The organism is Ideonella azotifigens (assembly GCF_021043325.1).
GTDB lineage: Bacteria > Pseudomonadota > Gammaproteobacteria > Burkholderiales > Burkholderiaceae_C > Ideonella > Ideonella azotifigens.
The window spans coordinates 57672-113400 of record NZ_JAJNKD010000006.1; the positions used below are offsets into that span (position 1 = coordinate 57672).

56 protein-coding genes (2 of these 56 only partly in view) are annotated in these 55729 nt (G+C 65.0%); 47 read left to right on the forward strand and 9 right to left on the reverse strand.

Annotated features, from left to right (window positions below; all coding sequences use genetic code 11):
* The 16 genes from rfbH to LRH25_RS14685 all read left to right on the forward strand — a co-directional run.
* Nucleotides 1-644: the 3' end of a lipopolysaccharide biosynthesis protein RfbH gene (rfbH, locus tag LRH25_RS14610; RefSeq protein ID WP_141284135.1), read on the forward strand. The gene continues 700 nt to the left of window position 1, outside the view; the window shows 644 of its 1344 coding nt (coding positions 701-1344); the start codon falls outside the window, past its left edge; the stop codon is at nt 642-644.
* 14 nt (nt 645-658) lie between these two features.
* Nucleotides 659-1483, forward strand: a complete 825-nt coding sequence (locus LRH25_RS14615) for a transketolase (protein WP_141284137.1) — start codon at nt 659-661, stop codon at nt 1481-1483.
* A complete protein-coding gene (locus LRH25_RS14620) occupies nt 1480-2403 on the forward strand; it encodes a transketolase family protein (RefSeq protein ID WP_141284139.1) in 924 nt (307 codons plus the stop codon). Before LRH25_RS14615 ends, LRH25_RS14620 begins: the two co-directional genes overlap by 4 nt.
* Nucleotides 2400-3476, forward strand: a complete 1077-nt coding sequence (locus LRH25_RS14625; protein WP_231011468.1) for an NAD-dependent epimerase/dehydratase family protein — start codon at nt 2400-2402, stop codon at nt 3474-3476. Before LRH25_RS14620 ends, LRH25_RS14625 begins: the two co-directional genes overlap by 4 nt.
* A gap of 175 nt (nt 3477-3651) precedes the next feature.
* The gene (locus LRH25_RS14630) at nt 3652-5031 is read left to right on the forward strand and encodes a polysaccharide biosynthesis protein (protein ID WP_141284143.1); all 1380 of its coding nucleotides are present in this window, start codon (nt 3652-3654) and stop codon (nt 5029-5031) included.
* 1 nt (nt 5032) lies between these two features.
* A complete protein-coding gene (locus LRH25_RS14635; RefSeq protein WP_170200675.1) occupies nt 5033-6094 on the forward strand; it encodes a glycosyltransferase family 2 protein in 1062 nt (353 codons plus the stop codon).
* On the forward strand, nt 6091-6747 hold the full coding sequence (locus LRH25_RS14640) for an acyltransferase (protein ID WP_141284147.1): 657 nt from the start codon (nt 6091-6093) through the stop codon (nt 6745-6747). Before LRH25_RS14635 ends, LRH25_RS14640 begins: the two co-directional genes overlap by 4 nt.
* Entirely contained in the window at nt 6744-7742 is a 999-nt protein-coding gene (locus LRH25_RS14645) for a glycosyltransferase family 2 protein (protein WP_141284148.1), read from the forward strand. Before LRH25_RS14640 ends, LRH25_RS14645 begins: the two co-directional genes overlap by 4 nt.
* Nucleotides 7743-7776: 34 nt before the next feature.
* On the forward strand, nt 7777-8367 hold the full coding sequence (locus LRH25_RS14650; RefSeq protein WP_141284150.1) for a D-sedoheptulose-7-phosphate isomerase: 591 nt from the start codon (nt 7777-7779) through the stop codon (nt 8365-8367).
* On the forward strand, nt 8364-9302 hold the full coding sequence (rfaE1, locus tag LRH25_RS14655) for a D-glycero-beta-D-manno-heptose-7-phosphate kinase (protein WP_141284153.1): 939 nt from the start codon (nt 8364-8366) through the stop codon (nt 9300-9302). Before LRH25_RS14650 ends, rfaE1 begins: the two co-directional genes overlap by 4 nt.
* Complete coding sequence (gene rfaD / locus LRH25_RS14660; protein WP_141284154.1) at nt 9299-10315, forward strand: ADP-glyceromanno-heptose 6-epimerase; 1017 nt, start codon at nt 9299-9301, stop codon at nt 10313-10315. Before rfaE1 ends, rfaD begins: the two co-directional genes overlap by 4 nt.
* Complete coding sequence (locus LRH25_RS14665; RefSeq protein WP_141284156.1) at nt 10312-10800, forward strand: adenylyltransferase/cytidyltransferase family protein; 489 nt, start codon at nt 10312-10314, stop codon at nt 10798-10800. The genes rfaD and LRH25_RS14665 overlap by 4 nt, the downstream gene beginning before the upstream one ends.
* Nucleotides 10797-11348: a D-glycero-beta-D-manno-heptose 1,7-bisphosphate 7-phosphatase gene (gene gmhB / locus LRH25_RS14670; RefSeq protein ID WP_141284158.1), complete on the forward strand. Its 552-nt coding sequence runs from the start codon at nt 10797-10799 to the stop codon at nt 11346-11348. The genes LRH25_RS14665 and gmhB overlap by 4 nt, the downstream gene beginning before the upstream one ends.
* Before the next feature lie 11 nt (nt 11349-11359).
* Nucleotides 11360-12430, forward strand: a complete 1071-nt coding sequence (locus LRH25_RS14675) for a glycosyltransferase family 9 protein (protein ID WP_141284160.1) — start codon at nt 11360-11362, stop codon at nt 12428-12430.
* The gene (locus tag LRH25_RS14680; protein WP_231011591.1) at nt 12417-13343 is read left to right on the forward strand and encodes a glycosyltransferase; all 927 of its coding nucleotides are present in this window, start codon (nt 12417-12419) and stop codon (nt 13341-13343) included. Before LRH25_RS14675 ends, LRH25_RS14680 begins: the two co-directional genes overlap by 14 nt.
* Nucleotides 13344-13427: 84 nt before the next feature.
* Nucleotides 13428-14240 (forward strand): 2OG-Fe(II) oxygenase, encoded by an 813-nt coding sequence (locus LRH25_RS14685; protein ID WP_141284165.1) that lies wholly within the window; start codon nt 13428-13430, stop codon nt 14238-14240.
* Nucleotides 14241-14261: 21 nt separating this feature from the next.
* Here LRH25_RS14685 and LRH25_RS14690 read toward each other — a convergent pair whose 3' ends face one another.
* The 6 genes from LRH25_RS14690 to LRH25_RS14715 all read right to left on the reverse strand — a co-directional run bounded on the left by LRH25_RS14690 (nt 14262) and on the right by LRH25_RS14715 (nt 21999).
* Nucleotides 14262-15560 carry a hypothetical protein gene (locus LRH25_RS14690; protein ID WP_141284167.1) on the reverse strand — a complete coding sequence of 433 codons (1299 nt, stop codon included), beginning with the start codon at nt 15558-15560 and terminating at the stop codon, nt 14262-14264.
* A 107-nt stretch (nt 15561-15667) separates the two neighbouring features.
* Nucleotides 15668-16795 (reverse strand): Wzz/FepE/Etk N-terminal domain-containing protein, encoded by a 1128-nt coding sequence (locus LRH25_RS14695; protein ID WP_141284169.1) that lies wholly within the window; start codon nt 16793-16795, stop codon nt 15668-15670.
* Between the two features lies 1 nt (nt 16796).
* Complete coding sequence (locus tag LRH25_RS14700) at nt 16797-18755, reverse strand: SLBB domain-containing protein (RefSeq protein WP_141284171.1); 1959 nt, start codon at nt 18753-18755, stop codon at nt 16797-16799.
* A gap of 153 nt (nt 18756-18908) precedes the next feature.
* Nucleotides 18909-20273: a hypothetical protein gene (locus tag LRH25_RS14705; protein WP_170200679.1), complete on the reverse strand. Its 1365-nt coding sequence runs from the start codon at nt 20271-20273 to the stop codon at nt 18909-18911.
* A 44-nt stretch (nt 20274-20317) separates the two neighbouring features.
* Nucleotides 20318-21745, reverse strand: coding sequence for an SAM-dependent methyltransferase (locus LRH25_RS14710; protein WP_141284175.1), 1428 nt, complete (start codon nt 21743-21745; stop codon nt 20318-20320).
* On the reverse strand, nt 21742-21999 hold the full coding sequence (locus LRH25_RS14715; RefSeq protein ID WP_141284177.1) for a hypothetical protein: 258 nt from the start codon (nt 21997-21999) through the stop codon (nt 21742-21744). Before LRH25_RS14715 ends, LRH25_RS14710 begins: the two co-directional genes overlap by 4 nt.
* 348 nt (nt 22000-22347) lie before the next feature.
* Between LRH25_RS14715 and LRH25_RS14720 the strand changes: the two genes are divergently transcribed.
* Complete coding sequence (locus LRH25_RS14720) at nt 22348-23877, forward strand: DEAD/DEAH box helicase (protein WP_141284179.1); 1530 nt, start codon at nt 22348-22350, stop codon at nt 23875-23877.
* A gap of 73 nt (nt 23878-23950) precedes the next feature.
* On the opposite strand, the gene LRH25_RS14725 is transcribed toward LRH25_RS14720, so the two are convergent.
* Nucleotides 23951-24721 (reverse strand): SAM-dependent methyltransferase, encoded by a 771-nt coding sequence (locus tag LRH25_RS14725; protein WP_141284181.1) that lies wholly within the window; start codon nt 24719-24721, stop codon nt 23951-23953.
* Complete coding sequence (locus LRH25_RS14730) at nt 24718-25347, reverse strand: Maf family nucleotide pyrophosphatase (RefSeq protein WP_141284182.1); 630 nt, start codon at nt 25345-25347, stop codon at nt 24718-24720. The genes LRH25_RS14725 and LRH25_RS14730 overlap by 4 nt, the downstream gene beginning before the upstream one ends.
* A 40-nt stretch (nt 25348-25387) precedes the next feature.
* Here LRH25_RS14730 and LRH25_RS14735 point away from each other — a divergent pair, with 40 nt between their 5' ends.
* The 22 genes from LRH25_RS14735 (at nt 25388) to nagZ (ending at nt 45473) form a co-directional block, all read left to right on the forward strand.
* The gene (locus LRH25_RS14735; RefSeq protein WP_141284185.1) at nt 25388-25945 is read left to right on the forward strand and encodes a YceD family protein; all 558 of its coding nucleotides are present in this window, start codon (nt 25388-25390) and stop codon (nt 25943-25945) included.
* A gap of 370 nt (nt 25946-26315) precedes the next feature.
* The gene (gene rpmF / locus LRH25_RS14740; protein ID WP_141284187.1) at nt 26316-26498 is read left to right on the forward strand and encodes a 50S ribosomal protein L32; all 183 of its coding nucleotides are present in this window, start codon (nt 26316-26318) and stop codon (nt 26496-26498) included.
* A 200-nt stretch (nt 26499-26698) separates the two neighbouring features.
* Nucleotides 26699-27772: a phosphate acyltransferase PlsX gene (plsX, locus tag LRH25_RS14745; protein ID WP_375140544.1), complete on the forward strand. Its 1074-nt coding sequence runs from the start codon at nt 26699-26701 to the stop codon at nt 27770-27772.
* Between the two features lie 68 nt (nt 27773-27840).
* A complete protein-coding gene (locus LRH25_RS14750; protein ID WP_141284203.1) occupies nt 27841-28824 on the forward strand; it encodes a beta-ketoacyl-ACP synthase III in 984 nt (327 codons plus the stop codon).
* Between the two features lie 27 nt (nt 28825-28851).
* Complete coding sequence (gene fabD / locus LRH25_RS14755) at nt 28852-29790, forward strand: ACP S-malonyltransferase (RefSeq protein WP_141284191.1); 939 nt, start codon at nt 28852-28854, stop codon at nt 29788-29790.
* The gene (gene fabG / locus LRH25_RS14760; protein WP_141284193.1) at nt 29787-30548 is read left to right on the forward strand and encodes a 3-oxoacyl-ACP reductase FabG; all 762 of its coding nucleotides are present in this window, start codon (nt 29787-29789) and stop codon (nt 30546-30548) included. The genes fabD and fabG overlap by 4 nt, the downstream gene beginning before the upstream one ends.
* Nucleotides 30549-30619: 71 nt before the next feature.
* Nucleotides 30620-30859 (forward strand): acyl carrier protein, encoded by a 240-nt coding sequence (acpP, locus tag LRH25_RS14765; protein ID WP_141284195.1) that lies wholly within the window; start codon nt 30620-30622, stop codon nt 30857-30859.
* A 44-nt stretch (nt 30860-30903) separates the two neighbouring features.
* Entirely contained in the window at nt 30904-32148 is a 1245-nt protein-coding gene (gene fabF / locus LRH25_RS14770; protein WP_141284197.1) for a beta-ketoacyl-ACP synthase II, read from the forward strand.
* A 229-nt stretch (nt 32149-32377) separates the two neighbouring features.
* A complete protein-coding gene (locus tag LRH25_RS14775; RefSeq protein WP_231011469.1) occupies nt 32378-32731 on the forward strand; it encodes a hypothetical protein in 354 nt (117 codons plus the stop codon).
* Complete coding sequence (gene rpoE, locus LRH25_RS14780; RefSeq protein ID WP_141284201.1) at nt 32728-33342, forward strand: RNA polymerase sigma factor RpoE; 615 nt, start codon at nt 32728-32730, stop codon at nt 33340-33342. The genes LRH25_RS14775 and rpoE overlap by 4 nt, the downstream gene beginning before the upstream one ends.
* 42 nt (nt 33343-33384) lie before the next feature.
* On the forward strand, nt 33385-34020 hold the full coding sequence (locus LRH25_RS14785; RefSeq protein ID WP_231011470.1) for a sigma-E factor negative regulatory protein: 636 nt from the start codon (nt 33385-33387) through the stop codon (nt 34018-34020).
* A 106-nt stretch (nt 34021-34126) separates the two neighbouring features.
* Nucleotides 34127-35101: a MucB/RseB family sigma factor regulatory protein gene (locus tag LRH25_RS14790; protein WP_170200974.1), complete on the forward strand. Its 975-nt coding sequence runs from the start codon at nt 34127-34129 to the stop codon at nt 35099-35101.
* Between the two features lie 58 nt (nt 35102-35159).
* Nucleotides 35160-36614 (forward strand): Do family serine endopeptidase, encoded by a 1455-nt coding sequence (locus LRH25_RS14795; RefSeq protein ID WP_141289421.1) that lies wholly within the window; start codon nt 35160-35162, stop codon nt 36612-36614.
* A gap of 670 nt (nt 36615-37284) precedes the next feature.
* Nucleotides 37285-39093 carry a translation elongation factor 4 gene (gene lepA, locus LRH25_RS14800; RefSeq protein WP_141289420.1) on the forward strand — a complete coding sequence of 603 codons (1809 nt, stop codon included), beginning with the start codon at nt 37285-37287 and terminating at the stop codon, nt 39091-39093.
* Between the two features lie 13 nt (nt 39094-39106).
* Nucleotides 39107-40075, forward strand: a complete 969-nt coding sequence (lepB, locus tag LRH25_RS14805) for a signal peptidase I (protein ID WP_231011471.1) — start codon at nt 39107-39109, stop codon at nt 40073-40075.
* 40 nt (nt 40076-40115) lie between these two features.
* Complete coding sequence (locus LRH25_RS14810) at nt 40116-40490, forward strand: DUF4845 domain-containing protein (RefSeq protein ID WP_141290706.1); 375 nt, start codon at nt 40116-40118, stop codon at nt 40488-40490.
* A gap of 23 nt (nt 40491-40513) precedes the next feature.
* Nucleotides 40514-41221, forward strand: a complete 708-nt coding sequence (rnc, locus tag LRH25_RS14815; RefSeq protein ID WP_141290708.1) for a ribonuclease III — start codon at nt 40514-40516, stop codon at nt 41219-41221.
* A gap of 104 nt (nt 41222-41325) precedes the next feature.
* The gene (gene era / locus LRH25_RS14820) at nt 41326-42306 is read left to right on the forward strand and encodes a GTPase Era (protein WP_141290710.1); all 981 of its coding nucleotides are present in this window, start codon (nt 41326-41328) and stop codon (nt 42304-42306) included.
* Nucleotides 42303-43163, forward strand: a complete 861-nt coding sequence (gene recO, locus LRH25_RS14825; RefSeq protein WP_231011473.1) for a DNA repair protein RecO — start codon at nt 42303-42305, stop codon at nt 43161-43163. Before era ends, recO begins: the two co-directional genes overlap by 4 nt.
* The gene (locus LRH25_RS14830; RefSeq protein ID WP_141290489.1) at nt 43160-43957 is read left to right on the forward strand and encodes a pyridoxine 5'-phosphate synthase; all 798 of its coding nucleotides are present in this window, start codon (nt 43160-43162) and stop codon (nt 43955-43957) included. The genes recO and LRH25_RS14830 overlap by 4 nt, the downstream gene beginning before the upstream one ends.
* Nucleotides 43954-44409: a holo-ACP synthase gene (acpS, locus tag LRH25_RS14835; protein WP_141290491.1), complete on the forward strand. Its 456-nt coding sequence runs from the start codon at nt 43954-43956 to the stop codon at nt 44407-44409. Before LRH25_RS14830 ends, acpS begins: the two co-directional genes overlap by 4 nt.
* Nucleotides 44409-45473 carry a beta-N-acetylhexosaminidase gene (gene nagZ, locus LRH25_RS14840; RefSeq protein WP_141290493.1) on the forward strand — a complete coding sequence of 355 codons (1065 nt, stop codon included), beginning with the start codon at nt 44409-44411 and terminating at the stop codon, nt 45471-45473. Before acpS ends, nagZ begins: the two co-directional genes overlap by 1 nt.
* A 96-nt stretch (nt 45474-45569) precedes the next feature.
* Here the strand turns inward: nagZ and LRH25_RS14845 are convergent, their stop codons facing one another.
* Nucleotides 45570-48608 carry an Rne/Rng family ribonuclease gene (locus LRH25_RS14845; RefSeq protein WP_231011474.1) on the reverse strand — a complete coding sequence of 1013 codons (3039 nt, stop codon included), beginning with the start codon at nt 48606-48608 and terminating at the stop codon, nt 45570-45572.
* A gap of 885 nt (nt 48609-49493) precedes the next feature.
* Here LRH25_RS14845 and LRH25_RS14850 point away from each other — a divergent pair.
* The 8 genes from LRH25_RS14850 to panD form a co-directional block, all read left to right on the forward strand.
* Complete coding sequence (locus tag LRH25_RS14850) at nt 49494-50438, forward strand: RluA family pseudouridine synthase (protein WP_141289854.1); 945 nt, start codon at nt 49494-49496, stop codon at nt 50436-50438.
* A 46-nt stretch (nt 50439-50484) separates the two neighbouring features.
* A complete protein-coding gene (locus tag LRH25_RS14855; RefSeq protein WP_141289850.1) occupies nt 50485-51147 on the forward strand; it encodes an HAD family hydrolase in 663 nt (220 codons plus the stop codon).
* Nucleotide 51148: 1 nt separating this feature from the next.
* The gene (locus LRH25_RS14860) at nt 51149-51532 is read left to right on the forward strand and encodes a Rieske (2Fe-2S) protein (RefSeq protein ID WP_141289851.1); all 384 of its coding nucleotides are present in this window, start codon (nt 51149-51151) and stop codon (nt 51530-51532) included.
* 87 nt (nt 51533-51619) lie between these two features.
* Nucleotides 51620-52651 (forward strand): S49 family peptidase, encoded by a 1032-nt coding sequence (locus tag LRH25_RS14865; RefSeq protein WP_141289852.1) that lies wholly within the window; start codon nt 51620-51622, stop codon nt 52649-52651.
* Between the two features lie 128 nt (nt 52652-52779).
* Nucleotides 52780-53646, forward strand: coding sequence for a 3-methyl-2-oxobutanoate hydroxymethyltransferase (panB, locus tag LRH25_RS14870; protein WP_231011478.1), 867 nt, complete (start codon nt 52780-52782; stop codon nt 53644-53646).
* A 90-nt stretch (nt 53647-53736) separates the two neighbouring features.
* Entirely contained in the window at nt 53737-54576 is an 840-nt protein-coding gene (gene panC, locus LRH25_RS14875; RefSeq protein WP_141289372.1) for a pantoate--beta-alanine ligase, read from the forward strand.
* 55 nt (nt 54577-54631) lie between these two features.
* Entirely contained in the window at nt 54632-55669 is a 1038-nt protein-coding gene (gene bioB, locus LRH25_RS14880; protein WP_141289373.1) for a biotin synthase BioB, read from the forward strand.
* 21 nt (nt 55670-55690) lie between these two features.
* Nucleotides 55691-55729 carry the start of an aspartate 1-decarboxylase gene (gene panD, locus LRH25_RS14885; protein WP_141289374.1) on the forward strand. 381 nt of this gene lie beyond the right edge of the window, so 39 of the gene's 420 nt are visible here — the first part of the coding sequence; it begins with the start codon at nt 55691-55693; its stop codon lies beyond the right edge, outside the window.

The window sequence follows — 55729 nt, forward strand, 5'->3', positions numbered from 1 at the left end:
TGGGCGAGGGCGGCGCGGTGTTCACCAACGACCCTGAGCTCAAGCTGATCGCAGAGTCTTTCCGCGACTGGGGCCGTGACTGCTATTGCCCGCCCGGCAAGGACAACACCTGTAACAAGCGCTTCTGCTGGAAGCTCGGTGAACTGCCAGAGGGCTACGACCACAAGTACACCTACAGCCACCTCGGTTACAACCTGAAGATCAGTGACATGCAGGCCGCCTGCGCGCTGGCACAGATGGACCGGGTCGAAGACTTCATCGCCGCGCGCAAGGCTAACTTCAAGTACCTGAAGGAGCGCCTGGCCAACTGCGCGCAGTTTCTGCATCTGCCCGAGGCCACGTCCAACTCCGAGCCGTCGTGGTTCGGCTTCCCGCTGGTGCTCAAGGACGACGCCGGCGTCAAGCGTGCCGACCTGATCAACTTCCTTGACCAAAGCAAGATCGCCACGCGCCTGCTGTTTGCCGGCAACCTCACGCGCCAGCCCTACATGATCGGGCGCAACTTCCGCGTGAGCGGCGAGCTGACGAACACCGACAAGGTGATGAGTCAGACGTTCTGGCTAGGTGTGTGGCCGGGTTTGACTCACGAACAGCTCGACTATGTCGTCGAGAAGCTCGAAGAGTTCTTCGGGCTCAATTTCTGATGAGGGCTGTTGCAATGCCGGATGATCGCCGTTTCCATCCTGGCCGACTGCGCCACACTGTTCTGGAGATGGCATACGCCGGCTCGACGGTGCACATTGGGTGTGCCTTCTCGATCGTGGAACTGCTTGCCGTTCTGTATCGCGATCATCTGCGGTATCCCGGTAACGATCCGAAGGCAGAAGGCCGCGACTATCTCGTCTTGAGCAAGGGACACGGCGTGATGGCGCAATACGCCTGCATGCGCGAGATGGGATGGATCGGCGAGACCGAGATCCAGAGCTATTTCTCGGACGGCACTCATCTCAAGGGGCTGTCCGACTCTCGCATTCCTGGCCTGGAAGTCACTTCCGGCTCGCTGGGCCACGGGTTTTCGGTGGGCGTCGGCATCGCGCTCGGTGCGCGCAAGCAAGGCACCGACCAGAAGATTTTCGCGATCGTGGGGGATGGTGAGCTCAACGAGGGTTCTATCTGGGAGGGCATGCTCTTCGCTGCGCATCATCGGCTCGACAACCTCATGATCATCGTGGACGAGAACGGGTTCCAGGCCATGGGCGCCACCGAGGACGTGCTCTCCCTCGGCAACTTGCGTGCAAAGTTTGAAAGCTTCGGCTTCAAGACACAGGAGGTGGACGGGCACGACGAGGCTGCTATTGACTCGGCCATTCGTTCGCTATGGGCGACCGCGCCCGGGCAGCCGAAGGCGCTCGTTGCCCGTACCGTCAAGGGCAAAGGAGTGCCCTTCATGGAGGACGACAACCGCTGGCACTACACCCGGCTGACAGCCCAGACCTTCGCCGAGGCCAAAGGGGCCCTCGGCTTGTCGGAAGGTTCGAAATGAGAGACGCTTTCTCCGATGCCTTGGTGCGACTGGCCGTCCAAGATCCTAAGGTGTTGCTGCTGACGGGCGACCATGGCTACGCACTGTTCGATGCTTTCCGCAACCAGTGCCCAGCTCAATACATCAATGCAGGCATCGCCGAACAGAACATGGTAGGCATGGCTGCGGGCCTCGCACGAGCGGGCTTTCGACCGTTCGTCTATGGCCTCAGTGCGTTCGTGCCTTTACGCGTTCTTGAGCAGATTAAGCTGGACATCGCGCACGACGGCCTGCCGGTCGTCCTGCTCGGCGATGGTGCCGGTTTTGTGTATAGCCACCTCGGTACAAGCCACCAGTCCACAGAAGACATCGCTTGCACGCGCGTCATCGCGGGGCTCGACGTGCTGTCACCTGCAGATCGACACGAAATGACCGCCTGCATGGCGCACGCTTACGCGGCCCGTAGGCCGGTATACCTGCGCATGGGCAAATCCGATCGTGGCGACGTACATTCTTCTTCATTGGCGCCGCTTGAAGCCGGCCGAATGATCCAAGTGCGCGCGGGCCAGCTGGATTTGCCGGCGTTCATCGCAACCGGATCTATGGTAAGAACCGCACTCGATATCGCTGAGCAGCAAGTCGATGCCGGTGTGTGGAGCGTTCCTTCCATCAAGCCCTTGGATGCAGCCCAGGTTGTGCGGGTGGCCCGCGACAGCCGTGGTGTTGTCGTGCTGGAGGAGCATTCGACTTATGGAGGCCTCGGATCCGCCATTGCGGAAATCGTTGGAGAACACAATCCCGTTCGGGTGATGCGAATTGGGGTATCCGACCGGTTCTCCGAGCACTGCGGTACGTATTCGTACCTCCTGAAGGAACATGGCCTGGATCATGACTGCGTGCTGGAGCGAATCCGCATGTTCATCGGGAGTACTCCGGCTTGAGCAGCGCATCTACTACAAAGCCCGACATCATGGTCGGCGATATCGACGCCATCGTTGCACGCGATCTCGACTGGCAGGTGCTTTCCGGCTTGCGCGTCGTGGTGACCGGTGCCGGCGGTTTCCTTGGGGGGTATTTGACGCGTACGCTGCTTGCGCTACACAGGCTTGGAAAGGTATCCCAACCCGTTCGCGTCGTGGCGCTGGTGCGCGATCTGGAACGTGCGCGACGGTTGTACGCTAATAGCCCGGATGCGCGGCTTCTTGAATTTGTGGAATGGGATCTTAACGAAATCGCCGTTCCTGAACTGGGCGACGTTCATTACGTTCTACATGCTGCCAGCCAAGCTAGCCCCCGCTTCTACGGAACGGATCCTGTTGGGACAATGCTCCCCAACACCGTGGGTACGGCTTCGCTGCTTGAGGCGCTTAGGCGAGGCGGCGATGCCCGTGGTTTCCTCTTTGTGAGCAGCGCCGAAGTTTATGGCGCAGTCCGAGCGGAGGAGTTGATTGGTGAGTCGAACTATGGTTTGGTCGACCCGATCTTGGTTCGCTCCTGCTACGCCGAGAGCAAGAGAATGGGCGAGGCGATGTGCGTTGCTTGGAACCATCAACATGGTGTGCCCACCTACATCGTGCGCCCCTTCCATACGTATGGGCCGGGACTGACGGCCAACGACGGGCGCGTGTTCGCCGATTTCGCTTTTAATGTCGCACGTGGCGAGAACATCGTCATGAACAGCGACGGCACCGCTCGGCGTGCCTTCTGCTATGCGAGCGATGCGACCGCAGGCTTTCTGACAGTGTTGCTTAAAGGCGAGCCGGTCGTGCCCTACAACGTCGCGAACTCGTCGGCTGAATTGTCGGTCATGGAGCTCGCCGACTTGCTTGTCGGCCTATATCCGGAGAAGGGCCTGCAAGTCGATCGTCGTGTCGACACCGGCGGCAAAGACTACCTGCCCAGCACCTTCAATCGGCTCGTCCCGGACACTGCGCGGATGGAATCGCTCGGCTGGAAGGCCGAGATATCCCCGGCCGTGGGGTTCAGGCGAATGATCGAAGCACATCAGCAATGACCCAAGGCGACACCATTGGCGTGCTTGCCGCGACCATTTCCCGCTTCGCGCCGCGCTTGATGCGCGGCGCGAATGCCATTTACGTCGTTGACGCGCGGTCGATGCGCAATGCCAGGAGTGTTTCGGAGACGCGAATGTCGCCTACGAGTACGCCACTGCACACGGTCGGGGCCCAATGACCGACGATGTTGCCATTTCTGTTGCCGCCCGGAGAGGCGGGCGGTTTGCCCACCTGCGCAGCGTGATTGGCCTTGATTTCCATGTCTTGGTAACTTTGATGTTCCGCAGCTGGACCATCCTGGCCGGCGCCGCGACGATGGTGCTGCTGCCGCTCTGGCTCACCCCGACGCAGCAGGGTTACTACTACACCTTCGCCAGCATACTGGCGTTACAGGTGTTCTTCGAACTCGGCTTCAACCAGATCGTGGTGCAGCTCGTCAGCCACGAGGTGGCGCATCTCGAGATCGACGCCGAGGGTGCGCTCCGCGGCGAGGCTGTCCACCTTGATCGCCTCGGCTCGCTGGCGCGGCTGATGCGCCGCTGGTATGCAGTCGCTGCCTGCCTGTTCGTGGCACTTGGTGGCCTGGCCGGGATTACGTTCTTCTCGCACAAGGGCGTGCTGCCGCCGTCGTCGTGGCTAGGTGCATGGCTGCTGCTGACCTGCGCGTCGGCGGTCAATCTCTACCTGAGCCCGGGGCTGGCGATGATGGAGGGTGCCGGGCGCGTCGGCCAGGTCGCGCGCCTGCGTCTGGTGCAGTCGTGCATCGGGTACCTGTGCCTGTGGTCGGCGCTGTATCTCGATGCCGGTCTGTGGGCGACGGCTGCTGCGCCTCTCGTCGGCGCGAGCGGGACCGGCTGGTGGCTGCGCAAGCGCGGCGACATGCTTCGTCGCGTGGCGTTGCGCGAGGTGCCGCAGGCCCATCGCCTGCTGTGGCGGCGCGACGTATTCCCGTTCCAGTGGCGCATCGCGCTCAGCTGGGTAAGCGGCTACTTCATCTTCAACATGTTCACACCGCTGGTGTTCTCGCGCGTGGGCCCGGTGGAGGCCGGCAGGCTCGGCCTCGCGCTGACCATGTTCAACGCGGTCTCGACGATCGGCATGAGCTGGATCAACGCGCGCAACCCGCAGTTCACGATGCACATCTCGCGCGGCGAGCGCGCAGCTCTTAATGCGCTGTTCGGCAATGTCCTGTTGCGGTCCTGCGTTGCGACGGCGCTGCTGTCGACCCTAGTGGCGGGTGGCGCCGCGCTGCTGGCGGTCGCGGGCGTGCCGGCGATGGCGCGCATCGCGTCGCCGGCTGTGCTGGCGTGCCTGGCCTGGGCGACGGTCGTCAACAGCGTCGTCTTCGGCGCGGCCGCCTTTATGCGCGCCCACCGCGAGGAGCCGATGCTGCCGGTCTCCATCGTCACGGCTGTGCTGACCGCAGCGGCCGCCTGGTTCGGCTCGCGCGTCGGCGTGCTGCCGATGATGCTGCTGTACGCGGTGGTGCCCACCTTCGTCACGCTGCCCTGGACGCTGATGCTCCTGTCCCGCTATCTCAAGAGAACTGCCTGACGTGTCTTCGACCCTCGACCTCGCGCGAACGCCTCCCGGGCAGGCCCTGCTGACGATCATCGTCCCCACCTACAACCGGGCGGCGAACCTCGAACTGTTGCTGCGCACGCTGAGGCAGGAGCTGGCGACCTGCGCGGACGCGGTGACAGTGCTGGTGTCCGACAACGCCTCGGTGGACCGGACGTCGGAGGTTGTGCAGGCGATGCAGTCCAGCTGGCCGGCGCTGGTCGCTCAGCGGCATGCAAGCAATCTCGGGCCCGACGGCAACTTCAGCTCGTGCGTCGAACGCGTGTCGACGCGCTGGTTCTGGATCATCGGCGACGATGATCTTCCCAAGCGCGGCGTGATCGCGCAGGTCGTCGCGCTGCTGCGCGAGCGTCAACCGTCGCTCGTTTACCTGCAGAGCGAGTGGCTGCCCCAGCTCACCGGACCCGACCAGGGCGAACCGGTTGGATGCCTGCGCGTAGAGACGATGCACGCCGAGGCGTTCGCCCATCGCGTGCACATCTGGTTTACGTTCATCTCCGGCATGGTCGTCGACCGCAACGCGCTGATGGGCGTGGTCGGTAGCTCCGCAATCACCCGCTTCACCGCGACCAGTCTGATCCAGCTCGGCTGGATCCTGCCGCTGCTGCGCACAGAGGGGAGGCGCTTCTCGTTCGTCGCCGACCGCTGCATGCTAGCCACTAAGGACAACTCCGGCGGCTACGCGCTGTTGACGGTTTTCGGAGCGAACTTCGCCCGGATTGTCAACGATTGTTTTGGCCGCGACAGCCGGATCGCGCGCGTCCTGATCCGCCGCAATCTGCTGCACTTCATGCCGGGCATCCTGTGGGGCGCCCGCAAGGGAGTTGCCGGCCGCCACGCCGCGGAGGACGCGTGGCCCGCGATGCGGCGCGAACTGGGCGACCAACCACTGTTCTGGTTGCTGCTCGTGCCGCTCGGTCGCTTCCCGGGCTGGCTCGCGCAGCCGTTCTACCAGAGCTGGCGCGTCTACCACCGGCTGACGCTCGAGCTCGACCGTCTGCGTCTGCGCGCAGCGGGTGCGAAGGCATCGCGATGAGCGGCGTGCTGTCAAAGGTCGCCGTCCACCTGCGCCGGCCGCTACCCGAGCTGGTCGCGTTCGCCGCCGACAAGCTGCGCTCGAGGCTCTGGCGCCGCCACTTGGCGCAAGTTGGGAGCCGCTTCCACGTGTGCCGCGGCGCGCAACTGCAGGGCGGTGAATGTATCCGCATCGGCGAAGGCTTCTACGCAGGACAGATGCTGTGGATCGAGGCGGTGCGCCGTTACCGGGAGTTCACCTTCGAGCCGCTGATCGAGATCGGCAACGGCGTGATCTGCAGCCAGCGCGTGCACATCGCCGCGACCGCACGCGTGACGATCGAAGACGGCGTGCTCTTCGGCAGCGGGGTCCACGTCACCGATCATGGGCACGGCACCTACCGGGGCGACACCCAGGATTCGCCCGACGTACCGCCCGCCCTGCGGCGACCTGCCACTGGCCGGCCGGTGCGCATCTGCCGCAACGTCTGGCTCGGCGATAACGTCGTGGTGTTGCCCGGCGTCACGATCGGTGAGGGTAGCATCGTTGGTGCGAACAGCGTCGTTTCCCGCGACCTGCCTATGCGCGTGATTGCCGTCGGCGCCCCTGCCGTGCCCGTCAAGTTCTTCGATCCTGTGATTGGTCGCTGGGCGACCATTCCCGACCATCCATGACCACCCTCGGCATTTGCATCCCGACCTACAAGCGGCCCGACTTCTTGCGCCGTTGCGTTGAGTCAGCCATCGAGTCGGCTGCAGGCCGACCGATCCGCGTGTTCGTGGCCGATGATTCGCTGACGGACGTGAACCGGCCAGTGCTCGACGCGCTGTGCGCCGCATACTCTTTCGTACACGTCCACCGCAACGAGCGCAACCTGGGTATTGATGCCAACATCCAGCATGTGGTCGACTTGTGCGACTGCGACTATGCGTGGCTGATCGGCGAGGACGATCTGTTCCTGCCCGGAGCGGTGGCCGCGATGCACGATAGGCTGCAGGGCCGCGACGACCCGTTCGTGTTCTCCAACTACCAATGGGTCACCGAAGACCATGCGACGGTGCTGGGCGTCGCATCGCCCGGGGCCGTGGACGGCGAGCGAGCAGCCGCCGACTTCATCCCCGAACTGCTTGCCTCTATCGGCTTCATCGGGGCGGTGCTCGTCCAGCGCGCCGCCTGGGGTCGTACGGACGCTGCGCCCTATTTGGGCACGTACTTCGCACACGTTGGCCGCATCGTCGACATGCTCGCGGCGCGGCCCGTTGTGCAGATATCGGCCGCCCCGTCCGTCGCCAACCGTTCGCAGGGCGAGGATACCTTCACCTGGAAGAAGGATTCGTTCGGCGTTTTCCTTGGCTTCGAGCGCATGTGCCGCATCGCGGCAGAGCGCGGGCCCGCGCTAGCGGGGGCGCTGCAGGATGCTGCCGTCAATTACCGCCGGGAGCATGCCTATCTTTCCCTGAAGTCGACGTTCCGGTTGCGCTCCCAAGGTGCCTTTGACCTGCGCCAGTTCCGCGTCTACATCGCCCCGGCGACGACGATAGAACCTTGGCGGAAGGCCTGGCTCCTCCTGCTCGCCTTGGCCCCACGTCTGCTGCTCAGGCCCTTCGCCCGCGCCTATGTTGCGTTGGTGGCCCGCCGGCGTCAGGGCGCCGCGTCCGTGGTGTGCTGACCTACCTATTTCTTGGCACTTTCATCGAGCGACCTTGACCACACTGTTTCAACACAATCTCCAGCAGCATCTCGAGCTGTTCAGCCGTCTCAGCGTCCTCGACGACAGCGTCATGGGAGCCGCGCAGGCAATCGCCGATTGCCTGCGTGCCGGCGGCAAGCTGATGATCTGCGGCAACGGCGGCTCGGCCGCCGACAGCCAGCACATCGCCGCCGAATTCACTGGGCGCTTCATCAAGGATCGCAAGCCACTCGCCGCGATGGCGCTCAGCACGGACAGCTCCGCGCTGACCTGCATCGGCAACGACTACAGCTTCGCGGAGATCTTCTCTCGCCAGGTCGCCGGGTTGGGGCGCCCGGGGGACTGCCTGCTGGGCATCTCGACCTCGGGCAACTCGGCGAACGTGATCCGCGCGGTGGAAGTCGCGCGCGGGATGGGTATGCGCACGATCGGCCTACTCGGCCGAGACGGTGGCAAGCTCGCGACGCTGTGCGATTGCGCCATCGTCGTCCCCGCCGAAGTCACGGCGCGTATCCAGGAGGCACATATCCTGATCGGCCACTCGATCTGCGGCGCGGTCGAGCAGTCGCTGGGGTTGGTGCCGCAGCACGGGGAAGCCGAATGATGCCGTCGCGGGAGCAATTGTCTGCGTGCCGTGTGCTGGTCGTTGGCGACGCGATGTTGGACCGTTATTGGTTTGGCTCTGTTGACCGCGTCTCGCCCGAGGCGCCGGTGCCGGTGGTACGCGTGCAACGCGAGGAAGATCGGCTCGGCGGTGCAGCCAATGTCGCGCTGAACGTCAAGCGACTCGGCGCGGCGTCGACGTTGCTGACTGTGGTAGGTGACGACGCGCCGGCTCGGACGCTGGAGTCGCTGCTGGAGCGCGAAGGCGTTGCCGCGCGGCTCGGGCGTGACGAGAAGCTCACCACGATCGTCAAGCTGCGCGTGATCGGGCGTGCGCAGCAGTTGCTGCGCGTCGACTTCGAGAGCACACCTGACCATGAAATTTTGACGCAAATGTTGGCCGACTTCGCACAAGCGCTGGGAAGTTCCGATGCCGTGCTCTTCAGCGACTACGGCAAGGGCGGCCTGACGCACATACCGCGCATGATCGAGCTGGCCCGCGCGGCGGGCAAGCCGGTGTTGGTCGACCCCAAGGGGAGCGACTATGGCCGCTATGCCGGTGCGACTGTGCTGACGCCGAACCGTGCCGAACTGGCCCAGGTCGTGGGCGCCTGGTCGGACGAGGCCGACCTGCGTCGGCGCGCGAGGCGCCTGCGCGAGGACCTGCAGCTCGATGCGCTGCTTGTTACCCGGTCCGAAGAAGGCATGAGCCTGTTCGACGGCGTTGGTGACAGCGGCCAGCTCGACGTAGCGGCGCTGGCCCGCGAGGTGTTCGACGTGACGGGCGCGGGCGATACCGTGATCGCGACGCTGGCCGCGATGCTCGGCGTGGGCATGTCGATGCGAGATGCCATCCAGGTTGCCAACCGTGCCGGCGGCATCGTCGTCGGCAAGTTTGGGACCGCCACAGTGAGTTACGAGGAGCTGTTTGAATGAGAGTCGTCGTCACCGGCGCTGCTGGTTTCATTGGGTCCAACATCGTCCGCGGGCTCAACGCGCTCGGCATCGACGACGTCATTGCGGTCGACGATCTGACCGACGGACCGAAGTACCGCAACCTCCTGGGCGCCCAGCTGTCCGACTACTTTGACAAGGACGAGTTCTACACGCGCTTTGCACGCGGCGAGTTAGGCCATGTGGACGTGGTCATGCACGAGGGCGCATGCTCCGACACCATGGAGCACGATGGACGCTTCATGTTGGAGAACAACTATCGCTGCTCGAAGATGCTGCTTGATGCCTGCATGGCGCAGGGTACGCGGCTGCTTTATGCATCGTCTGCAGCAACTTACGGCGGCAGCTCGTGTTTCCGCGAGGAACCGGAGTTCGAGCAGCCGCTCAACGTCTACGGCTACTCCAAGCTGCTGTTCGACAACGTCGTGCGCCGCATGGTCGCACGGGCGCCGTACCAGGTCGCTGGGTTTCGCTACTTCAACGTTTATGGGCCGCGGGAGCAGCACAAGGGCCGCATGGCCTCGGTTGCCTTCCACCACTACAACCAGTTCATCGAGAACGGCTGCGTGCGCCTGTTCGGCGAGTATGGCGGCTACGGGCCAGGCCAACAGGAACGCGACTTTGTCTTCGTCGACGATGTTGTCGCCGTGAAGCTGTGGTTCCTACAGAATCCGCAGGCGCGCGGCATCTTCAATCTTGGCACTGGCTCTGCGCAGCCGTTCAACGATGTCGCCTTGGCTAGCGTTAACACCGCGTTGACCTTGCGCGGTGAGGCAGCCCGCCCGCTGGAGCAATTGCTGAAGGACGGTCTCGTCGAGTACATCGGCTTCCCGCAGGCGCTGGTCGGAAAGTACCAGTGTCATACGCAGGCCGACCTGACGGCCCTGCGCTCGACCGGCTGTGACCACGAGTTCACCGACGTGGCGTGCGGCGTTGATCGCTACGTGCGCTGGCTTCACGAGAGCGCGGTCCATCCCGCTGCGGCTGCCGCATGAGTGCGGGCCTGGCGGACAAGATCGTTCTTGACGACGCGACGCTCGCGCAGCGCGTCGCGGCGCTTCCGCGCCCGCTGGTTTTCACGAACGGCGTGTTCGACATCCTTCACCGCGGGCATGTGAGCTACCTGGAGGCAGCGCGAGCACTTGGCGGTGCACTGGTGCTGGGACTCAACAGCGACGCCTCTGCGCGCCTGCTGGGCAAGGGGCCTGATCGCCCGCTCAACGGCGAGCTCGATCGCGCCTTCGTGCTCGCCGGGTTGGCATCGGTATCACTGATCGCGTTCTTCGACGAGCGCACGCCGGTGGCGCTGCTCACGCAAGTGCGTCCCGATGTCTATGTGAAGGGCGGCGACTACGACATGGAGACACTCGAAGAGACGCGACTCACGCGTTCGTGGGGGGGGCGCGCCATCGCGATCTCCTTCGTTGACGGCTTCTCCACCACCGCATTGGTGCGCCGCATCCGCGGCACAGACGCATGACGCGAGCGGTGTTCCTCGACCGAGACGGCGTCGTCAACCGCGATCATGCCTACGTGCATCGATGGGAGGACTTTGAGTTCGTGCCCGGCGCGCTTGATGCCGCGAGGCGACTCGCGGACGCCGGTTTTCGCCTGGTCATCGTGACCAACCAGTCCGGCATCGCTCGCGGTTACTACACCGAGGCGCAGTACTTCGCGCTGACCGAGCGCATGTGTGCGGTCTTCGAGCGGCAAGGCGCGCCGCTGGCCGCCGTTTACCATTGCCCGCACCATCCCGCCGGCAGCGTCGTCGCCTTCGCACGCGAGTGCGACTGCCGCAAGCCGCGCCCAGGCATGATCCTGCGCGCCGCCGCAGAGCACCTGCTCTCGTTGCCGGAGTCGATTCTGGTTGGCGACAAGCTCTCGGACATTGAGGCCGCGCGTGCCGCAGGCGTAGGGCGTGCCTACCTCGTGCGCTCAGGCAACGAAGCGTCGATGCCCGATATCGGTACCGCTGACGCGGCCTACGCCGACCTGGCGCAGTGCGTGGACGCGTTGCTGCACACCTGACCCGTTTTCAGATGGCTTCCCGCAAAGTCCTTTGCTTCATCGTCGCCCGTAACTTCGGTGACATCACGTTCATGAGCACGTATTTTCGCGAGCTGGCCGCGCGCGGCTACGCCGACGAGTACATCGTGTGGACGCGCGCGCCCATGGGTTTTCTGTTCGACGGCATCCCGAACTGCACGGTGCTGTACTCGAAGTTCCCGGTGGGCTCGTTCGGCAACTTCCGCTGGCGCGACTGCCTCGCCTTTTTGCGAAGCGCCTGGAATGTGCGTCGCATGAGGCCGACTGTCTCACTCGACATGGTGGGCGACTTCCGGGAACGCTTCTTCGCTCGCCTGATCGGCTCTCATCGCCATTTGCACATTGGCTGGACGCGCGAGCACCCGCACCGCGGCATCATCCGCACCCCGTTCGGTGTCGGGCGCCCGGCGGTGCTCGTCGGGCCGGAGACGCCGAGCGTCTATGCGGCCTACACCCGCTTTGTCGACTACCTGCTTCGTGAGGCAGGCCTGGCCGACCGGCCCGGGCCGCTGCCGCCGCTGCGAACGCATGAGGCTGTACCTACGGTGGGACTGCATCCCTCGGCCTCACAGGCCTGCAAGCTGTGGCCGCAGTCGCACTGGACGCAGCTCACGCAGGCGCTGCTGGGCGCGGGTGTGGATGTGGTCGCCTTTGGGGCGCCGGGCGAGCGCGACGCGCTTGAGGCACAGTTCGCGTCCTTCGGCGACCGCGTGCGCATCTCCACCGGCAGCATTCCGGAGTTCGCGCGCGAGCTCGCTCGACTCGACGTGTTGGTTGGCTTGGACAGCTTCTCCGTTCACATGGCCGAGAACGTGGGTACGCCCTCGGTGATGATCGTCGGTCCAAACGACCCCGCGCTGTTTGCGCCGCCGCGCGCAGCGGTGCTCTCGGACAGCGGCGGCTGCGCTGCTTGGCCTTGCTACAACCGGCCGAGCTGCGTCGGGACGGCAGGTGAGTACGTCTGCATCCGCTCGATCTCCGTGGCGCGGGTGCAGGCTGCGGTGGCCGAGAGGTTGTTGGCTAGCCGCGCGGCCGAGGAGCAAGTGAGTGATGTCGCCTGCTAGCCAGCCGCGTGTGCTCGTGCTGCTGGCTGCCCGCAACGGCGCGAGCAGCATTGAGCGCCAGATTGGCACCGTGCTTGCGCAGAGCGGCGTGGCCGTGCGCGTACTGGTGCGTGACGATGGGTCGAGTGACGACACGCGTGATCGGGTGCGCGCTTTCGGTGAGCGCGACCCGCGGGTTGCGTTGCTCGACGAGCACTCTCCGAGTGGCTCCGCCGGCGCCAACTTTTTCCGCCTCGTCGCTGCAGCCGATCCCGGCGAGGCCGACTTGGTTGCCTTTTGCGACCAGGACGACGAATGGTTCCACGACAAGCTGCAGCGTGCGGCGCAGGCCCTGTCGCGAGCTGGCGCGGACGGCTACTCCGCGGCGACGCTCGCGCGCTGGCCCGACGGACGTGAGCGCCCCCTCGTGCAGAACCTGCGCGCGCGCGCGGCGGACTATCTCTTTGAAGGCGCCGGGCAGGGCTGCACCTTCGTTGCCACCGTGAGCCTCTTCGCGCGCTTGCGTGCGGCGATCACGCAGGCTCCCGACCTGTTGCCGACGCTTCACTACCATGACTGGGTGCTGTACGCGCTGGCGCGCTCTGCTGGGTTGCGCTGGGTCATCGACCCGTGGCTCTCCATGGTCTACCACCAGCACTCGGCGAACGACACCGGGGCGCGCAGTTCGCTAGGCGGTGTCTCGCGCCGCATCGCGCAGATCCGTAGTGGTTGGTATCGCGCTCAAGTCGACGCGGTAACAGCTTTTGTGCTGCGTGCCCATCCCGGCGACGTACAGGCCATGCGCTGGCGCACCTTGCGCCGGCCCGGGCTGTTCGCCGCTTGGCGGCGACTTGGCTTTGTGCTGTGCCACGGTCGTCGGCGACCGTTGGACCGGTTGATTCAAGCGCTGGCGGTGGTGGCCGGACGCCTTTGACCCGCATGACAGAATTACGGCGTGAGAGCAAGCAGCGCTGTGCTCGAACTAGCGGCTCAAGGACGGGCCATTGAAGGAAAGATGATGAATCGAACTCAGCTCGCAGACGTCATTGTTGCGCGCCTAGAAGCAGAACAGGATGCGCTCCGGAACGCTTGGCAATCCAGCGGCGGCGTGAGCCATTTCACGGTTGACGATTTGTTGCCGGAGGAGATTGCGCAGCGCATTCGAGCTGCCTTCCCTTCTGGCGAGTCGATGAAGATCAAGCGCAGCCTGCGGGAGCTGAAGTTCATCGCGGCGCAGATGAACGAGTACGACCCGCTGCTCGAGGAGGCCATCTACGCATTCCAGGACCCGCGCATTGTGGAGGTCGTCGGGCGCATCACAGGCTTGAAGAGCCTGGAGCCAGACGAGCAGCTCTATGCGGGCGGCATCTCCATGATGGTGAAGGGCCACTTTCTCAACCCGCATGTTGACAATTCACACGACAAGCAGCGTGAACGCTATCGGGTGCTCAACCTGCTCTACTACGTGTCGCCCGGCTGGAAGCGGGAGAACGGTGGCAACCTGGAACTGTGGCCCGATGGACCGACCGGGGAGCAGGTGACTGTCGAGAGCCGTTTCAACCGCCTCGCCGTGATGGTCACCAACAAGAGTTCGTGGCATAGCGTGTCGCAGGTCCTGGTGGACAGCCGGCGTTGTTGCGTTTCGAACTATTATTTCTCGCAGGCCTCACCCGAGGGAGAGGACTACTTCCACGTTACATCGTTCCGTGGTCGTCCTGAGCAGAAGCTACGCGACTTGGTGCTGCGTGCTGACATCTCGCTGCGCATGGGCCTGCGCAAGCTGTTTCCTAAGGGCGTAGCCGAGAACAAACACTTCTACAACAAGAAGTGAACCGAGGCGGCCGGGCCGGCGTCACTGCACGGGAGCCGGCAGCGTGGGGCGCGGCGCTCGGCGCCGCTGCGGCAGTAACCACAGAATTCCGCAGATGATCATCCCCTGCACAAGTAGCTTGAACGAGATGTCCGCCGGATCGCGCCAGAAGTGGATGGCACAGGTCATTGAGACCAGGCCGAAAATCTGCTTGAACGGACCATCCCGCAGCGATCTGAACCAGACCGCGAACAGAGTCACCATCACGAACAGAAACACGTGCGGGTAGCTCGTGATGTAGTCAATTGTCGCGAACCCGCTCATGCCGCCTACCGGCGCCCACGAGTCGAAGCCCGCAGACAGAGCCAGGTTGTATGGACTAAGTGCCGTCATGTCGTCCTCCGACATGCCCAAGCGCAGGAAAGACGGAATCACGGCCAGCGTCAGCCAACTGGCGGTCGTCGCCGCCGACCCAGAGTGCCCGACAGCGCCCGATTGGTTGACCGAGTCCGCGATGCCTAGCGTCAGCGCGTTCAGGGCTGATTCCATTACCAGGCCGTAGACCGGCCCCAGAACGTTCATTTCCTCGCCGCCGCCGCCGGAGCGCAGCAAGCCCACGCCGGAGCCGATCGAGACCACGATTGCTCCCACGATCACCAGCTTGCGGCCGCTGATCGATCCGCGTAAGTACAGCAGGATGATCATGATCGCGAGTTCCTTGATTAGTACCAGACGCGTGCCTCCCATGACGCGCAGCAGGGTGGTGAATGCATACATGCCCACGTACAGCGTCCACATGGGGCGCGAAGGGTGCTTGCCCAGGAGCACGAGAATGAAGCAGAGGAAAATGATCTCATAGAGGCCTGCGACGAAACCCCAGTAGGGAATGTCCTCGTAGCTGTTAAGGATGTATGCGCCGGACAGGACGGTGCCAAATGAGTTGAGCAGGTGGATCTGGAATATTGACGCCAGCACCACGCTGGTGACGAACAGGCCGGGGAAAATCACGCTGCTGGACAGGCTCGCTACTTGTTCCCCGTTGATCGCGCGGCGCAGTTCTGCTGAAAGATTCAACGCACGGTCGACCAGCACCAGCACAACCAAGTACCAGAGCATCAAGAGCGTCTGCGCGTCGATACGGCGCTCATCCACGTAACGGCTCAAGACCGGCGCGTCGACGAACATCAGGGTGGCGGCCGGGCCGATCATGTATATGAACGCGGGCCAGATCAGCAAAATGACGTAGTTGCGCATCTGCAGATAGCGCACTGTCTGCCAGCTCAGCAGAACAAAGGCGCCCAGCGCGATCAGGATAGAGATCGTTGCGGGATCGTCGCTCATGCAAATACCTTCGCCGCCCGGCCCCACGTTAGAGGGGTGGGCGCTTCTTGCCGCAGTGAGGGCGGCGTTTCAGATGGCCCTTTGCTACGACTCGCGGCTGTTGTCACTCAGGGGGCCATCAGATTTGAGCGACTTGACTGCCGCCGCGCCGCGAAGGCGAACCATGTGGCACTGACCAGTGCGCCGAGCAATGCCCCAATCAGCACAAACCTCGACCGTGTGGGTCCAATCTTGCGCTCAGGAGGTGTTGCGATGTCCACAACCTGGATCAGCGCGCCCTCACGGCTCTCATCAATGCGTGCCGACTCATAGTCGCGAGCAAAAAGTTCGAACAGCGTTTCTTGATATTTGAACTCGCGATACTTGCCGATGTAATCCCCCGAACTCGTTTGCTTGTCGGCCTGAGACTCAAGTTTGGCAAGTTGGTCTGTCAGCGCATTCACCGATTCCTGAGCTGCTTGAACTTCCGGTGTGCCGTCCGCCAATGTTCGGCGGAGTACCTGGAGGCGGACCTGGCCCGCGGTGAGTGCTGCCTGCAGTCGCGAGTAGCCTTCGGCTGCGGAACGCGGTTCCGTCTTCAGTGCGCCGGCAGTGTAGCCACTGGACTCCAGTGCAAGTTGTGCCGCAGTAAGCTTGTCTCGGGTCTGCCGAAGCAACTGCTCGAAGAAAACCCGGCGCTGTTGGGCTGAGGTGACTGCGAGCGTATCGGTTAGTGCACGCAATTCCTCGACATACTGATTGGCAATCGCTGCCGCACGCTCAGGACTGGTGTCGGTCACTTCCACACGAATCAACCCATCACGCTTGCCAAGCAGGATGGAAGTCGCTTTGCCGAGGCGCTTGCGAGCGTCAACCATGAGGCGAACGTCCCACAATTTCAGAAGATCGAACTTCTTGATCAGCCTGTCCTGCACGGTAACACTCTGCATCAGCGCGATGTACTGTTCAGGCTGGCTTTTGCCGCTGCCTAGGCCCGCGAGCCCAGACAGCGCCCCTAGCGAGGCCAATGCGCTGGCGGCCGAACTTTGCTGCTGCTGAGGAGGAAGGAACAAATTGCTTGCGGTAAACGTCGGTTTGACCAGGAAACTGGCCCCCGCCCCCAGTGCACCGGCGACCACGGCTGCCAGCAGGGTTGAACGCCAGCGTTCCAGTGCAGGGGCATACAGGGCCAGCAAGTCGATGCGCTCGTCGTCGCTGACCGGGAATTGGGTCCTTGCGCGTTCAGTTTGCGTCATCTCACAACCCCAGCGACTTGATACCGGCAACGCCCAAACCGAATTGATACAAGATCTGCGTCCAATCCTTGGCGTCCTGCACGAACGTGGTCTTGTTCGTCTCCTCGGGCACAAACACCGTGTCGCCTGGAAGCACAATTTGCGCTTCAAACGTTCGCTCGCCGTTCTGACGCGCGCTGACCACGGTGCCGTTGGCGCGGATCAGGAACATGCTTGCAGGATCGGCACCGCGGGTGGGCCCCCCAGCCTGGTCCACATAGTGTGAAATGGGTTTGTCACTTGCGTAGATGAAGCTACCCGAGTTGAACACGCTGCCGAACACGCCTACAGAAGTGCCCTTCGCAGGAATGCTAAGGCGATCCCCGTCTTCGAGCGCCATTGCCGGCAGCGCTGTTGCGTCAGGTGGCAGTTGGAGGACGACCCGACCTGTGGGACGGACCTGGCGAAGACGGTCCACCAAGCGAGCATTCGCTGCGTCAGCAGTCGCAAGCGTTGCGACCTCTTCGGTGGTCGCGACGCGTCTGCTCGATGCGCCCTTCGCGAGATCGGTTTCCAGGTCGCGAAGGGCCCGGTCGAAGTTCTGCTGCTGGGCTTGCCGAACGCTTTCCCGGGTGAATTCGGTGCCGTACAGGTAGGCATCCGGTGTGAAGCCACCAGCTGCCTGCACTGCATCCGCAAGGCTGCTGTTCGGCGGTAGCACATAGTCGCCCGGGCGTACGACTTCGCCCTCGACGCGTACACGCTTGTTTTGCTTGTCTTGCGGCAACGCGGCGCTGATTGCACTGAAGACCCGAACGAGGTCGCCTGCACCCAGGGGGCTGTGGGCGCCTTCCGATGCCAGCATGGAAACTTGTGCGACCCGACCTGTTGAGCGATCCGAAAGGCGTTCGACGGCCACGCGGGACCGATCAGCCACGGCATTGAATCCGCCAACCATCGCGATCGCGTCTACCAAGGTTTCGCCCGACTTGAGCTCGACAACCGCAGGCAGGTTCACGCTGCCGATCACGCCCACCTGAGGTCCCACCGGACCGATGTGGACGACGTCATCTGGCTGGACCCATTGATCGCCGCCACGGTCGCCCCTGACGATCAGGTCATAAAGATCCAGCTTTGCAACGACCTTGCCGCCTCGCCGCAACGTGATGTCGCGGAAGCTTCCGGCAGCACCCGGCCCGCCAGCGCGCATCACCGCATGCAGGATGGACGACAGCGCGCTAACGTTGACACTGCCGGGCCGCTGTGCGAAGCCGGTGACAAAAACTCGCACCGACCGCAGTTGGCTCACACTGGCTGAGAGCTGGAAATTGCGGAACACCTGTGCTACGCGGCGGCTGATCACATTCCCTAGCTCGGCTTGTCGTGTTCCAGCCACCGTCACCGTGCCCACGCGCGGCACGGCGATTTGCCCCGAACGGTCGACCGTCAGCCGCAGGTTGGCATCTGCCGAGCCCCACATCGTCAGGGCAATTTCGTCGCCGGGCTTGACGATGTAGTCGTCTGGCACCTGGGGTAGGGGATCCTGATTGCCCAGGCCGTCAGGCAGGTCCGTTAGCAGGTCTGCGCCCAGTCGGCGAATCTGTTCGCCATTGGTGTTGCCCGGCCCGTTGTTGGCAGAGCCGTTGTTGGGAGACAGTTGGTTCAGCCGGCTCGCCTGTGTCTGTACGTAGCGCTCGAACTCGTTGGGCACGTACGGCGTGCGTTGAATGACGATTTGACTGTCCCGCCGATTGCGGACGGCGTTCAGCGTGTTCGCAGTCTGGTCCGCTGCGGTGGGCCTCAACTGCGCCGAGCTTGTGTCCTGTTCGGCTGATGTGCCTGCGTTGCCCGACGACTGTTCCCGGTCAATGTTCTGTTGGGCAAACGCCGAGGGCAGCAGGCCATGAACGGCCATCAGCATCAAGCCGCAAAGGGCGAGGTGCTTCATCGGCCTGCGGCCGGGCTTTTGCAAAGAATACATGGATGACAGCGTGGGTCGTGTTGGTGTCGCGACGGGCTTGGACCCTTCGCGTGATCGGCAGATTCTAGCTAGCCAGCCTGATCGCTTTTGGCTGAGCGATATGGTGTTTAAGGCGCCGAGAGCTTCTCCCTGGAGGACTGGGGTTGGTTTACCTCAAGGCGTCTCGTCCAAACCGAGGCTGATGTGCGCCAGCGTTTCCGCCGCATTCTCGCGTTTCACAACCCCTGAGTTGTGCAGTCCAGGTTCGAGGACGACTAGCACGACCTGATCGTGTCGCTCCTTGGGGAGCAGCGCTCGCGCATTGTGATCGGACATCACGATGAGGCGGGTCGGCCGAGTGGTGCTGATCAGAGCTTGGGCCACGACATCGTCGACCGCGCCGAACTGCGTGAGGTAGCTCTGTTCGGTCATCTCGAAGGCCCGAGAGAACATGAGTCCGCCAGACTGTTCGCCGATCAACGGCAAATGCGGAACGTTGACATGGGCGTAGATGAAATCCGCACTCGGATCTGCCAATTGCGTTGCCAGCCAAGCCTGCGCGCCGGCCAGCGTGTCGCGATGGAGGGCTACGGCGGCGGGAGACTTGAGGTACTTGAATGGAAACTCCGCCGGCAGCAAAACGATGTTCGTCCACCATGGGTCGATGATCGAGAAATCGCTGTGCAGCGTTCGAGGATTGTAGATGCTGGTTGCATGGCATTCGTCGGCCTCCCGTGCAAACGCTCGGCAGTAATCGTGATACCAGCCCCAGATCCTCAAGGATTGCCCCTGTCGGTTGAGTGCATTGACAAGGCCATCGGGGGCGGCCGTGGTTGCTCCGAAAAGTGCGGGGATGGCGGATAGGGTGCCGCCGCCTGGCAGGTGGGCGTCGTGATGCAGCGTGGCCTCCGCCCGCAGGAGAGCAAGCGAAGGCCACGCCGAGAGGTCAGTTGCACGCTGACCGTAAAGGTAGTCGACCGACAGCTCGTCAAATAGCAGGACGACTGTTCGTGGTTCGCGGTGTGCGACTTGCGTACGCACCAGCCCCGCAACGGCGTGGGCAGTTGGTGACAGGTCGGCCAGCTGACGTTCCGCGAGGGATGGCGCACGCAGCAGATGGAATGCGAAAAGAAACGACAGGGGCCAAAGGACCGCCAAAGTGCGCTGGACTCTCGATGTCGGATATTGGCCCGGTCGCAACACGGCCCATGCGCCGACCGTTGTGAGCATGATGGCCAAAGCGCCAACAACCCAGACCGCGTTGGCGCGGTGCGCACGCAGGATCGGGTCGAGCAATTGCAACCTGGTGAGCGCGGCCATGGCGAACCAGATGCCCACCAGCAACCACAGGATGGTGACTGCGTCACCGCCACGCCTGCCTCCGATGTGGCCGGCCAGCATCATCGTCAACCCCACCACCATGGCAGTCACCGTCCACGCTGCGGCGGTCTCGATGCTATCGAAGGCGGTCCAGTGCAGCCAGGCAGGCGTGGTCGCGAGCGCGTCTAACAGCGGAAAGAAGCCCAGCGTCGCCAACACGGTACCGCTGAGGAGTGGCTGCCGCCAGTGCCGCATTGATCCACTCACGTCCTGCGCATAAAGTGGTGCAGCCTACGTCCGCCGGCCAGCGGATCGCTGAAGGCCAGGCACTCAAAATGCGGATCGAACGCTGCCCGGAACGCGTCTTCAGATAGCGTCCGCAGGTAGCTGGCGGTGATGCCACTGCGGGCGGCGAGAAGTTGCCGAGCCATGGGATCGTCCGGTGGGATGTACTCGACGACCGCATGTGGCGACAATTCTGCGAGGTAGGCCGCGATCGCGTCGAACGGCACCTGGCGCGAGATTGACAAGTGATGGATCAGTGCAAGGGACAGACTAAGGTCGCATTGCATACGCTGCGAGAACGAGGCGCGTTCTTGGCCTGCCCAGCCATGGCTAGGTGTCGGGTTGGTGAGGTCGACCCGCACCGTGTTGAGCAATGCTGCGTGAGGCGCAGCGAGGCTGCGTTCGTAGATCCCTTCGGCGCAGGCCGCGTCGAGTTCGACGGCCGTGCAGGCGACGTTGCGCGACGCGAGTTCATGCGCATAGTGGCCGTCGTTGGCGCCGAGGTCGATGGCCCGGGTTGGCCGAGCACGGTCCACTGCCTCAAGCACGAACGCGAGCTTGCTCCGCGCCTCACTTTCTGTGTAAGTGTTGTGATTCCGGTAATCCGACCATTCGGAGGCTGCTTTGGTGCGCGGAACCAGCCCGCGTATCGCGGCTTCAAGTGAGTCTACGAGACGGAGACCGAACTGGGGCGCTTGTTCGGGTGGCATCGCATGTGCACTGCGGTCCAATGTCTCCGTTGCGGCACGGCTCGCCCGTCTCGCTGCGCGCGCATGCAGATGCAAATGCAGGGCCAGCCCTGGCTTCATCCAGGTGCGGGCAGGCAGCATGGCGGAGCACACAGCCAGCGGCATGCCCTCCAGGTTTGTGCCCTGCAGCATTCGCAACGAGGGCAAATGAAAATATACGGCGAGTGGTCCCAAGAAGTGTTCGCAGAACTGACGGTATCCCAGCCATCGCCCGTCGTTCGGCAGGCGTGTGAATGACAGCAAGTCGATGAAGACGGGCTGGGATCCTCTGAACTGGACGTTGAACGCGCTGGCGTCTTTCAGCGTCATGCCGTGGCGTAGCGCTCGGCGTAACACTTCTAGTGTCAACAGGGAAGCGGCGTGGAGTTGTGCGTCGATCCACTCCGATGGATAGCTGATGATTGGCAGTCGCTCGGCTTCCCAGGCCGCCCAATCCTTTGGCAGGCTCGGCGGGAGTTCAGCTACACCGCAATGTGCAACCAGCAGGCCGGCGGCCACGAGTTCATCGTAGAGGCCCGAATCGAACAGCATCCGCATGTCGCCAATGGCGTCGGGATGTACGGCGCGTAGAAGCCTGCCGTCGCTTTCCAGTACAAAACCTGCTGGGTCACGAAACGAGGCGGGGTGGCGTCGTGTGGTTGCCTGGGCGTCCGTCATTCGGCGGAATTTTTATCGGTGCCAACGCGTTGTCTCAGCCAGGTCCATCTGCTGCGCAACCAAGCCCTCACGGAACGCAGACCGACACCAATGCCGAACACCACGGCCAGCAGAGACTGAAAGATCAGACTGCCGGAGCCCGGATCCAGGTAGGCGTGGGCAGCGACCGGCGCTGCAATCAATGCACCCCCACAAAAAATGATGCGCAGCGGGTCGGTCGCCTTAGTGAGGGGGGGCGTGGATTGGTCGGGCATCGTACAGATCCAGTAAGGATGGAGGCTCTCTGTTTGTGCGCCAGAGCGATGCATTAGGCGCCGTCAGGTTAGTCATGCATCATGGCAACGGCATCAATCCGCAACCGGCCAGATGCTTCACCGACGAGGTGCCGGAGGTGCACGAGGAATGCATTGATAACAACAGTGGTGTCGTTTTGGTTTTGCAGCACGCCGGGAGATGCCACATGGCCGTTGGATTCTAGCGGGCATCGCCCCTGTGAAATTCGAGGGGCCAGGGACGCTGATTCTCTTGATGTCCCTGCGCCGCGGTGCTATATGCCGCCTTCTTTCGGGCGTGTCAAGCATTACAAGCGATAATGGAAGGCAATGACCAACGAAACCGCCGCCCTCGTGCCGCCGGACGCCATCGAGGCGCCGACCCCTCCCGCTCGTTTTGACACCCTGCCGCTGGACCCCAAGCTGCTGCGGGCCGTGGCGGATCAAGGCTATGCGTTCATGACGCCCATCCAGGCGAAGGCCATTCCCATCGTGCTGGAAGGCAAGGATGTGATGGGAGCGGCGCAGACCGGGACCGGCAAGACGGCCGCCTTCTCGATTCCGCTGCTGCAGAAGATGATGCGGCACGAGACCAGCAGTGTGTCGCCGGCCCGGCATCCGGTGCGGGCGCTGGTGCTGGCACCGACGAGGGAACTGGCCGACCAGGTCGCGAACAATGTGAAGGCATACGCCAAGCACAGCAACCTGCGTGCAGCGGTGGTGTTTGGCGGTGTGGACATGAAGCCGCAGACGCTTGAGCTCAAGGGCGGCGTCGAGGTGTTGATCGCCACGCCGGGCCGCTTGCTGGATCACATCGAGGCCAAGAACTGCGTGCTGAACCAGGTTGAGTACGTGGTGCTGGACGAGGCCGACCGCATGCTGGACATCGGCTTCCTGCCGGACCTGCAGCGCATCCTGAGCTACCTGCCCAAGCAGCGCCAGACACTGCTGTTCTCGGCGACTTTCTCGCCCGAGATCAAGCGCCTGGCCAACAGCTACCTGCAGGATCCCATCCTGGTGGAAGTGGCGCGCGCCAATGCCACGGCGACCAATGTGGAGCAGCGCTTCATCAGCGTGACCGATGACGACAAGCGTGCCACGGTGCTGAAGGTGCTGCGCGAGCGCGGCATCAAGCAAGCCATCATCTTCGTGAATTCCAAGCTCGGCGCAGCTCGGCTGGCGCGCTCGTTTGAGCGGGATGGCCTGCGCACGGCGGCCTTGCACGGGGACAAGTCGCAGGATGAGCGACTGAAGTCCCTTGCTGCGTTCAAGGCAGGTGAGGTGGACATCCTGGTCGCGACTGACGTCGCGGCGCGCGGGCTGGACATTGCCGACCTGCCGGCGGTCTTCAATTTCGACGTGCCGTTCAATGCGGAAGACTATGTGCACCGCATCGGCCGCACGGGTCGCGCGGGCGCTTCGGGCGTGGCGATCACGCTGGTGACGCGTGATGACACGCGCTTGATCGGTGACATCGAAAAGTTGATCAAGAAGAAGATCGAGCTGGACGCGGTGGAGCTGGACGAGGAGCGCCCGCGCCGCAGCAGTTGGCAGCGCGACGAGGGTCGTGCAGCCGAGCCGCGCGCTGAGTACCGCGGGGAGTCACGGACTGAATCACGCACTGGTGCTTCGGTTGGCGAGGGTGCCGAGTCCCGTCGGCCTTTCCCGCCGCGCCGCAGCGAGTCGCGCTCCGCGCCCCGTGATCCGTTCTTCGATCGTCCCTACGAGCCGACGGCCAGCCTGGATGGTCCGGCGGCCTGGGAGAAGTCGGCACCGGCCGTGCCTTCGGCGGCACGCCTCTCGCCCAACATTCGACCCAAGCGCAAGCTTGCAGCCTTGCTGGGTGGCGCAAAGAGCTGACGCTTGCTGCCACCGTGAACGGCGCCCTGCGGGGCGCCGTTTTGCTGGTGGGTCGCAACTTGGTTTGAGGCCTTCAGCCCTGCCACATGAAGACGGCGGGCAGCTTGTCTGGCAGTTCCGGTTTGGCTGCACGCCAATTCGCCACCGACTGGGTCTTGCACCAGCCCGCGGGTGACGTCAGGCCACACGCCACGCTGAGCATGGTTTCGGCTTGCAGCAGTTGCAGCAGCGCCGTCATCAAGGCCTGGTTGCGGTAAGGCGTTTCAATGACCAGCTGGGTCTGGCCTTCGCGGCGTGAGCGCTGTTCCAGCTCACGCACCCGCTGCGCGCGGCTGCTGGCTTCCTGCGGCAAATATCCTTCAAATGCAAAGCGCTGGCCGTTGAGTCCGCTGGCGGCCAGGGCCAGCGTCAGCGAACTGGCGCCGGGCAGGGGTTGCACGGTCACGCCTGCGGCGTGCGCCGCTTGCACCAGCGCTGCGCCGGGGTCGGCCACTGCAGGCAGGCCCGCTTCTGACAGCAGGCCCAGGTCATGGCCCGCCAGCGCGGGCCCGAGCAGTGTGCGCCAGGTTTGTGCGTCGATCTGTGCATTCGGGTCGCCCTTGCGCGGCCGCGGCAGCTCGACGATGTGCAGGCTTTGCAGTGGCGCGTGCAATGGTACGCAAACATCGACGCGCTTGAGGAATGCGCGTGCGCTCTTGGCGTTTTCCACCACCCAGTGGTCCAGCCGGGCGGCGATGGCCAGGATGGCCGGGCTGAGCACGGTCTCGATGGCCTCCGGCTCGGTGCCCAAATCCAGCGTGTTCGGGACCAGCAGCAGGCGGCCGGTGGTGTGGGTAATGCTCATGGGTTTGCCTTCAGCGGGTCCAGCCCGGCGCTGCGCAGCAGCTCGCAGGTGCGCATCAGCGGCAGGCCGATCAGCGCGGTCGGATCGTCGGACTCGATGGCTGACAGCAGCGCAATGCCAAGCGTTTCGCACTTGGCGCTGCCGGCGCAGTCATAGGGTTGTTCGAGCCGGAGGTAGAACTCGATCTCGGCCTCGCTCAAGGTGCGGAACTGCACGTGCACCGGTGCCAGCCGGACCTCTGCGAAACCAGTGCTGGCGCGCACCACGGCAAGTGCGGTCTGGAACACGATGCGGCGCCCGCTCATCTGGCGCAACTGCTGCACCGCGCGCTCGTGCGTGCCGGGTTTGCCGATTGGCTGACCGTCTACGTCCGCCACCTGGTCCGAGCCGATGACGATCGCGTCCGGGTGCCGGGTGGTCACCGCCTGCGCCTTGGCCAGCGCCAGGCGCCGGGCCAGCACGGCCGGCGCTTCGCCGGGTTGTGGCGTTTCGTCGACCTCTGGCGAAACCGTGTCGAACGGCAGGCGCAGGCGTTCCAGCAGCTCGCGCCGATAGCGCGAAGTGGACGCCAGGATCAGGCGAGGCGCTGTGTGTGAAGGGGGCGGGGTGGCGGGCAACTCGGTCATCGCGGGATTCTCCCATCGGTCACCGCCGTACACTGGTGCCATGAGTGTTTCCGCGTCTTCTTCCGCACCTGACCCGCTGCGTCTGGATGTGGCTGCCCTGGCTGAGCAGGGGCGTTTGATTTCCGGGCAGTGGTCGGTTGCCGAGATGTCTCGGCTGGACGAGGCCCAGCTGTTGACGGGCGATGCCGACCCTGCCGTGGTGCGCTGGCAGGCTGAAGGCGAGCAGCGCCCGGTGACGGGTGGTTCGCCCGAGATCTGGTTGCACCTGCAGGCCGAGGTGAACTTGAGTCTTTGCTGCCAGCGCTGCCTGGGGCCGGTGGCCAGTGATGTGGCCGTGGATTGCTCGCTGCGTTTCGTGTCGGATGAGGCTTCTGCCGCCGAGATGGACGCCGACAGCGAGGACGATGTGCTGGCCTTGCAGCGCTGGACCGATTTGCGTGAGCTGGTGGAGGACGAGCTGTTGCTGGCCTTGCCGCTGGTGCCGCGCCATGAGGTGTGTCCGGAGCCGCTGCCTTTGCCGGACGATGAAATCGAGGCTGACGAGGCTCAGCCCAATCCGTTTGCGGTGCTGGCGCAGCTGAAGAAAAAGCCGGATTGATGGGTTGGGTCATGCCGGGGGCACGGTGGGTCAGGCCGTGCCCCACGGCTGTTCCGGCCAATTGATCCGTGCTATGATCCGCGGCTTTTCCGCATTGCCCTTCAGCTACCAGCTGACTGGCGATCGAGCGGGGGTCGAGCGGGCCGGATGGGCCAGGCGCCACAGCCAGTTTCTGGCCGAGGTTCTGGTCAAGGTCCCGAGCGTTTTGGCATGCCCTGATGGGCGGTCATTGGCCTTGGCTCATGCGGTTCGGTGGCCTCAGGTCTCACCGATTTCATTGACTTTGGCGCTTTGCGCGGCCGCTCTGTAGGGCTGGCTCGCTGCAGCAGCGTCGTTATTCGCCGGGGCCCCGGCGTCCCAGGAGAATTCCATGGCCGTTCAGCAAAACAAGAAGTCGCCCTCCAAGCGTGGCATGCACCGTTCGCACAACGCGCTGACCCAGCCGGGCACGGCGGTCGAGTCGACCACCGGCGAAATCCATCTGCGCCACCACATCAGCCCGACCGGCTTTTACCGTGGCCGCAAGGTCTTGAAGACCAAGGCAGACGCCTGACCTGCCCGTTGGGCTCATGGGTTGGCGCTTTGCCTGCCCCGAGTGCATGCCGCCCGCGTTCAGGGTGGTGGTTCCGCACCCCAATTCAAATCCCGCGCCGCCTCGCTGTTCTGAAGCCAGTTCGCGCGGGTTTTGTCGTGGCTGCTTCGTTGTGAGTCGGGCCGTCCTGGCCTGAGATTGCCGTGTCCGAATCTGTTTCCTTGACGCCGCTGAGCCGCGTCCGCCTAGCGGTGGACTGCATGGGTGGCGACCATGGACCCTCGGTCACGCTGCCGGCCTGCCGGGCTTTCCTGGACTCGCATCCTGACGTGGAATTGCTGCTGGTGGGCACGGCCGATGCGCTGGTGCCTGCCGCGCACTGGCCGCGCTGCACGCTGGTCACCGCGACAGAGGTGGTGGCCATGGACGATACGGTCGAAGTGGCCTTGCGCCGCAAGAAGGATTCTTCGATGCGCATCGCCATCTCGCAGCTCAAGCTGCGTGACGGCGTGGCCAAGGCCGATGCCTGCATTTCGGCTGGCAACACCGGTGCCTTGATGGCATTGGCGCGTTACCTGCTGAAGACGCTGGAGGGCATTGACCGTCCGGCCATCGCGTCGGTCATCCCGAACGTGCGCGGCGAGTTCACCACCATGCTGGATCTGGGCGCCAATGTGGACTGCTCGGCGGAGCACCTGCTGCAGTTCGCCATCATGGGCAGCGCGCTGGTTGCGGCGGTCGAGGGCAAGCCCAATCCAACCGTGGGCCTGCTGAACATCGGCTCCGAGGTGATCAAGGGCAGCGAAACCATCAAGCGTGCCGGCGACCTGCTGCGCGCTGCAGCCGCCAGCGGGCACCTGAATTACCACGGCAATGTCGAAGGCAACGACATCTTCGAAGGCACGGCGGACATCGTGGTTTGCGACGGCTTCGTCGGCAATGTCGCGCTGAAGACCACCGAAGGCCTGGCGCACGCGCTGAGTCAGTTCATCCGCGAAGAATTCACCCGCAACTGGCTGACCAAGCTGGCTGCCCTGGTGGCGATGCCGGTGCTCAAGCGCTTTAGGGCGCGGGTGGACCCGCGCAGCTACAACGGCGCTGCGTTGCTGGGTTTGCAGGGCCTGGTGTTCAAGAGCCATGGTTCTGCCGATGCGTACGCCTTTGGCCGTGCCTTGTCGCGGGCTTATGATGCGGCGCACAACCGCTTGCTCGACCAGGTCCATGACCGCATCGTCGAGACCCTGCAGGCCATGCCTGCGCTTCCCGGTGATCAGCCGGTCCGACCCGCTGCATGACGCTTTCTTCTGCCTCTTCGGGTGCTGCCGCCAGTGCATCGCTGCCCAGCCCCCAGTTTCCCGCGGTGATGCCACCTGCTCGTCACGCCCGCATCACCGGCACCGGCAGCATGTTGCCGACGCGCCGCGTGAGCAACGAAGAGCTGGCCGCTGAACTGGCCGAGCGTGGCCTGGAGACTTCGGACACCTGGATCGTCGAGCGCACCGGCATCCGGGCGCGTCACTTTGCCGCCGCCGAACAATGCGCCAGCGACCTGGGCCTGGGCGCGGCGCTGAATGCGCTGGAAGCCGCCGGCCGGCGCGCCGACGAGGTCGACCTGATCATCGTCGCCACGTCCACGCCGGACATGGTCTTCCCGTCGACCGCCAGCATCATCCAGCGCAAGCTTGGCGTGCACGGTTGCCCGGTCTTCGACCTGCAAGCGGTGTGCTCCGGCTTTGTCTACGCGCTCTCGGTGGCGGATTCGATGATCCGCACCGGGGCTGCGCGTTGCGCACTGGTGATCGGTGCCGAAGTGTTCTCGCGCATCCTGGACTTCAACGACCGCACGACTTGCGTGCTGTTTGGTGACGGCGCCGGCGCCGTGGTGCTGGAAGCCTCGGACGAGCCTGGCATCCTGGCCAGTCGCATGCATGCGGATGGCCGCTACCGCGAGATCCTGTGCGTGCCGGGTACAGTCGCGGGCGGCCAGGTGCTGGGCGATCCATTGCTGAAGATGGATGGTCAGGCGGTGTTCAAGCTGGCGGTGTCGGTGCTGGAGAGCGTGGCGCGGGAAACCCTGGCTGCAGCTGGGCGCACCGAGGCCGACATCGACTGGCTGATTCCGCATCAGGCCAACATCCGCATCATGCAGGGCACGGCGCGCAAGCTGAAGCTTGGCGCCGACAAGCTGATCGTCACGGTGGACGAACATGGCAACACGTCTGCTGCGTCCATTCCGCTGGCCCTGGACCATGCCGTGCGCTCCGGCCGCGTGCAACGTGGCCAGACCGTCCTGCTCGAAGGGGTGGGCGGTGGCTTCACCTGGGGCGCGGTGCTGCTGGATTTCTGAAGATTCGACCCAAGCTGGTGTGATCCCATGAAACGATTCGCTGTTGTCTTTCCCGGACAGGGTTCCCAATCCGTCGGCATGCTTGACGCATGGGGCGGGCACCCCGCCGTGCAGCAGACGCTGGATGAGTCCAGCAGCGTGCTCGACCGCGACCTGCGCACGCTGATCCAGCAAGGCCCGAAAGAGCAGCTGGACCTGACCGTCAACACCCAGTTGGTGATGCTGGTGGCGGGTTTGGCCTGCTACCGCGCATGGTCTGCCGAGACGGGTTTCGTGCCGGAGGCCATGGCTGGCCATTCGCTGGGCGAATACACCGCGCTGGTGGCCTCCGGCAGCCTGACGCTGGCCGATGCGCTGGTGCTGGTGCGGCTGCGCTCGCAGGCCATGCAGGATGCGGTGCCGGTTGGCCAGGGCGGCATGGCGGCTATCCTCGGGCTGGACGCGCAGATGGTCCGGGCCGGTTGCGCAGAAGCCATGCAGTCTTGCGGCGAGATGGTGGAGGCAGTCAATTTCAACGACCCGAAGCAGACCGTGATCGCCGGCACCAAGCTGGGCGTGGACACAGCCTGCGCCACGCTGAAGGGCATGGGCGCCAAGCGTGCCTTGCTGCTGTCGGTCTCGGCGCCATTCCATTCCACGCTGATGAAGCCTGCCGCCGAAGCGCTGAAGGTGAAGCTGGCGGAAACCACCTTTGCAGCACCCAGTGTGCCGGTGGTCAACAACATCGACGTGAAGGTCGAAAGCAGCGCTGAAGCGATCCGCGACGCGCTGTACCGCCAGGCCTTTGGCCCGGTGCGCTGGGTTGAGGTCGTGCATGCCTTGCGTGCGCAAGGCCTGACGGACGTGATCGAGTGCGGCCCTGGCCGTGCGCTGACCGGCATGGTCAAGCGCATCGAACCTGAACTGAATGCGGTCTGCGTGTTCGACCCGGCCAGCCTGGCCCTGGCCAAGGAGGCATTGGCATGAGCACGGTTGCAAACACCTCAGTGGCACCAGCGCAGGTTGCGCTGGTGACTGGCGCGACGCGCGGCATCGGCCGGGCGATTGCGCTGACCTTGGCCGCACGCGGTTTTCGCGTGCTGGGCACCGCGACCACCGATGCCGGCGCGCAGGCGATTCGCGACGCGCTGGCCGAATTCCCTGGCTGCGACGGCCTGAAGCTGGATGTGACCGACGCCGCCGCGGTGGACGCCTGCATGGACCAGCTGGTCAAGGATCAGGGTGGCCTGCATGTGCTGGTCAACAATGCCGGCATCACGCGCGACCAGTTGGCCATGCGCATGAAGGACGACGACTGGGATGCCGTGCTGGACACCAACCTGCGCGCCGTCTTCCGGCTTGCGCGGGCGGCGATCCGCCCGATGATGAAGCAGCGCTTCGGCCGCATCATCAGCATCACCTCAGTGGTTGGCGCTTCCGGCAATCCGGGCCAGGCCAACTACGCAGCCGCCAAGGCCGGTGTGGCCGGCATGACGCGCGCGCTGGCGCGCGAGCTCGGCAGCCGAAACATCACGGTCAATTGCGTCGCGCCCGGCTTCATTGCCACCGACATGACCGACACTCTGCCCGAGGCGCAGAAGGCTGCGCTGCTGCAGCAGATCCCGTTGCAGCGCCTGGGCCAGCCGGAGGAGATCGCGCATGCGGTTGCCTTCCTCGCCAGCCCGGAAGCGGGTTACATCACTGGAACAGAGCTGCACGTCAATGGCGGCATGTTCATGAACTGATCCCCCCGCCGGGCTCTGCGCTTGCCAGCGTAGAATCCGGCCCGTTTTACGCAATCCCTCCTGGAGGAGTCATGAGCGACATCGAAGCACGCGTCAAGAAAATCATCGCCGAGCAACTGGGTGTTCCCGAAGCCGACGTCACCAACGAAAAAGCCTTCGTGGCCGACCTGGGTGCCGACTCGCTCGACACCGTCGAACTGGTGATGGCCCTGGAAGATGAATTCGGCATTGAGATTCCTGATGAGGAAGCCGAGAAGATCACCACTGTCCAGTTGGCGATCGACTATGCCAAGGGCAACGCCAAGGCCTGACAAGGCCTTGCAGTTCCGCCCCCGCAACGATCTGATCTGAACGCATGACCCGTCGACGTGTCGTCATCACCGGCCTGGGGCTGATCAGCCCGGTCGGCAACACGGTTTCCGAGGGCTGGAGCAACCTGCTTGCAGGTCGTTCCGGCATCGCGCCCATCACCAAGTTCGATGCCTCCGGCATCGCCTGCCAGTTTGCAGGCGAGGTCAAAGGCTTCAATGTCGAGGAGTACGTTCCCGGCAAGGAAGCCAAGCACATGGACAGCTTCATCCACTTTGGCGTGGCCGCTGCCATCCAGGCCGTGCAGGATGCCGGGCTGCCCACTGGCGACGCGCTGACCGAGGAGACGGCCGAGCGCATCGGGTGCATGATCGGCTCGGGCATCGGCGGTCTGCCGGAGATCGAACAGACCGCTCGCATGGTCGTTGATCGTGGCCCGCGCCGCATCTCCCCATTTTTCGTCCCAGCCTCGATCATCAACATGATCTCCGGCCATGTCTCGATCCGCTTCGGTTTCACCGGTCCGAACCTGGCCGTGGTCACCGCTTGTACCACTGGTTTGCATTGCATCGGCCAGTCGGCACGCATGATCGGCTACGGCGATGCGGACGTCATGGTCGCCGGCGGTGCCGAGGCCACGGTGTCGATGCTCGGGGTTGGCGGCTTTGCGGCTGCGCGCGCGCTGTCCACCCGCAATGATGACCCGGCGACCGCTTCGCGGCCCTGGGACCGTGACCGAGACGGCTTCGTGCTGGGCGAGGGCGGTGGCGTGGTGGTGCTGGAAGAATACGAATACGCGAAGAAGCGTGGCGCCAGGATTTACGCCGAAGTGATCGGCTTCGGCATGGGTGCCGACGCGTATCACATGACTGCGCCCAGTGTGGATGGCCCCAAGCGCTCGATGAAGGCTGCGCTGCGCGACGCCGGCCTCAATGCCGACGCGGTGCAATACCTGAATGCCCATGGCACCTCGACGCCGCTGGGTGACCTGAACGAGACCAACGCGATCAAGCTGGCCTTTGGCGACCACGCCAGGCGCCTGGTCGTGAACTCGACCAAGTCGATGACCGGCCACCTGCTGGGTGGCGCAGGCGGCATCGAATCGGTGTTCACCGTGATGGCGCTGCATCACCAGATTTCACCGCCGACCATCAACATCTTCAACCAGGATCCCGAGTGCGACCTGGATTACTGCGCCAACACGGCGCGCGAGATGAAGATCGACATTGCGGTGAAAAACAACTTCGGCTTCGGCGGCACCAACGGCACGCTGGTGTTCAGGCGCATTTGAGCGCCGCCACGCGAGCCAAGTTGTTGCGTCGCCCCATGCTGTCGAGGCGGGCCTGATGCGCCGCACGCCGCCTCCCTCTGACTGTGCGCTTGCAAGGCGTGGCCTCTGGTCCGCGCTGGTTGCGGCCATCGGTGGTCTGGCGGTGAGCGCCTTCGTGGGCTGGTTGTGGATGCACTTGCGCCAGCGGGCCGGTTGGCCTGTCACTGGCGCGCTGCCAGGTGCGGGTGGCATGTTCGAACTGCTGGCGGCCGGAGCCTTGCTGGCAGTTGGGTTTTATCGATGCCTGGCAACACGGCCGGTCATGCGCCTGCGTTGGGATGGCGCGGGCTGGAGCCTGCTCGCCGCTGACGGTCGCACGCTGGACGTTGCTGGCACGCCGACGCTGGTGCTGGACTGGGGCGATTGGATGCTGCTGCGTTGGCACGGCATCGCCGGCCAGCCAGTTCGCCACTTGCCAATGTCCCGCGGCGCCGCGGGAGCGATGGCTTGGCATGCGCTGCGCATCGCGGTGCGCACGCCGCCGGTGAACGTGCAGGTTCGCATGCAGGAGCCCGTTTCGGGTGCGGGAGCGCCCGTCGCATGAGCAGCCTGCAACCCGATGTCGACGCCGCGCTGGTCGAGCGCGTCAAGCAGGGCGACGTCAAGGCTTTCGAAATGCTGGTGGTCAAGTACCAGCGTCGCATCGAGCGGCTGATCGGCCGCATGGTGCGCGACAGCGACCTGGTGTTCGACATTGCCCAGGAGACCTTCATCCGCGCTTATCGTGCGTTGCCGCAGTTCCGTGGCGAGAGTGCGTTTTACACCTGGCTTTACCGGATCGCGGTCAACACTGCGAAGAAGGCGCTGGTCGATTTGAAGCGGGATCCCGTGATCACCGAAGCCGCAATGGCAACAGGGGATGACGATGACGAAACTTCCCGGCCGCAAATGGAACAAATCGACATGGCCACGCCTGAGGCCCTGTTGGCGAGCAAGGAAATTGCATCCACGGTGAACGCGGCGATCGAGGCCTTGTCCGAGGACTTGCGGCAGGCCATTACGCTGCGCGAGATCGAAGGACTGAGTTACGAAGAGATTGCTGACGTGATGAATTGCCCGATCGGTACCGTTCGATCGCGGATTTTTCGCGCCCGTGAAGCGATCGCACTGCGCTTGAAACCGCTGTTGGATACCCAAAACGGTGAACGTTGGTGACCTGGATTTTGTCGAGCCTGACCGCTGTCTGGAGCTGAGATGATGTTGGAGCCGTCGAACGATCATGAGCGCATGCTGCAGGGCCTTTCGGCACTGAGCGATGGCGAGGCCGATGGGCGCGAACTGCGCCTGTCGGTGGATGCCTGGCGCCAAGACCCTGAGCTGCGCGCGAGCTGGCACTGCTATGCGCTGATCGGGGACGTGCTGCGCTCGGACGACCTCGCGTCGGCACCGAAGCAGGACGCCAGTTTCCTGACTGCCTTGCGCAGCAAGCTGGCCCAGGAGCCGGTGGTGCTCGCGCCGGCGGTGCTGGTGGCGCAGCCGGCGAAGCCGGCGGTGGTGGCCGCGGCGGGCGGGAGCGGCCGGGTGGCTGCCATCGGGCGGGCGCGGCGTGGCTGGACGACGACGGCGGCGGTTGCTGCCAGCTTCATGGTCGTGGCCGGTGTGTCGCTGGTCTGGCGCGCCGGGCCATCTTCGGAGGCGCCGGTCGCTGCCGAGCTGGCGCAGGCGGACGAAAGTGCCTCGACGCCGGCTTCGTTGACCGAATCGGGCAACGCGATGGAACGCAGCCCGGACCTGGACCGCTACCTTGCGGCACACCGCCAGTTTGCGCAAGGGCCTTCGCTGGCCGCGCCCGGTGGTGTGCGCCAGGTCGCGCTCACGCCGGAAGGCCGCTGACCGCAAGATGACAGCGGAGAGCAGGCCTTGGGTCGCAAGGCGGATGGCGGGTGCGGCTTGGATCGGCGCCTCGCTGGCGCCATGGCGCGTCTGGCCCGGTGTATTGATGTCTTGCCTGCTTGCCAGCGGGTCGGCGGCTGCGCTTGCGCAGGCGACGAGTGATGCAGCCGGCACGCTGGATGCGCGTGCATGGCTGATGCGAAGCAGCGAAGCCGCAGCCTCGCGGAACTACCAGGGTACGCTGGTGGTCAGTGGTGGCGGCTCGGTCAGCAGTTCGCGCGTTGCGCACTATTTCGATGGCACCCAGCAATACGAGCGTGTCGAAGCACTGGACGGCGAGCCGCGCAGCATCTGGCGCCACAACGACGAGGTGCAGACGCTGTGGCCGCGCGCCCGCGTTGCGCTGATTGAGCGCCGCGACCCCCGCGCCACGTTCCCGTCGCTGTTGTCAGGCTCGGAGCGCCGCGTGCTGGAGTGGTATGAGCTGCGTTCGCTCGGCCGTGACCGCGTGGCAGGCCTGGACGCCGACGTGGTCTTGCTGAAGGCCAAGGACAACGCCCGCTTCAGCCAGCGCCTATGGGCCGAGCATCAGACCGGTTTGCTGCTGCGCGCCGAGGTGATTGGCAGCAGCGGGCAGACCTTGGAGTCGGCCGCGTTCTCCGAGTTGGTCATTGGCGTGAAGCCTCAGCCCGACCAGGTGCTGGCCGGCATGAAAAAGCGCGACGGGTATCGCGTGCTGCGGCCCGCCGTGCTGCCGACCTCGCTGGACGCCGAAGGCTGGACGCTGGCTGCGTTGCCTGCCGGTTTTCGCGAAGTGCATTGCGCCAAGCGCTCGCTGGACCCGACGGGCGCCGCGGATGCCCCCATCGTGCTGCAAGCCATCTATTCCGATGGGCTGACCCACGTGTCGGTGTTCATTGAACCTTTCCAGCCCGAGCGGCACCAACGCGAAGTCCACGCGGCCATCGGGGCAACTCACACCTTGATGGCCAGGCGCGATGATCAGTGGGTGACCGTGATGGGCGACGTGCCCATGGACACGCTGAAGAAGATCGCGGCCGCGCTGGACCACAAGCGTTGAGACCCTGAGGTTTTGCAGTCCGCCCACCAGAGGCGGTGGTTCCCAAGAAGGAGAAGGCATGTTTGGGGGTGTTGTTTCGTCCGTGCGCGAGCGTGCGCGCGTTGGTGTTGCCGTTGCGCTGCTGAGCGTTTCCGCGGCGGGTTTGCTGCCGGCGCCCGCATTGGCGCAGAACCGGGTGCTGCCCGATTTCACCGACCTGGTCGAACAGGTCGGCCCGGCAGTGGTGAACATCCGTACCAGCGAGAAGGTGCATCTGGGCCGCGGTGGCGCGGGCACTGGCCCGCAGATGGACCCGGGCCTGGAAGAGTTCTTCAAGCGCTTCGGCATTCCGATGCCGCGCAACACGCCGCGCGGCGGTGGCAATGGCAATGGCGACGATGACGACGAGCCGACGCGGCGCGGCATCGGCTCAGGCTTCATCCTCAGCGCCGATGGCCTCGTGATGACCAACGCGCACGTGGTCGACGGTGCCGACGAACTGCTGGTGACGCTGACCGACAAGCGCGAGTTCAAGGGCAAGGTCATTGGCGCAGACAAGCGCAGCGACGTGGCCATCGTGAAGATCGAAGCGGCTGGCCTGCCGTTCGTCAAGGTCGGCGATGTCGGCAAGCTGAAGGTCGGCGAATGGGTCATGGCGATCGGCTCGCCGTTCGGCCTGGACAACTCGGTGACCGCTGGCATCGTCAGTGCCAAGCAGCGCGACACCGGCGAACTGCTGCCCTTCATCCAGACCGATGTGGCGATCAACCCCGGCAACTCTGGGGGGCCGCTGATCAACATGCGCGGCGAAGTCGTCGGCATCAATTCGCAGATATACAGCCCGTCTGGCGGCTATGCCGGCATCTCGTTCTCCATCCCCATCGACGAAGCGATCCGCGTGGCCGATCAATTGCGTGCCACCGGCCGGGTGATCCGTGGCCGCATTGGCGTGGCAATCGCACCGGTGACCAAGGAGGTCGCGGAATCGATCGGCTTGGGCAAGGCCAGCGGCGCGATGGTGCAGTCGGTTGAAGCCGGCCAACCTGCCGAGAAGGCTGGGCTGGAAGCGGGCGACATCATCGTCAAGGTCGATGGCAAGGCCGTGGAGCGCGCCACCGATCTGCCGCGCATGATCAGTGCCGTGAAACCGGGCAGCAAGGTCACGCTGCAACTGTTCCGCCGTGGCAGCTACAAGGATGTCGCGGTGACCGTGGGCGAGTTCGAAGCTGAAAAGCCGGCCGTGCCTGCAGCGCCAGTGAAAGCTTCGCTGGGCCTGAACGTGGTGGACTTGACCGAGGCGGAGAAGCGCGACTTGCGCGTCAAGGGCGGTGTGAAGGTCGACAGTGTGGAAGGCGCTGCGGCCCGTGCCGGCCTGCGCGAGGGCGATGTGATCCTGTCGGTCGACAACGTGCAGATCAGCGATGCCAAGCAGTTCGGCGGCGTTGTCGCCAAGCTTGACAAGACCAAGCGGGTCACGGTGCTGGTGCGCCGCGGCGACTGGGTCAACTATGTGGTGATCCAGCCAGCGCGCTGAGCCGGGGTGGACAGCCGGCTTCCCGCAGCCGGTCTCCATGTTCAAAGACCCGCCAACCTACTGGGATGGCGGGTCTTTTCATTGGATGAGAAGTCGCCGCGATGTTTGTAATTGCTAACCATGTTTTAATAGCTTGATGGTTATTCTGTCCGATCTGTGAGTGAGTGCTGACATGGCGCTGGGTCGTGATGATTGTGATGACCGGGCGATACAATCCAGGCTTGTTGCGGGTCATTCGACGCGTTGCTGCAATCTCTCCGTGGCGCTGCCGCCACGGCTGGGCGAGCGCTCAAGACCTGTGAATAAGGTGTGAATAATTATCGGCTGCGGCCCTTGTTGGCGGTCTGCAACGACCCCGGTTCCATCCAAGACGGCCTTTGGACTCGGGCCCTTTTGGCTACAATGAAAGCCCAACAAGCAGTTGCCATACGTTTTGTTGGAAGGCGCGTCTTCAATTGGACGTGCCTTTTTTTTGACTCTTTGCCCGCTTCACCGCCTTGATGCGGCTCGCCCCTCGCCGTCGCATTCCAATGCGTCGCCAGGGCGAGCTTTTGGCGCTTGTTCAGCAGCTTTTCAGCTGTTTTTGCTGCGTGTGCATCTGACGCGGCAGGCGTGAGCCGTCGCTGGCCACGCTGTTTTTCTCCGGCGCTGCGCCGGCCTTTGCCGACCCATGGACCACATCAGAAATTTCTCGATCATTGCCCACATCGACCACGGCAAGAGCACGTTGGCCGACCGCATCATCCAGCGCTGCGGCGGTCTGAGTGATCGCGAGATGGAGGCGCAGGTGCTGGACTCGATGGACCTCGAGCGGGAGCGCGGGATCACGATCAAGGCGCAGACGGCCGCGTTGCAGTACACGGCCAAGGACGGCAGGACCTACAACCTGAACCTGATCGACACGCCCGGGCACGTGGACTTCTCGTACGAAGTCAGCCGCTCGCTGTCGGCCTGCGAAGGTGCGCTGCTGGTGGTCGATGCCAGCCAGGGCGTGGAGGCGCAGACGGTGGCGAACTGCTACACGGCGCTGGAGCTCGGTGTTGAAGTGGTGCCGGTGTTGAACAAGATGGACCTGCCTTCGGCGGATCCCGACAACGCCAAGGCAGAGATCGAGGACGTGATCGGCATCGACGCGACCGACGCGATCCCCTGCTCGGCCAAGACCGGCATGGGCATCGACGAGATCATCGAGGCGGTGATCGCCCGCATGCCGCCGCCCAAGGGCGTGGTCGAGGCGCCGCTGCGCGCGATGATCATCGACAGCTGGTTCGACAACTACGTCGGCGTCGTGATGCTGGTGCGTGTGGTCGACGGCACGCTCAAGAAGGGCGAGCGCATCCGCATGATGGCGTCGAACGCGGTCTACCCCGCCGACCATCTGGGCGTGTTCGCACCGAAGTCGACGCCGCGCGAGCAGCTCAATGCGGGCGAGGTCGGGTTCATCATTGCCGGTATCAAGGAGCTTCAGGCGGCCAAGGTCGGCGACACCGTCACGCTCGAGAAAAAGCTGCCCAACAATCTCGGGCCTGCGGAAGAAGCGCTGCCCGGCTTCAAGGAAATCCAGCCGCAGGTCTTTGCCGGTTTGTATCCGACCGAGGCGAGCGAGTACGACCAGTTGCGCGACGCGCTGGAGAAGCTCAAGCTCAATGACAGCTCGCTGCGCTACGAGCCCGAAGTCAGCCAGGCGCTGGGTTTCGGCTTCCGCTGCGGCTTCCTGGGGCTGCTGCACATGGAGATCGTGCAGGAGCGGCTGGAGCGCGAGTTCGACCAGGACCTGATCACGACTGCGCCCAGCGTGGTTTACCAGGTCGAGCTCAACGATGGCACCGTGATCGACGTCGAGAACCCGTCGAAGATGCCGGACCTGGGCCGCATCCGCGAGATCCGCGAGCCCATCGTGACGATGCACCTTTACATGCCGCAGGACCATGTTGGCGTGGTGATGACGCTGGCCAACCAGAAGCGCGGCGTGCAGCTGAACATGGCCTATCACGGCCGGCAGGTCATGCTGACCTACGAGATGCCGCTGGCGGAGATCGTGCTGGACTTCTTCGACAAGCTCAAGAGCGTGTCACGCGGCTATGCGTCCATGGACTACGAGTTCAAGGAATACCGCGCCTCCGACGTCGTGAAGGTCGACATCCTGATCAACGGCGACCGGGTCGACGCGCTGTCCATCATCGTGCACCGCGCGCAGAGCCAGTTCCGTGGCCGGGGTGTGGCGGCGAAGATGCGCGAACACATCCCGCGCCAGATGTACGACGTGGCCATCCAGGCGGCGATCGGTGCCAACATCATCTCGCGCGAGAACATCAAGGCGCTGCGCAAGAACGTGCTGGCAAAATGCTATGGCGGCGACATCTCCCGCAAGCGCAAGCTGCTCGAAAAGCAGAAAGCCGGCAAGAAGCGCATGAAACAGATCGGCTCCGTCGAGGTGCCGCAGGAAGCCTTCTTGGCCATTCTTCAAGTGGATGACTGACAACAACAAACCGATGAGTGCTCTCACCGCCGCCTTGTATGGCGCCCTGATCGTCTACCTTGGCGGTTGGTACCTGGATTACTGGTACGGCAATTTCTCGCTGCTGCTGTTCATCCTTTCCGCAGTGACCTGCGCTTTCTGGCTGGCCGAGCGTTTCCGCTTCCGGCCGGCGCGCGAGAAGGCGGCCCGCCAGCTGGAAGCCGGCGACGCGGCCCGCCGCGCCGAGCTGGCGCGGCTGGGCATCGACAAGGTCGACGGCGACGTGGCCGAGGCCCGCGACAAGGTGCTGCAACAGCCTTGGTGGCTGGACTGGACGGCGGGCCTGTTCCCGGTGATCATCGTCGTGTTCGTGATGCGCTCTTTCCTCTTCGAGCCTTTCAAGATCCCGTCAGGCTCGATGATCCCCACCTTGCAGATCGGTGACCTGATCCTGGTGAACAAATTCCACTACGGCATTCGCCTGCCGGTGATCAACAAGAAGATCATCGACAACCATGAGCTGCAGCGCGGCGACGTGGTGGTGTTCCGCTATCCGGTGGACCCGCGCATGGACTACATCAAGCGTGTGGTCGGCCTGCCGGGCGACGAAGTCTCGTACCTGAACGCACAGCTGAAGATCAACGGCCAGCCGGCCCCGCTGACCTCGCTGGGCGAAGCCTACGATGACGAGAGCATCCACTACATGGCCCAGTTCAGCGAGCAGCTGGGGCCTGTGGAGCACCGCATCCAGCGTCGGCCGCAGATCGCGCCGTTCAACGAGATGCAGGTCAGCCGCTTTCCGCAGCGCGAACTGTGCCGCTACAGCATTGAAGGTTTTGTCTGCAAGGTGCCGCCCGGCCACTACTTCATGATGGGCGACAACCGCGACAACTCGCTGGACTCGCGTTACTGGGGTTTCGTGCCGGACGAGAACGTCGTTGGCAAGGCGTTCTTCATCTGGATGAACTTCGGGAACCTTGGCCGCATCGGCAGTTTCCATTGATTGACGGCGTTTGACCAAGGGTGACATGGCCACAGCTAGCATGATCCGAGCCCCCCGCGCCGCTGGCGCTGCCCGCCAGCGCGGCATCTCCTTCCTGGGCATGGTGTTCCTGGCGATCATCATTGCCTTTGTCGGCGTGGTGGCCATCAAGGTCCTGCCCACGCTGAACGAGTACTTCACGATCCGCCGCGCGGTTCAGAAGATCGCCGACAGCGGGGCATCGAGCGTGCCGGAAATCCGCCGGGCCTTCGAGACGCAGAAGCAGATCGAATATTCGATCAGCGACATTGGCGGCGGTGACCTGGAGATCGACACCACGGGTGACAAGGTGAAGATCCGTTTCGCCTATGACAAGGAAGTGGAGATCATGGATCCTGTCTTCCTGCTGATCAAATACCGGGGCGGCAACCGCTGAGCCAGCGCAAGCACCCAGACACGATGGATTCCCGCCACGACGCCCTGCAAAAGCGACTCGGTCACCGGTTCAACCGGCCCGAGCTGCTGCATCGCGCGCTGACCCATCGCAGCTTCGGTGCCGAACACAACGAGCGGCTGGAGTTCCTCGGTGACGCCATGCTGAACCTGGCCGTCTCGCGCCTGCTGTTCGACCGCTTCGGCGAGTCCGACGAGGGCGACCTGACCCGTGTGCGAGCCCACCTGGTACGTGAGGAAAGCCTGCACAAGGTGGCGCTGCAACTGCGCCTGCCCGAAGAGTTGCGCATGTCCGACGGCGAAGCCCGCGGCGGTGGCGCGCAGCGTGCGTCCATCCTGGCCGATGCGGCCGAAGCGGTGATTGGCGCGGTCTATCTGGACGGCGGCTACGAGGCCGCGCATGGCCTGGTCGAGCAATTGTTCGGCGAGATCATCGTCTCGACCACGGCAGACAGCTGGCGCAAGGACGCCAAGACCGAATTGCAGGAATGGCTGCAGGGCCGGCGCGTGCCGGTGCCCAGCTACCGCATCTCCGGCACCCGTGGCCAGGCACATGCGCAGACCTTCGAGGTCGAGTGCGCGGTGCCCAGCCTGCAGGTGCTGGAAACCGGTGAAGGGCGCTCGCGCCGTGCCGCCGAGCAAGACGCTGCGCACAAGGTGCTGGCTCGTTTGCAGGCCGATGACGCCGCACAGCAGCGGCCACCGCGCGGCTGAAGCCCACCTGCGCCTGAAAACGGCGCTTTCCTTTTCTTGTTCCTGCTTGCGCGTCTTTTGCGTCGCCGGCCCTTTGCCCTCAGAATCCCGCCGTGGACCCAGACATGCCCCCCATTCCCCAGTCGCCCGCGCTGGATGAAGCCGCCGCTGACGACGGCGCACCCGCAGCCACCGCACAAAGCGCTGAGCTTGGCGCAAACCCGGACGGCCAGCGCTGCGGCCTGATCGCGATCGTCGGCCGGCCGAACGTCGGCAAATCCACGCTGATGAACGCGCTGGTCGGCCAGAAGATCAGCATCACGTCGAAGAAGGCGCAGACCACACGGCACCGTATCACCGGCGTGCGCACGGTGGACGAGGCGCAGTTTGTCTTCGTCGACACGCCCGGCTTCCAGATGCAGCATGCCAACGCGCTGAATCGCACGCTGAATCGCACGGTGCAGTCAACGCTGGGCGACGTGGACCTGGTGTTGTTCCTGGTGGAGGCGGGCCGCTTCGGCATGGCGGACGCCAAGGTGCTGGCGCTGGTCCCCGAAGGCAAGCCGACGGTGCTGATCGCCAACAAGCTCGATGCAGTCCAGCGCCGCAACGACATGCTGCCCTGGCTCAAGAGCATGCAGGACCGGCATGCCTTTGCCGAGTTCGTGCCGATGTCGGCCCAGAAGCAGAGTGACGTGGACCGGCTGTTTGCGATCCTGAAGCCCTACCTGCCCGAGCAGGGCTGGTTTTACGACGAAGACGCGCTGACCGACCGCAGCGAGAAATTCCTCGCTAGCGAGATCATCCGAGAAAAGCTGTTCCGCCTGACTGGCGACGAGTTGCCCTACACCTCCACCGTCGTGATCGACCAGTGGAAGGAAGAGGGCAACCTGCGCCGCATCGCGGCAACCATCGTCGTCGAGCGCGATGCGCACAAGGGCATGATCATTGGCGAAGGTGGCGAGCGCCTGAAGCGCATTGGCAGTGAGGCGCGCCAGGAACTGGAGCGCCTGATGGAGGCGAAGGTCTTCCTGGAGCTGTTCGTCAAGGTGCGCTCGGGCTGGGCTGCGACCGAGGAACACTTGCGCAGCTACGGCTACGAATGACCGTGCCGGCGGACGCTGGCGACCCGGTCAAGGCCAAGCCGCGGTCTGCGGCCGGTGCGCGCAGCCGTGCCAAGACCGCTGCGCTGCCACGCAGCCGCAGCGCACCCGCGCCGGCCTACGTGCTGCACCGCTACGACTGGAGCGAGACCAGCCTGATCCTGGACATCTTCAGCCGCGAGCAGGGGCGCATCACCGTCGCCGCCAAGGGCGCCAAGCGGCCATATTCGCAGCTGCGGCCAGTGCTGCTGCCGTTCCAGCGCCTGCTGGTCGCCGCCAGCCGGCCCTCGCGTGACGAGACCGCCGACGTGCTGACGCTGCGCAGCGCCGAATGGGCCGGCGGCGGCCCGATGCTGTCCGGCGCCGCGCTGTTCTCCGGCTTCTACCTCAACGAGCTGCTGATGAAGCTGCTCGCCCGGCACGACCCGCACCCGGTGCTGTTCGACGCCTATGCCGCGTCCATGCCCGCGCTTGCCGCGGCCGACGACACGCTGACCCAGGCGGCTTTGCGGGCCTTCGAAATCGTGCTGCTGCGCGAGATCGGCCTGCTGCCGCAACTGGACCGGCTGACGAGCAGCGGCACTGCGCTGGCCGCCGACTCGGCCTACCAGCTGCGACCCGAACTGGGTCTGATCGCCCATGCGCAGGGCGATGCTCCGCTGGCCGGCCGCCAATTGATGGCCTTGCAGCAGGCGCTGAACGCCGGCGAGATGGGCCAGCTGCAGCGTCTTTGCGCAGACAACCTGCCGGCGCTCAAGACCACCTTGCGCGGCCTGCTTCACTATCATCTCGGTTCACCCCGGCTGCGCACCCGTGACGTGATGATCGACGCGCAGCAGTTGATGGAACCGCACCGATGAACCCACTTGTCGCCCCCGAAGCCGCCGCCCATCCCTTGGCCGGCCTGACTGCGCTGTCGGTCAACCTGAACAAGGTCGCGCTGCTGCGCAACACCCGCCACCTGGGCATTCCCAGCGTGCTTCGTGCGGCCCAGCTGGTGCTGGAGGCCGGTGCACAAGGCATCACCGTGCATCCGCGGCCCGACGAGCGCCACATCCGCGGCAGCGACGTGCACGAGCTGGCCGCGATGCTGCGCGAGCAGTGGCCGCAGGTCGAATACAACATCGAAGGCAATCCGCTGCAGAACCTGATGGACTTCGTTCGCGCCGTGCGCCCACACCAGGCCACCTTCGTGCCGGACAGCGAAAGCCAGTTCACCTCCGACCACGGCTGGAACCTGCCGGCCGATGCCGACACGCTGCGGCCCTTGATTGCCGAATGCCACACGCTGGGCGTGCGCGTCAGCCTGTTCATGGACCCGCTGCCCGAAGCGATGGCGCATGCCCGCGCGCTTGGGGCCGACCGCGTCGAGCTCTACACCGAGACCTGGGCGAGTTCGTTTGGCACGTCGCGGCAGGCCGAGGTAGGCGCGGCCTTCGAGGCGACCGCCAAGGCCGCGCTGGCTGCGGGCCTGGGCGTCAATGCCGGCCATGACCTGAACCGCGACAACCTCGCCGAGTTCCTGCGCCTGGCACCTGGTACCGCAGAGGTATCGATCGGCCATGCGCTGATCGCCGACGCGCTGGAGCTGGGCTATGCCGAGACGGTTCGCGCCTACCTGACTTGCATTCACCAAGCCTCGCAATCGACATGATCGTCGGCATCGGCACCGATGTCTGCGACATCCGCCGCATCGTCGCCACGCTGCAGCGCCGTGGCGACCGCTTCGCCGAGAAGGTGCTCGGGCCGGCCGAATGGCAGGTCTTCCTGCACCGTCGCGGCCGGATCGAGTCGCGGGGTTTGGCCTACCTGGCGACGCGCTTCTCCGCCAAGGAGTCCTTCTCCAAGGCCATTGGGCTGGGCCTGCACATGCCGATGACCTGGCGCGCCTGCGAGATCCTGAACCATGCCAGCGGCCAGCCTTTCATCCGCCTCCATGGTGAGCTGGCCGAGTGGTTTGCCGCCCGCGGTTGGCGCGCCCACGTCACGCTGAGCGACGAGACCGACTACGTCTCCAGCTTCGTCGTTGTCGAGACCGACCCTGGCCGGACCGACGCTGCGCCACCGCCCTACATGCCTTCCTCTCTTCCCACCAAGCCATCCTGATGAGCGATCAACGCCCCGTCATCCTCGACATCGCCGGCACCACGCTGGACGCCAACGACCGCCGCCGCCTGGCGCATCCGCTCACCGGCGGCCTGATCCTGTTCACCCGCAACTGGCAGGACCGGCGCCAGCTCACCGAACTGGTGGCCGAGGTCAAGGCCATCCGCGAAGACCTGCTGGTCACCATCGACCACGAAGGTGGGCGTGTGCAGCGCATCCGCACCGACGGTTTCACCCACCTGCCGGCCATGCGCCACTACGGCGAGCTGTGGATGAAGGACGCGATGCGCGCCACCGCGGCGGCCAGCGCGGCCGGCCACGTGCTGGCCAGCGAGCTGCGCGCCTGCGGCGTGGACTTCAGCTTCACGCCGGTGCTGGACCTTGACCACGGCCGCAGCGAAGTCGTCGGCGACCGGGCCTTCCACCGTGACGCGCGGGTGGCCACGCTGCTGGCCCAGAGCCTGATGCTGGGCCTGCTGCAGGCCGGCATGCAAAGCTGCGGCAAGCACTTCCCCGGCCACGGCTACGCCACGGCGGACAGCCATGTGGCCCAGCCGGTCGACAAGCGCTCGAAGAAAGCCATCCTGGCCGAAGACGCCAAGCCCTACGACTGGCTCTCCGGCACGCTGACTGCCGTGATGCCGGCCCACATCATCTACCCCAAGGTGGATGAGCTGCCGGCCGGCTACTCGGCCACCTGGCTGCAGGACATCCTGCGCGACCAGCTGGGCTATGCCGGCGCCATCATCAGCGACGACCTCAGCATGGAAGGTGGCCGCTGGCTGCGTGGCCAACTGGTCAGCCCGACCGAGGCCGCGGTCGCCGCGCTGAATGCCGGCTGCGACCTGGTCCTGCTGTGCAACCAGTCGCGGGTGGACGGTGGTGCGCCGCTGGACGCACTGCTGGACGGCCTCGGCGAGGCGCTGGCCAAGGGGCGCTGGCAGGCCGACCCGCTGGCCGAAAGTCGCCGCGCGGCCTTGTTCCCGGCCACCTCGCCGCTGCCCTGGGACGAACTGATGCGCCACGCGCCTTACCAGCTGGCGCTGGAGCGCCTGCACGGCTGAAGCCAACGCTTGGCCGGACGAAAAAAAGCCGCCTGGCCTCACGGCCCGGCGGCTTTTCCATGTCCGCGCAGCCTCAGGCTGCGTGGTGGACCGGCTTCAGTTGGAAGCCGAGGCGTCGAACGGCAGGTGCACCTGGTTCAGGTCCTTGCGGGTCTCGACCAGCACCAGCGGGCCTTCATCGGCCACCACCAGCGGCGGCCGTTCGCGCGGCACGTGCACTGGCTTCGGTTCGGCGGCGATGGCGGCTTGCGCGGCCTGGATCTTGTCGACGTCCGAGTTGACCCAGGTCAGGCCGGCGCCTTCGGCGATGCGTTGCAGGTCGTCCATCGGCAGCTCGAAGCGGACCGGTGCCGGCGCCACGGCCGGTGCAGCCACCGGCGCAGCGATGGCCGCCAGTGCCACCGGCGCCACCACTTCGGGTACCACGGGCACGGCTTCGGGTGCTGCGGTCAGCGCGGTTTCCACAGGCGCTGCGGCCTGCTCGAAGCGGGCCTGCGGCAGCTCGCCATCGGCCTCGCCCTGGGCCACGGTTTCACCGGCCTCGTTGCGCTCGCGGCGCGGGCGGTTGCGACCGCCACGGCGGCGGTTACCGTCTTCGGTGCCGGCGGCTTCGCCTGTTTCGGCATTCGCCTCGACGGCTTCGTCGGCATTGCCACCGGCTTCGCCTTCGTCGCTCACGCCGTCTTCGGACGCTGCACCACCTTCGCTGCGCTCGCCATCACGACCACGGCCACCACGACGGCGGCGACGGCGGCGGCCTTCGCGGTCCGCGTCGCTGCCTGCTTCGCCGGCCGGCAGTTCGGCATCGGCCCCACCTGCGGCCAGCGCGGCTTCGGCAGTCTGCGCCTGCAGCAAGGTCTCGTCGCTCACCGGGGCCTGCGGTTCGCGGGCCGGGCGCTCGGAGCGCTCGCCGCGTTCGGCACCGCGCTCGCCACGTTCCGGACGCTCGCCGCGCGGCTTGCGTTCGCCGCGCTCGGCCACTGGCGGCGTGCCGCCTGCGTCCAGTGCCATCACGTCGGTGCGCTCGCCGCGGCGATTGCCGTCGCGGCTTTCACGGCCCTCGCGGCCTTCACGACCTTCCCGTGCCTCGCGGCCACCTTCACGACCGCCTTCGCGGCGCTTGTTGTTTCCGTCAGTGCGCGCTGCGCCTTCGCCGCGGCCACCCTGGCGAGCGGCCTGGCCTTCGCGGGCTTGCTCCGGCTTGCCGGCGCCGTCACGTGGGCCGCGCTCATTGCGCTCGCCACGTTCACCGCGTTCGTTGCGGCGGCCGTTGCCACCGCCTTGGCCAGCGCCGCGTGGCTTGTTGCCGTCGCGCTGGCCGTCACGGCCGGTGGTGCCAGGCTTGTTGGCCGTGTCGGCGTCGGCCCGCTTGACCGGGGCGGGCGCCGGGGCGCCGCCGAACAGGTTCTTCAGCCAACCGAAGAAGCCGCCACCTGCAGCAGGCGCGGGTGCCGGGGCGGGTGCGCGAGCAGGTGCAGCCACCGGTGCGGCAGCAGCCGGCACCGGCGCCGCCACCGGCGCGGCGATAGGAGCCGGCTGGTCGGGCAGCACGCCCTTGATCACCGGCTCCTGCTTGGGCTTGGCCTTTTCGCGGCGCGAGATCGAGACCTCGTCGTCCGGCTCCTCGATCATCGTGTAGCTGGCCTGCAGGTTTTCCAGGCGCGGATCGTCGTGGCGCAGGCGTTCGAGCTTGTAGTTCGGCGTCTCCAGGTGCTTGTTGGGCACCAGCAGCACGGTGGTGCGCTGCTTCAGCTCGATCTTGGTGATCTCGGTGCGCTTTTCGTTCAGCAGGAAGGAGGTCACTTCCACCGGCACCTGCACGTGCACGGCGGCGGTGTTTTCCTTCATCGACTCTTCCTGGATGATGCGCAGGATCTGCAGCGCGGAAGATTCGGTGTCGCGGATGTGGCCGGTGCCGTTGCAGCGCGGGCAAGTGATGTGGCTGCCTTCGGAGAGTGCAGGGCGCAGGCGCTGGCGGCTCAGCTCCAGCAGGCCGAACTTGCTGATCGACGAGAACTGCACGCGGGCGCGGTCGAAGCGCAGCGCGTCCTTGAGGCGCTGTTCCACCTCGCGGCGGTTCTTGCTGTCCTCCATGTCGATGAAGTCGACCACGATCAGGCCGCCCAGGTCGCGCAGCCGGCACTGGCGGGCGATTTCGTCGGCGGCTTCGAGATTGGTGCGGGTGGCGGTCTCCTCGATGTCGCTGCCACGGGTGGCGCGGGCCGAGTTCACGTCGACAGCGACCAGCGCCTCGGTGTGGTCGATCACGATGGCGCCACCGGACGGCAGGTTCACCGTGCGGCTGAAGGCCGTTTCGATCTGGTGCTCGATCTGGAAGCGCGAGAACAGCGGCGCGTCGTCGCGGTAGCGCTTCACCCGTGAGGCCGATTCCGGCATCACGTGGTTCATGAACTGCTGCGCCTGATCGTAGATGTCGTCGGTGTCGATCAGGATCTCGCCGATGTCCGACGTGAAGTAATCGCGGATCGCGCGGATCACCAGCGACGATTCCTGATAGATCAGGAATGCACCCTTGCCAGCCTTGGAAGCGCCATCAATGGCCTCCCAGAGCTTGAGCATGTAGTTCAGGTCCCACTGCAGCTCGGGCGCCGAGCGGCCGATGCCGGCGGTGCGGGCGATCAGGCTCATGCCCTTGGGGTATTCGAGCTGGTCGAGGTTTTCCTTCAGCTCTTCGCGCTGCTCACCCTCGATGCGGCGCGAAACGCCACCGCCGCGCGGGTTGTTGGGCATCAGCACCAGGTAGCGGCCGGCCAGCGAGACGAAAGTCGTCAGCGCCGCGCCCTTGTTGCCGCGTTCTTCCTTCTCGACCTGGACCAGCAGTTCCTGGCCGTTCGAAATGCAGTCCTGGATCTTCGCGTCGCGAACGCTGACGCCTTCGCGGAAGTAGGTCTTGGCGATTTCCTTGAACGGCAAGAAGCCGTGGCGGTCTTCGCCGTAGTCGACGAAGCAGGCTTCGAGGGAAGGCTCGACGCGCGTCACGACGGCCTTGTAGATGTTGCCCTTGCGCTGTTCGCGCCCTTCGATCTCGGTCTCGAAGTCGAGCAGTTTCTGCCCGTCCACGATGGCCAGACGCCGCTCTTCCGGCTGCGTCGCATTGATCAGCATGCGTTTCATGTGCACTCCTTCAGCGTGCCGCTGCCCCAGTTTCGGGGTGCGCGGCACGCGCATGAAGGTGTCAGCCGCCTGAAAAACAGGACGGGCAACACCTCAACCGATGCACGAGAAACAAGAAATGAAGCCGGAAGAAGGAATCGCCCTGGACTGACAAAGAACCGCGTTGGCGGCTCAGCGCGTCAGCGTTGGCGCGTGCGGCGAATCGGCTCCGGCCCAGGCGCCTGCTCGCCGCTTCCCGAGCCGCCCGGCGCTGAGCGCACGCGGCTGCACCCGGCGGCGCTCAGGCCGCACCGGCAACGTGCCGGGGCCTTTCGTCAGCAGGGCAGGGGAATGGGAAGACAACGTGCGCACAGCGGTGGCGTTGGAGTTGATTCGACCGCCGGACCTCGCTCGCGCCGCGGGTCGCGCGGCACAGGCAGGGCCCGATGAAAACCTTGTTTGGATGTCCTGCACAAAGGCAGGACGGCACATTCCATGAATTCTCTGCCGCCTCTCTCGTGCCGGCCGCGGGTCACGTCGGGACCCGCCATTCCGGCCTTGAAAAGGCGTTGCATCACCTTGGACACGCGCTACTTCTGCGTGTGCCGCCACCATATCGCCCGGAGCACCCGGGTAAACTCTGAATAATCAAGCACTTAGGGCTCAATCGTGGCTCAGACCATTATAAAGGCTAAAAACAGGCCTGCCACGGGCCCGTCACGCAAGGCCACGACGACGGTGCGTGGCGGCGTCCAGCCTGGCAGCGCCACGCCGAAACGGCCGGCCAAGCCTGCAGCCAAAACGCTTGCCAGGCCGAGCACCGCCCCTGCGGCGATCCCTCGCGCACCGCTTGCGGTCAAGCCCGCACCGGCGCCGGCAGCCCCGCCGCCGGTCCAGGTCCAGCAGCTGACGATTGACGACGGCAGCGCCGGTCAGCGCCTGGACAACTTCCTGCTGCGCGTGCTCAAGGGCGTGCCCAAGACGCATGTCTACCGCATCATCCGCGCCGGCGAGGTGCGGGTAAACAAGGGACGCGCCTCGGCCGACACCCGGCTGGAACTGGGTGACATCGTGCGGGTGCCGCCGGTGCGCGTCTCTGCCGCCAGCACCGACGAAGCTGCAGCCGCAGCGGTGCCGCCACGCGAATTCCCGGTGCTGTTCGAGGACGAGCACCTGCTGGTGATCGACAAGCCTGCGGGCGTCGCGGTGCATGGGGGCAGCGGCGTCAGCTTTGGCGTCATCGAGCAGTTGCGCCGCGCCCGGCCGCAGGCCAGGTTCCTGGAACTGGTGCACCGGCTGGACAAGGAAACCTCCGGCCTTTTGCTGCTGGCCAAGAAGCGCAGCGCGCTGACGGCCTTGCAGGACCAGTTCCGCCAGCGCGAAACCGGCAAGACCTACGCCGCGCTGGTGATCGGCCACTGGCCCGAAAGCAAGAAGGTCATCGACGTCGCGCTGCACAAGTACCTGACGCCCGAAGGCGAGCGGCGGGTGCGGGCGGTGCCCGAGGACCATGGCGAAGGCCGGCGCTCGATCTCGCTGGTGCGGGTCGTCACCCGCTATGCCGCGTTCAGCCTGCTGGACGTGACCATCAAGACCGGCCGCACGCACCAGATCCGCGTGCATTTGATGCACGAAGGCCATGCCATCGTCGGCGACGACAAATATGGCGATTTCGGGCTGAACAAGGCGCTTGCGGCCGGCCGGATGGTGGCGGGTGCCAAGTTCGAGCGCATGTTCCTGCATGCCCGCCGGCTGGCCTTCGACCATCCCGCCAGCGGGGAGCGCATCGAGTTGGCGGCACCGCTGCCTCCTGAATGCGAGACACTGCTGACCCAGTTGCCAACCGGCTGAGCCTGCTGTTGGCCCCCATTGGCCCCGTTGGCCGAGAATTCACCGCATGACCCGACCCCGCCGCTTTGACCTGATCGCCTTCGACTGGGACGGCACGCTGTTCGATTCGACGGCGCTGATCGCGCGTTGCATCCAGCAAGCCTGCCGCGACCTGGGTGTGGCTGTGCCGACGCTGGAGCAGGCCTCCTATGTCATCGGCCTGGGCCTGCACGATGCCCTGCAGCACGCCGTGCCTGGCCTGCCTGCCGAGCGCTATCCGGAGCTGGGCCGGCGCTACCGCCAGCACTACATGGCATCGCAGCATGACATCAGCCTGTTCACCGGCACGCTGGAGATGCTTCACGCCTTGCGCGAGCGCCAGCATTTCCTGACGGTTGCCACCGGCAAGAACCGCAGCGGGCTGGACGAGGCGCTGGCGCACACCGAGTTGCGCGGCCTGTTCGACGGCAGCCGCACGGCAGACGAAACCTTCTCGAAGCCGCACCCGCGCATGCTGGAGGAGCTGATGCGCGAATTCGGCGTGGCGCCCGAGCGCACGCTGATGATCGGCGACACCACGCATGACCTGCAAATGGCCGTCAATGCCGGCACGTCGTCCGTTGGCGTCAGCTTCGGCGCGCACGATCATGCGTCTTTTGCGCCCTTGAACCCCCTGTTCGTGGCCCACTCCACTGCGGAGCTGGCCCAGTGGCTGCTTCACAATGCGTGACGTGAACGCCGCTCCTTTTGTCCAACAGCCGCTCTGCGCCAGTGACGCATTGGTCGAGCGCGGCACCGCCCTGGTGTTTGACGTGACGCTGTGGGGCCAGCCTGCGCGCGCCTTTGCGATGCGCTTCGACGGCCGCGCCGTCGCCTACATGAACCGCTGCGCCCACGTGCCGACCGAGTTGGACTGGCAGCCCGGCGAGTTCCTGGACCACGACAAGCGCTGGATCGTCTGTTCGCTGCACGGCGCCACCTACGAGCCTTCCGATGGCCACTGCATCGCCGGTCCCTGCCGCGGCGAGCGGCTGATGGCGCTGGACCTGGTCGAACGCGAGGGCCAGGTCAGCTGGTACCCGACGCCGGACATCCAGCCCCTGAGCTTCGACTGACATGTGACTGACGCGGCCGATCTGGCGCCCTTCGGCCAATCAGCCCTTTCTTGATTTCCCTTCACAGGCTTACCCGCTTCCCTCTTGATGAACCCGCCCACTGAACCGACGTTCCAGGATTCGCCCGAACTGCCGCCGCCACCGGTCCCGCCCAGCCCGGCGCCGGCCGCAGTGGCCTCTGCCGAGCCCGACCGTTTGCAAAACCTGGAATCGCTGATCCGCCAGCTCGGCGGCGAAGTGCTGCGCGAACGCCGCAGCGAGCGCCGCTGGAAGCTGGTGCTGCGCCTGGGCTGGTTCGGCCTGGTGCTGGCCATCATCTGGGGCGTGATGTCGCAGCGCGGCCATGTCAACTCGCCTTCCGGCCCGCACACCGCTTTGGTCGAAGTGCGTGGGGAAATTGCTGTCGACAGCGCCGCCAGCGCCGAAAACCTGGTGGCCTCGATCAAGAGCGCCTTCGAGGACCAGACCGCGAAGGCCGTGGTGCTGCGCATCAACTCACCCGGCGGCAGCCCGGTGCAGGCCGGCATCATCAACGACGAGATCCGTCGCCTGAAGGCCTTGCACCAAAAGAAGGTGTATGCCGTGGTCGAGGAAATGTGCGCCTCCGGCGCCTATTACATTGCTGTTTCTGCTGACGAGATCTACGTCGACAAGGCCAGCATCGTCGGCTCCATCGGCGTGCTGATGGATGGCTTTGGCTTCACCGGCCTGATGGACAAGCTGGGCGTCGAGCGCCGCCTGCTGACCGCCGGTGCCAACAAGGGCATGCTGGACCCGTTCTCGCCGCAGAACGAGAAGCAGACCGCCTACGCCAAGGCCATGATCGACCAGATCCACCAGCAGTTCATCGCGGTGGTCAAGCAAGGCCGCGGCGATCGCCTGAAGGAAACACCTGACACTTTCTCCGGCCTGTTCTGGAATGGCGAGCAGGCCGTGCAACTGGGCCTGGCCGACCATTTCGGCAACCTCGACTATGTCGCCCGTGAAGTGATTCAGGCCGAGGAAGTGATCGACTACACGCCGCAGGAAAATGTGGCTGAGCGGCTGGCCAAGCGGTTTGGCGCGTCGATCGGCGCCGGTGCTGCCAAGGCGCTGACCCAGATTGGCACGCTGCGTTGAGAAGTCGTCGTGGCCAGCGATGACCCTAGGTTTTGTAGGGTACTGAGCCGCTTGCCCAGGCAGAATGACGGCCTTGCTGCGATGCAGCACTTGAGCCCGGGTCCTTATGACAGGGCTGTGACTTAGAGATGAGCCTTCACCCTGCCGAAAACGCCGCGCCTGCCGCGGCCCGCCCTGTGACCAGCCTGCCGCGCCTGCGCGAAATGGCTGCGCGTGGCGAGAAGCTGACCATGGTCACCTGCTACGACGCGACCTTCGCGCAGTTGCTGGAAGAGGCCAGTGTTGACACCTTGCTGGTCGGCGATTCGCTGGGCAACGTGGTGCAAGGCGAAAGCAGCACGTTGCCGGTGACGCTGGCGCACATGGCGTATCACACCGCCGCGGTGGCGCGCGCCAAGCGCAACGCCTGGCTGATCACCGACATGCCGTTTGGCAGCTACGAAGCCAGCCCGCAACTGGCGATGGCCTCGGCCGTGACGCTGATGCAGGCCGGTGCGCAAATGATCAAGCTAGAAGGCGGTGGCGTCACGGCCGAGACGGTGCGTTTCCTGACCGAGCGCGGCATTCCGGTCTGCGGCCATTTGGGACTGACGCCGCAGCGCGTGCACGCGCTGGGCGGCTTCCGCATCCAGGGCCGTGAGGAGGCCGCTGCTGCGCTGTTGCGGGCCGATGCCGCCGCGCTGGCCGATGCCGGCGCTGCGATGCTGGTGCTGGAACTGGTGCCCTCGGTGCTGGCGCGGCAGATCACCGAAGCCCATCCGCAGATGATGACCATCGGCATTGGTGCCGGTGCCGGCACCGCCGGCCAGGTGCTGGTGCTGCATGACCTGCTGGGCCTGACGCGTGGCAGGCGCCCGCGTTTCGTGCGCGACTTCACCCGCGAGCCCGGCAGCGAGGGCGATGCGCCGGGCCTTTCGGTCGCGCAGGCGCTGCGGCGCTACGTGGTGGACGTCAAGGCCGGGCTGTTCCCCGACGAGACGCTGCACGGTTATTGAAAGCGCAGTCGCCGGGGTGTTGCAGCCCTGGCAACTGACCGGGCCGCAAGGCCCAGCCGGCCCGGCTGCGGGCCGCGAGGAGAATCTTGCATGCGTGTGATCCACACGGTGTCCGAATTGCGCGAAGTGCTGGCCGGCCAGCCGCGCACCGCGTTTGTGCCCACCATGGGCAACCTGCATGAAGGCCATCTGTCGCTGGTGCGCGAAGCCGCGCGCCATGGCTCGCCAGTGGTCGTCAGCGTCTTCGTCAACCGGCTGCAGTTCCTGCCGCATGAAGACTTCGACCAGTACCCGCGCACGCTGGCCAAGGACGCCGAGTTGCTGGCTACTGCTGGCTGCGACATCGTCTTTGCGCCCGCCGAGGACGAGCTGTACCCGCAGCCCCAAACCTACAAAGTGCAGCCGCCGCCCGCGTTGGGTGACCTGCTGGAGGGTGAATTCCGCCCCGGCTTCTTCACAGGCGTGTGCACCGTGGTGATGAAGCTGTTCCAGGTCGTGCAGCCCGCCGTCGCGGTGTTCGGCCAGAAGGACTACCAGCAGCTCAAGGTGCTGGCTGGCATGGCCGAGCAGTTCATGCTGCCCACGCGGGTGCTGGGCGCGCCCACGGTTCGGGCCGATGACGGCCTGGCGCTGTCCTCGCGCAACGGTTACCTTGGGCCGGCCGAGCGCACCGAGGCGGTGGCGCTGTCGCAGGTGCTGCATCAGCTGGCCACCAGCGCACGCGTGCCCGGCCCGTCGCTCGCCGAGTTGGAAGCCAAGGCGGCACAAAGCCTGCGTAAGCGTGGCTGGCTGCCCGATTACGTGACCCTTCGCCGCCGCAGCGACCTGCTGCCGCCGAGCGACGAGCAACGACTGGGCAGTGAACCGTTGGTGGCGCTGGCCGCTGCGAAGCTGGGCCAGACCCGCCTCATCGACAATCTCGAGCTCTGAGAGAGCTTTTGATTTCCGCCATCTCTTTCGCCGTTTTTTACTGGAGTCGACCCGCATGGCCATCGTGACCTCTTCCTCTGCCGGCACCGCCGCTGCTTCGGCCCAGCCCATCCAGATCGTGCGCCCCAAGGCGGCCAAGCCGGTGCCGGTGCAGCGCTGGTCGGTGGCGGAAATCGAAGCCCTGTTCGCGCTGCCTTTCCCCGAGCTGCTGCACCGCGCGCAGCTGGTGCACCGCGAGCATTTCGACCCGACCGAGGTGGAGCTGGCCACGCTGCTGTCCATCAAGACCGGTGGTTGTCCGGAAGACTGCGGCTACTGCCCGCAGTCGGTGCACTACGACACCGGCGTGGACGCGACCAAGATGATGGAAGTGGACGCTGTGCGCGAAGCTGCCATCGCCGCCAAGGGCGCTGGCGCCACGCGCTTCTGCATGGGCGCCGCCTGGCGCGCGCCCAAGGACCGCGATGTCGAGAAGGTTGCCGACCTGATCCGCGAGGTCAAGTCGCTGGGCCTGGAAGCCTGCTGCACGCTGGGCATGTTGAATGAAGACCAGGCCGTGACGCTGAAGGAAGCCGGCCTGGACTACTACAACCACAACCTCGATACCGCCCCCGAGACCTACGGCAAGATCATCTCCACCCGCGACTACCAGGACCGCCTGGACACGCTGGAGCATGTGCGCAACGCCGGCATGTCGGTCTGCTGTGGCGGCATCGTTGGCATGGGCGAAAGCCGCACCGAGCGTGCCGGCCTGGTCGCGCAGATCGCCAACCTGGAGCCCTACCCGGAATCGGTGCCGATCAACGAGCTGGTGCAGGTCGAAGGCACGCCGCTGCACGGCACCGACAAGCTGGACCCGTTCGAGTTCGTGCGCACCATCGCTGTCGCCCGCATCACCATGCCCAAGGCGCGCGTGCGCCTGTCGGCCGGCCGCCAGCAGATGGGCGAGGGCATCCAGGCCCTGTGCTTCCTGGCTGGCGCCAACTCCATCTTTTACGGCGACAAGCTGCTGACCACCGGCAACCCCGAAGTGGACCGCGACCGCGAACTGCTGGAGCGCCTGGGCCTGCACTCGCGCCACGTGATGGGCTGAAGGGCCGAAGAGACATTTGCCATGTTCCGCACCCTGCTGAAATCCAAGATCCACCGCGCC

What these genes read in the sequence shown, in the direction of transcription:
- LRH25_RS14615 (WP_141284137.1), top strand. Translation starts at nt 659, where the DNA reads ATGCCGGATGATCGCCGTTTCCATCCTGGCCGACTGCGCCACACTGTT.
- LRH25_RS14620 (WP_141284139.1), top strand. Translation starts at nt 1,480, where the DNA reads ATGAGAGACGCTTTCTCCGATGCCTTGGTGCGACTGGCCGTCCAAGAT.
- LRH25_RS14630 (WP_141284143.1), top strand. Translation starts at nt 3,652, where the DNA reads ATGACCGACGATGTTGCCATTTCTGTTGCCGCCCGGAGAGGCGGGCGG.
- LRH25_RS14640 (WP_141284147.1), top strand. Translation starts at nt 6,091, where the DNA reads ATGAGCGGCGTGCTGTCAAAGGTCGCCGTCCACCTGCGCCGGCCGCTA.
- LRH25_RS14645 (WP_141284148.1), top strand. Translation starts at nt 6,744, where the DNA reads ATGACCACCCTCGGCATTTGCATCCCGACCTACAAGCGGCCCGACTTC.
- rfaE1 (WP_141284153.1), top strand. Translation starts at nt 8,364, where the DNA reads ATGATGCCGTCGCGGGAGCAATTGTCTGCGTGCCGTGTGCTGGTCGTT.
- rfaD (WP_141284154.1), top strand. Translation starts at nt 9,299, where the DNA reads ATGAGAGTCGTCGTCACCGGCGCTGCTGGTTTCATTGGGTCCAACATC.
- LRH25_RS14665 (WP_141284156.1), top strand. Translation starts at nt 10,312, where the DNA reads ATGAGTGCGGGCCTGGCGGACAAGATCGTTCTTGACGACGCGACGCTC.
- gmhB (WP_141284158.1), top strand. Translation starts at nt 10,797, where the DNA reads ATGACGCGAGCGGTGTTCCTCGACCGAGACGGCGTCGTCAACCGCGAT.
- LRH25_RS14675 (WP_141284160.1), top strand. Translation starts at nt 11,360, where the DNA reads ATGGCTTCCCGCAAAGTCCTTTGCTTCATCGTCGCCCGTAACTTCGGT.
- LRH25_RS14680 (WP_231011591.1), top strand. Translation starts at nt 12,417, where the DNA reads ATGTCGCCTGCTAGCCAGCCGCGTGTGCTCGTGCTGCTGGCTGCCCGC.
- LRH25_RS14685 (WP_141284165.1), top strand. Translation starts at nt 13,428, where the DNA reads ATGAATCGAACTCAGCTCGCAGACGTCATTGTTGCGCGCCTAGAAGCA.
- LRH25_RS14690 (WP_141284167.1), bottom strand. Translation starts at nt 15,560, where the DNA reads ATGAGCGACGATCCCGCAACGATCTCTATCCTGATCGCGCTGGGCGCC.
- LRH25_RS14695 (WP_141284169.1), bottom strand. Translation starts at nt 16,795, where the DNA reads ATGACGCAAACTGAACGCGCAAGGACCCAATTCCCGGTCAGCGACGAC.
- LRH25_RS14700 (WP_141284171.1), bottom strand. Translation starts at nt 18,755, where the DNA reads ATGTATTCTTTGCAAAAGCCCGGCCGCAGGCCGATGAAGCACCTCGCC.
- LRH25_RS14710 (WP_141284175.1), bottom strand. Translation starts at nt 21,745, where the DNA reads ATGACGGACGCCCAGGCAACCACACGACGCCACCCCGCCTCGTTTCGT.
- LRH25_RS14715 (WP_141284177.1), bottom strand. Translation starts at nt 21,999, where the DNA reads ATGCCCGACCAATCCACGCCCCCCCTCACTAAGGCGACCGACCCGCTG.
- LRH25_RS14720 (WP_141284179.1), top strand. Translation starts at nt 22,348, where the DNA reads ATGACCAACGAAACCGCCGCCCTCGTGCCGCCGGACGCCATCGAGGCG.
- LRH25_RS14725 (WP_141284181.1), bottom strand. Translation starts at nt 24,721, where the DNA reads ATGAGCATTACCCACACCACCGGCCGCCTGCTGCTGGTCCCGAACACG.
- LRH25_RS14730 (WP_141284182.1), bottom strand. Translation starts at nt 25,347, where the DNA reads ATGACCGAGTTGCCCGCCACCCCGCCCCCTTCACACACAGCGCCTCGC.
- LRH25_RS14735 (WP_141284185.1), top strand. Translation starts at nt 25,388, where the DNA reads ATGAGTGTTTCCGCGTCTTCTTCCGCACCTGACCCGCTGCGTCTGGAT.
- rpmF (WP_141284187.1), top strand. Translation starts at nt 26,316, where the DNA reads ATGGCCGTTCAGCAAAACAAGAAGTCGCCCTCCAAGCGTGGCATGCAC.
- LRH25_RS14750 (WP_141284203.1), top strand. Translation starts at nt 27,841, where the DNA reads ATGCCACCTGCTCGTCACGCCCGCATCACCGGCACCGGCAGCATGTTG.
- fabD (WP_141284191.1), top strand. Translation starts at nt 28,852, where the DNA reads ATGAAACGATTCGCTGTTGTCTTTCCCGGACAGGGTTCCCAATCCGTC.
- fabG (WP_141284193.1), top strand. Translation starts at nt 29,787, where the DNA reads ATGAGCACGGTTGCAAACACCTCAGTGGCACCAGCGCAGGTTGCGCTG.
- acpP (WP_141284195.1), top strand. Translation starts at nt 30,620, where the DNA reads ATGAGCGACATCGAAGCACGCGTCAAGAAAATCATCGCCGAGCAACTG.
- fabF (WP_141284197.1), top strand. Translation starts at nt 30,904, where the DNA reads ATGACCCGTCGACGTGTCGTCATCACCGGCCTGGGGCTGATCAGCCCG.
- LRH25_RS14775 (WP_231011469.1), top strand. Translation starts at nt 32,378, where the DNA reads ATGTTCGAACTGCTGGCGGCCGGAGCCTTGCTGGCAGTTGGGTTTTAT.
- rpoE (WP_141284201.1), top strand. Translation starts at nt 32,728, where the DNA reads ATGAGCAGCCTGCAACCCGATGTCGACGCCGCGCTGGTCGAGCGCGTC.
- LRH25_RS14785 (WP_231011470.1), top strand. Translation starts at nt 33,385, where the DNA reads ATGTTGGAGCCGTCGAACGATCATGAGCGCATGCTGCAGGGCCTTTCG.
- LRH25_RS14790 (WP_170200974.1), top strand. Translation starts at nt 34,127, where the DNA reads ATGTCTTGCCTGCTTGCCAGCGGGTCGGCGGCTGCGCTTGCGCAGGCG.
- LRH25_RS14795 (WP_141289421.1), top strand. Translation starts at nt 35,160, where the DNA reads ATGTTTGGGGGTGTTGTTTCGTCCGTGCGCGAGCGTGCGCGCGTTGGT.
- lepA (WP_141289420.1), top strand. Translation starts at nt 37,285, where the DNA reads ATGGACCACATCAGAAATTTCTCGATCATTGCCCACATCGACCACGGC.
- lepB (WP_231011471.1), top strand. Translation starts at nt 39,107, where the DNA reads ATGAGTGCTCTCACCGCCGCCTTGTATGGCGCCCTGATCGTCTACCTT.
- LRH25_RS14810 (WP_141290706.1), top strand. Translation starts at nt 40,116, where the DNA reads ATGATCCGAGCCCCCCGCGCCGCTGGCGCTGCCCGCCAGCGCGGCATC.
- rnc (WP_141290708.1), top strand. Translation starts at nt 40,514, where the DNA reads ATGGATTCCCGCCACGACGCCCTGCAAAAGCGACTCGGTCACCGGTTC.
- era (WP_141290710.1), top strand. Translation starts at nt 41,326, where the DNA reads ATGCCCCCCATTCCCCAGTCGCCCGCGCTGGATGAAGCCGCCGCTGAC.
- recO (WP_231011473.1), top strand. Translation starts at nt 42,303, where the DNA reads ATGACCGTGCCGGCGGACGCTGGCGACCCGGTCAAGGCCAAGCCGCGG.
- LRH25_RS14830 (WP_141290489.1), top strand. Translation starts at nt 43,160, where the DNA reads ATGAACCCACTTGTCGCCCCCGAAGCCGCCGCCCATCCCTTGGCCGGC.
- acpS (WP_141290491.1), top strand. Translation starts at nt 43,954, where the DNA reads ATGATCGTCGGCATCGGCACCGATGTCTGCGACATCCGCCGCATCGTC.
- nagZ (WP_141290493.1), top strand. Translation starts at nt 44,409, where the DNA reads ATGAGCGATCAACGCCCCGTCATCCTCGACATCGCCGGCACCACGCTG.
- LRH25_RS14845 (WP_231011474.1), bottom strand. Translation starts at nt 48,608, where the DNA reads ATGAAACGCATGCTGATCAATGCGACGCAGCCGGAAGAGCGGCGTCTG.
- LRH25_RS14855 (WP_141289850.1), top strand. Translation starts at nt 50,485, where the DNA reads ATGACCCGACCCCGCCGCTTTGACCTGATCGCCTTCGACTGGGACGGC.
- LRH25_RS14865 (WP_141289852.1), top strand. Translation starts at nt 51,620, where the DNA reads ATGAACCCGCCCACTGAACCGACGTTCCAGGATTCGCCCGAACTGCCG.
- panB (WP_231011478.1), top strand. Translation starts at nt 52,780, where the DNA reads ATGAGCCTTCACCCTGCCGAAAACGCCGCGCCTGCCGCGGCCCGCCCT.
- panC (WP_141289372.1), top strand. Translation starts at nt 53,737, where the DNA reads ATGCGTGTGATCCACACGGTGTCCGAATTGCGCGAAGTGCTGGCCGGC.
- bioB (WP_141289373.1), top strand. Translation starts at nt 54,632, where the DNA reads ATGGCCATCGTGACCTCTTCCTCTGCCGGCACCGCCGCTGCTTCGGCC.